At 59.1% G+C, this 56780-nt stretch carries 52 protein-coding genes, 1 tRNA gene and 1 pseudogene (1 of these 54 running past the window's edge); 24 read left to right on the forward strand and 30 right to left on the reverse strand.

What is annotated here, in order from left to right; all coding sequences use genetic code 11:
* Positions 1 to 368 precede the first annotated feature (368 nt).
* Positions 369 to 1322: an N-acetylornithine carbamoyltransferase gene (locus FY528_RS14485; protein ID WP_149071752.1), complete on the forward strand. Its 954-nt coding sequence runs from the start codon at positions 369 to 371 to the stop codon at positions 1320 to 1322.
* 96 nt (positions 1323 to 1418) lie between these two features.
* The gene (locus FY528_RS14490) at positions 1419 to 1757 is read left to right on the forward strand and encodes a hypothetical protein (protein WP_149071753.1); all 339 of its coding nucleotides are present in this window, start codon (positions 1419 to 1421) and stop codon (positions 1755 to 1757) included.
* 100 nt (positions 1758 to 1857) lie between these two features.
* On the opposite strand, the gene dinB is transcribed toward FY528_RS14490, so the two are convergent.
* The 3 genes from dinB to FY528_RS14505 form a co-directional block, all read right to left on the reverse strand.
* Entirely contained in the window at positions 1858 to 2898 is a 1041-nt protein-coding gene (gene dinB, locus FY528_RS14495) for a DNA polymerase IV (RefSeq protein WP_373281624.1), read from the reverse strand.
* 104 nt (positions 2899 to 3002) lie between these two features.
* Complete coding sequence (locus tag FY528_RS21605) at positions 3003 to 3923, reverse strand: energy transducer TonB (protein WP_149071755.1); 921 nt, start codon at positions 3921 to 3923, stop codon at positions 3003 to 3005.
* 17 nt (positions 3924 to 3940) lie between these two features.
* Positions 3941 to 4876: a DMT family transporter gene (locus FY528_RS14505; RefSeq protein ID WP_149071756.1), complete on the reverse strand. Its 936-nt coding sequence runs from the start codon at positions 4874 to 4876 to the stop codon at positions 3941 to 3943.
* A 188-nt stretch (positions 4877 to 5064) separates the two neighbouring features.
* On the opposite strand from FY528_RS14505, the gene FY528_RS14510 reads away from it, so the two are divergent.
* The 3 genes from FY528_RS14510 (at position 5065) to FY528_RS14520 (ending at position 9252) form a co-directional block, all read left to right on the forward strand.
* Complete coding sequence (locus tag FY528_RS14510; RefSeq protein ID WP_149071847.1) at positions 5065 to 6351, forward strand: replication-associated recombination protein A; 1287 nt, start codon at positions 5065 to 5067, stop codon at positions 6349 to 6351.
* 141 nt (positions 6352 to 6492) lie between these two features.
* Entirely contained in the window at positions 6493 to 8247 is a 1755-nt protein-coding gene (gene sppA / locus FY528_RS14515) for a signal peptide peptidase SppA (RefSeq protein ID WP_149071757.1), read from the forward strand.
* A gap of 186 nt (positions 8248 to 8433) precedes the next feature.
* Positions 8434 to 9252, forward strand: coding sequence for a purine-nucleoside phosphorylase (locus tag FY528_RS14520; RefSeq protein ID WP_149071758.1), 819 nt, complete (start codon positions 8434 to 8436; stop codon positions 9250 to 9252).
* Between the two features lie 430 nt (positions 9253 to 9682).
* Here FY528_RS14520 and FY528_RS14525 read toward each other — a convergent pair whose 3' ends face one another.
* The 5 genes from FY528_RS14525 to FY528_RS14545 all read right to left on the reverse strand — a co-directional run bounded on the left by FY528_RS14525 (position 9683) and on the right by FY528_RS14545 (position 14314).
* A complete protein-coding gene (locus FY528_RS14525; RefSeq protein ID WP_149071759.1) occupies positions 9683 to 10108 on the reverse strand; it encodes a lipocalin-like domain-containing protein in 426 nt (141 codons plus the stop codon).
* A 70-nt stretch (positions 10109 to 10178) separates the two neighbouring features.
* Entirely contained in the window at positions 10179 to 11030 is an 852-nt protein-coding gene (locus tag FY528_RS14530) for a DUF4249 domain-containing protein (RefSeq protein WP_187632133.1), read from the reverse strand.
* Between the two features lie 20 nt (positions 11031 to 11050).
* Positions 11051 to 13312, reverse strand: coding sequence for a TonB-dependent receptor (locus FY528_RS14535; protein ID WP_262384011.1), 2262 nt, complete (start codon positions 13310 to 13312; stop codon positions 11051 to 11053).
* 172 nt (positions 13313 to 13484) lie between these two features.
* Entirely contained in the window at positions 13485 to 13790 is a 306-nt protein-coding gene (gene trxA / locus FY528_RS14540) for a thioredoxin (RefSeq protein WP_149071762.1), read from the reverse strand.
* 74 nt (positions 13791 to 13864) lie between these two features.
* Positions 13865 to 14314 (reverse strand): hypothetical protein, encoded by a 450-nt coding sequence (locus tag FY528_RS14545; RefSeq protein ID WP_149071763.1) that lies wholly within the window; start codon positions 14312 to 14314, stop codon positions 13865 to 13867.
* 266 nt (positions 14315 to 14580) lie between these two features.
* On the opposite strand from FY528_RS14545, the gene FY528_RS14550 reads away from it, so the two are divergent.
* Positions 14581 to 14871: an HNH endonuclease gene (locus tag FY528_RS14550; protein ID WP_232066291.1), complete on the forward strand. Its 291-nt coding sequence runs from the start codon at positions 14581 to 14583 to the stop codon at positions 14869 to 14871.
* A 61-nt stretch (positions 14872 to 14932) separates the two neighbouring features.
* Positions 14933 to 15991 carry a DUF6687 family protein gene (locus FY528_RS14555; protein WP_149071765.1) on the forward strand — a complete coding sequence of 353 codons (1059 nt, stop codon included), beginning with the start codon at positions 14933 to 14935 and terminating at the stop codon, positions 15989 to 15991.
* An 8-nt stretch (positions 15992 to 15999) separates the two neighbouring features.
* Here FY528_RS14555 and FY528_RS14560 read toward each other — a convergent pair whose 3' ends face one another.
* The gene (locus FY528_RS14560; RefSeq protein WP_149071766.1) at positions 16000 to 19434 is read right to left on the reverse strand and encodes an AAA family ATPase; all 3435 of its coding nucleotides are present in this window, start codon (positions 19432 to 19434) and stop codon (positions 16000 to 16002) included.
* A gap of 430 nt (positions 19435 to 19864) precedes the next feature.
* On the opposite strand from FY528_RS14560, the gene FY528_RS14565 reads away from it, so the two are divergent.
* Positions 19865 to 20356, forward strand: a complete 492-nt coding sequence (locus FY528_RS14565; protein ID WP_149071767.1) for a nuclear transport factor 2 family protein — start codon at positions 19865 to 19867, stop codon at positions 20354 to 20356.
* A gap of 111 nt (positions 20357 to 20467) precedes the next feature.
* Here FY528_RS14565 and FY528_RS14570 read toward each other — a convergent pair whose 3' ends face one another.
* On the reverse strand, positions 20468 to 22546 hold the full coding sequence (locus FY528_RS14570; protein WP_149071768.1) for a CotH kinase family protein: 2079 nt from the start codon (positions 22544 to 22546) through the stop codon (positions 20468 to 20470).
* A gap of 202 nt (positions 22547 to 22748) precedes the next feature.
* Between FY528_RS14570 and FY528_RS14575 the strand changes: the two genes are divergently transcribed.
* Both FY528_RS14575 and FY528_RS14580 read left to right on the forward strand, forming a co-directional pair.
* Positions 22749 to 23636, forward strand: a complete 888-nt coding sequence (locus tag FY528_RS14575; protein WP_149071769.1) for a hypothetical protein — start codon at positions 22749 to 22751, stop codon at positions 23634 to 23636.
* A gap of 1296 nt (positions 23637 to 24932) precedes the next feature.
* On the forward strand, positions 24933 to 26033 hold the full coding sequence (locus FY528_RS14580; RefSeq protein WP_149071770.1) for an acyltransferase family protein: 1101 nt from the start codon (positions 24933 to 24935) through the stop codon (positions 26031 to 26033).
* A 311-nt stretch (positions 26034 to 26344) separates the two neighbouring features.
* Here the strand turns inward: FY528_RS14580 and FY528_RS21610 are convergent, their stop codons facing one another.
* Both FY528_RS21610 and FY528_RS21825 read right to left on the reverse strand, forming a co-directional pair.
* The gene (locus tag FY528_RS21610; protein WP_149071771.1) at positions 26345 to 26710 is read right to left on the reverse strand and encodes a transposase; all 366 of its coding nucleotides are present in this window, start codon (positions 26708 to 26710) and stop codon (positions 26345 to 26347) included.
* 13 nt (positions 26711 to 26723) lie between these two features.
* Positions 26724 to 26825: pseudogene (locus tag FY528_RS21825) on the reverse strand (hypothetical protein); the annotation flags it as partial.
* Positions 26826 to 27003: 178 nt separating this feature from the next.
* On the opposite strand from FY528_RS21825, the gene FY528_RS21290 reads away from it, so the two are divergent.
* The 3 genes from FY528_RS21290 to FY528_RS14600 all read left to right on the forward strand — a co-directional run bounded on the left by FY528_RS21290 (position 27004) and on the right by FY528_RS14600 (position 29825).
* Positions 27004 to 27210 (forward strand): hypothetical protein, encoded by a 207-nt coding sequence (locus FY528_RS21290; RefSeq protein WP_187632135.1) that lies wholly within the window; start codon positions 27004 to 27006, stop codon positions 27208 to 27210.
* Between the two features lie 61 nt (positions 27211 to 27271).
* Positions 27272 to 29581, forward strand: a complete 2310-nt coding sequence (locus FY528_RS14595; RefSeq protein ID WP_149071773.1) for a GH92 family glycosyl hydrolase — start codon at positions 27272 to 27274, stop codon at positions 29579 to 29581.
* A gap of 25 nt (positions 29582 to 29606) precedes the next feature.
* Entirely contained in the window at positions 29607 to 29825 is a 219-nt protein-coding gene (locus FY528_RS14600; RefSeq protein ID WP_149071774.1) for a hypothetical protein, read from the forward strand.
* On the opposite strand, the gene FY528_RS14605 is transcribed toward FY528_RS14600, so the two are convergent.
* A protein-coding gene (locus FY528_RS14605) for an IS3 family transposase (RefSeq protein WP_373281623.1) occupies positions 29813 to 30921 on the reverse strand; the annotation gives its coding sequence in 2 pieces (ribosomal slippage) (positions 29813 to 30660 and positions 30660 to 30921; 1110 coding nt in all). The genes FY528_RS14600 and FY528_RS14605 overlap by 13 nt on opposite strands.
* Before the next feature lie 278 nt (positions 30922 to 31199).
* Between FY528_RS14605 and FY528_RS14610 the strand changes: the two genes are divergently transcribed.
* On the forward strand, positions 31200 to 31640 hold the full coding sequence (locus FY528_RS14610) for a hypothetical protein (protein ID WP_149071775.1): 441 nt from the start codon (positions 31200 to 31202) through the stop codon (positions 31638 to 31640).
* A gap of 123 nt (positions 31641 to 31763) precedes the next feature.
* Here the strand turns inward: FY528_RS14610 and FY528_RS14615 are convergent, their stop codons facing one another.
* On the reverse strand, positions 31764 to 32000 hold the full coding sequence (locus FY528_RS14615) for a hypothetical protein (protein WP_149071776.1): 237 nt from the start codon (positions 31998 to 32000) through the stop codon (positions 31764 to 31766).
* 241 nt (positions 32001 to 32241) lie between these two features.
* Here FY528_RS14615 and FY528_RS14620 point away from each other — a divergent pair, with 241 nt between their 5' ends.
* Positions 32242 to 33516 carry a glycoside hydrolase family 2 TIM barrel-domain containing protein gene (locus FY528_RS14620; RefSeq protein WP_149071777.1) on the forward strand — a complete coding sequence of 425 codons (1275 nt, stop codon included), beginning with the start codon at positions 32242 to 32244 and terminating at the stop codon, positions 33514 to 33516.
* 57 nt (positions 33517 to 33573) lie between these two features.
* Positions 33574 to 34014: a hypothetical protein gene (locus tag FY528_RS14625; protein WP_149071778.1), complete on the forward strand. Its 441-nt coding sequence runs from the start codon at positions 33574 to 33576 to the stop codon at positions 34012 to 34014.
* On the opposite strand, the gene FY528_RS21830 is transcribed toward FY528_RS14625, so the two are convergent.
* The 4 genes from FY528_RS21830 to FY528_RS14645 form a co-directional block, all read right to left on the reverse strand.
* Positions 33986 to 34270 (reverse strand): hypothetical protein, encoded by a 285-nt coding sequence (locus FY528_RS21830; protein WP_187632136.1) that lies wholly within the window; start codon positions 34268 to 34270, stop codon positions 33986 to 33988. The genes FY528_RS14625 and FY528_RS21830 overlap by 29 nt on opposite strands.
* Positions 34234 to 34596: a virulence RhuM family protein gene (locus FY528_RS14635; RefSeq protein ID WP_149071779.1), complete on the reverse strand. Its 363-nt coding sequence runs from the start codon at positions 34594 to 34596 to the stop codon at positions 34234 to 34236. Before FY528_RS14635 ends, FY528_RS21830 begins: the two co-directional genes overlap by 37 nt.
* Before the next feature lie 78 nt (positions 34597 to 34674).
* The gene (gene sbcD / locus FY528_RS14640; RefSeq protein ID WP_149071780.1) at positions 34675 to 35907 is read right to left on the reverse strand and encodes an exonuclease subunit SbcD; all 1233 of its coding nucleotides are present in this window, start codon (positions 35905 to 35907) and stop codon (positions 34675 to 34677) included.
* A 114-nt stretch (positions 35908 to 36021) separates the two neighbouring features.
* Positions 36022 to 37401, reverse strand: a complete 1380-nt coding sequence (locus FY528_RS14645; RefSeq protein ID WP_149071781.1) for an MBL fold metallo-hydrolase — start codon at positions 37399 to 37401, stop codon at positions 36022 to 36024.
* 217 nt (positions 37402 to 37618) lie between these two features.
* Between FY528_RS14645 and FY528_RS14650 the strand changes: the two genes are divergently transcribed.
* Both FY528_RS14650 and FY528_RS14655 read left to right on the forward strand, forming a co-directional pair.
* Positions 37619 to 38056 (forward strand): MarR family winged helix-turn-helix transcriptional regulator, encoded by a 438-nt coding sequence (locus FY528_RS14650; RefSeq protein WP_149071782.1) that lies wholly within the window; start codon positions 37619 to 37621, stop codon positions 38054 to 38056.
* 64 nt (positions 38057 to 38120) lie between these two features.
* A complete protein-coding gene (locus tag FY528_RS14655) occupies positions 38121 to 38765 on the forward strand; it encodes an NADPH-dependent F420 reductase (RefSeq protein ID WP_149071783.1) in 645 nt (214 codons plus the stop codon).
* Between the two features lie 88 nt (positions 38766 to 38853).
* Here the strand turns inward: FY528_RS14655 and FY528_RS14660 are convergent, their stop codons facing one another.
* Entirely contained in the window at positions 38854 to 39312 is a 459-nt protein-coding gene (locus FY528_RS14660) for a DUF4890 domain-containing protein (protein WP_149071784.1), read from the reverse strand.
* A 220-nt stretch (positions 39313 to 39532) separates the two neighbouring features.
* On the opposite strand from FY528_RS14660, the gene FY528_RS14665 reads away from it, so the two are divergent.
* The 5 genes from FY528_RS14665 (at position 39533) to FY528_RS14685 (ending at position 46887) form a co-directional block, all read left to right on the forward strand.
* The gene (locus FY528_RS14665) at positions 39533 to 41116 is read left to right on the forward strand and encodes an amino acid permease (protein ID WP_149071785.1); all 1584 of its coding nucleotides are present in this window, start codon (positions 39533 to 39535) and stop codon (positions 41114 to 41116) included.
* Between the two features lie 162 nt (positions 41117 to 41278).
* Positions 41279 to 43159 carry a tetratricopeptide repeat-containing sensor histidine kinase gene (locus tag FY528_RS14670; RefSeq protein WP_149071786.1) on the forward strand — a complete coding sequence of 627 codons (1881 nt, stop codon included), beginning with the start codon at positions 41279 to 41281 and terminating at the stop codon, positions 43157 to 43159.
* 348 nt (positions 43160 to 43507) lie between these two features.
* A complete protein-coding gene (locus FY528_RS14675) occupies positions 43508 to 43726 on the forward strand; it encodes a hypothetical protein (RefSeq protein WP_149071787.1) in 219 nt (72 codons plus the stop codon).
* A 139-nt stretch (positions 43727 to 43865) separates the two neighbouring features.
* Positions 43866 to 45884, forward strand: coding sequence for an RICIN domain-containing protein (locus tag FY528_RS14680; protein WP_149071788.1), 2019 nt, complete (start codon positions 43866 to 43868; stop codon positions 45882 to 45884).
* An 85-nt stretch (positions 45885 to 45969) separates the two neighbouring features.
* Positions 45970 to 46887, forward strand: a complete 918-nt coding sequence (locus FY528_RS14685; protein ID WP_149071789.1) for a DUF6929 family protein — start codon at positions 45970 to 45972, stop codon at positions 46885 to 46887.
* Between the two features lie 202 nt (positions 46888 to 47089).
* Here FY528_RS14685 and FY528_RS14690 read toward each other — a convergent pair whose 3' ends face one another.
* The 11 genes from FY528_RS14690 to FY528_RS14740 all read right to left on the reverse strand — a co-directional run bounded on the left by FY528_RS14690 (position 47090) and on the right by FY528_RS14740 (position 56193).
* Complete coding sequence (locus FY528_RS14690) at positions 47090 to 48163, reverse strand: hypothetical protein (RefSeq protein ID WP_149071790.1); 1074 nt, start codon at positions 48161 to 48163, stop codon at positions 47090 to 47092.
* Entirely contained in the window at positions 48160 to 49830 is a 1671-nt protein-coding gene (locus tag FY528_RS14695) for an FAD-dependent oxidoreductase (protein ID WP_149071791.1), read from the reverse strand. The genes FY528_RS14690 and FY528_RS14695 overlap by 4 nt, the downstream gene beginning before the upstream one ends.
* A 77-nt stretch (positions 49831 to 49907) precedes the next feature.
* Entirely contained in the window at positions 49908 to 51497 is a 1590-nt protein-coding gene (locus FY528_RS14700) for a polyamine aminopropyltransferase (protein ID WP_149071792.1), read from the reverse strand.
* Positions 51490 to 51705, reverse strand: a complete 216-nt coding sequence (locus tag FY528_RS14705) for a DUF350 domain-containing protein (protein ID WP_149071793.1) — start codon at positions 51703 to 51705, stop codon at positions 51490 to 51492. The genes FY528_RS14700 and FY528_RS14705 overlap by 8 nt, the downstream gene beginning before the upstream one ends.
* A 17-nt stretch (positions 51706 to 51722) precedes the next feature.
* Positions 51723 to 51905, reverse strand: coding sequence for a hypothetical protein (locus FY528_RS14710; RefSeq protein ID WP_149071794.1), 183 nt, complete (start codon positions 51903 to 51905; stop codon positions 51723 to 51725).
* 20 nt (positions 51906 to 51925) lie between these two features.
* Positions 51926 to 53257, reverse strand: coding sequence for a DUF4178 domain-containing protein (locus tag FY528_RS14715; RefSeq protein WP_149071795.1), 1332 nt, complete (start codon positions 53255 to 53257; stop codon positions 51926 to 51928).
* Positions 53254 to 53607, reverse strand: a complete 354-nt coding sequence (locus FY528_RS14720) for an S-adenosylmethionine decarboxylase family protein (RefSeq protein WP_149071796.1) — start codon at positions 53605 to 53607, stop codon at positions 53254 to 53256. The genes FY528_RS14715 and FY528_RS14720 overlap by 4 nt, the downstream gene beginning before the upstream one ends.
* 745 nt (positions 53608 to 54352) lie before the next feature.
* Positions 54353 to 54434: transfer RNA gene (locus FY528_RS14725), tRNA-Leu, on the reverse strand.
* Positions 54435 to 54458: 24 nt separating this feature from the next.
* A complete protein-coding gene (locus FY528_RS14730) occupies positions 54459 to 54989 on the reverse strand; it encodes an iron-sulfur cluster co-chaperone HscB C-terminal domain-containing protein (RefSeq protein WP_149071797.1) in 531 nt (176 codons plus the stop codon).
* A 53-nt stretch (positions 54990 to 55042) separates the two neighbouring features.
* Positions 55043 to 55342, reverse strand: a complete 300-nt coding sequence (locus tag FY528_RS14735; protein WP_149071798.1) for a putative quinol monooxygenase — start codon at positions 55340 to 55342, stop codon at positions 55043 to 55045.
* 80 nt (positions 55343 to 55422) lie between these two features.
* Positions 55423 to 56193, reverse strand: coding sequence for an SAM hydrolase/SAM-dependent halogenase family protein (locus tag FY528_RS14740; protein WP_149071799.1), 771 nt, complete (start codon positions 56191 to 56193; stop codon positions 55423 to 55425).
* Between the two features lie 129 nt (positions 56194 to 56322).
* Here FY528_RS14740 and FY528_RS14745 point away from each other — a divergent pair, with 129 nt between their 5' ends.
* Positions 56323 to 56780 carry the start of a PhoH family protein gene (locus tag FY528_RS14745; RefSeq protein WP_262384012.1) on the forward strand. 649 nt of this gene lie beyond the right edge of the window, so 458 of the gene's 1107 nt are visible here — the first part of the coding sequence; the start codon lies at positions 56323 to 56325; its stop codon lies beyond the right edge, outside the window.

Raw genomic sequence — 56780 nt, forward strand, 5'->3', positions numbered from 1 at the left:
CCATGCCTTCACTTCCCTCTCGCTCGAAGACCTGAAGATCAAGAGCTGGAACGAGTACAAGGCCCTGTAGACAGTTGACCGATTCCAAAGGGACGCCATGCGGATAAGCTCCGCATGGCGTCCCTTTGGAATCGTTCGTGTTGGGTCACGGAGCACTTACCAATCCCACTGGCGCGAGTTTAGCGTAGCGTAACTCGTGACCAGCCATGAGGTGGGGGTGTCCTTGCACTGCCGCACTAGCGGCAAGGCGGTTGATGGTTATCCACCTCGTTCAACAACTTCGTTCTACTGCGCGGCACAGCCTCGCCCGCATGGTCGGCACGAGGTACGTTGCGCTAAACTCGCGCCAGGCTACATACCCTTTTCTCATGAAAAAATTCACCTCGTTCGCCGACGTACCCGACTACCGCGCCCTGCTGCACCAAGCGCTGGAGATTAAGCAGAACCCCTACGGCTACCAGCACGTTGGGCGCAACAAAACCGTAGGGCTTATCTTCTTTAACCCGAGTTTGCGCACCCGGCTCAGCTCCATCAAGGCGGCCTACAACCTGGGGGCGCAAGCCTGGGTGCTCAACGCCGGCGCCGACTCCTGGACCCTGGAAATGGCTGATGGCGCCGTGATGAACGGCGGCACGCAGGAGCACATCAAGGACGCCATTGCGGTGATGAGCCAGTACTGCGACGTGCTGGGCGTGCGCACCTTCCCCACGCTCAAGGACCGGGCCGAGGATTACGGGGAAGTGGTCTTCAACAAGATTCTGCAGTACGCCACCGTGCCCGTCATCAGCCTGGAAAGCGCCACGCTGCATCCGCTGCAAAGCTTCGCCGACCTGATTACGGTGGCCGAAACCAAAAAGAAAGAGCGGGTGAAAGTAGTGCTGACCTGGGCCCCGCACGTGCGCGCCTTGCCTCAGTGCGTGCCCAACTCGTTCTGCGACTGGTTCTCGGAAATCGACTGGGTGGATTTCGTCATCACCCACCCCGAGGGCTATGAGCTGGACCCCAGGTTCACGAAAGGGGCGCGAATCGAATACGACCAGAAGAAGGCCCTGGAAGGCGCCGACTACGTGCAGGCCAAGAACTGGAGCAGCTACCAGCAGTACGGCCAGGTGCTGCAGAACGACCCGGCCTGGATGCTCACGCCCGAGCATATGGCCCTGACCGACAACGCTAAATTCCTGCATTGCCTGCCCGTGCGCCGCAACGTAGAAGTAGCGGATGCGGTGCTGGATGCGCCCGGCTCGCTCATCATTCAGGAGGCTGGCAACCGGGTATTTTCCATGCAAACCGTACTGCACGAGCTGCTGAAGGAAAGTGTATAATTCGGGTACGGTATAACAATGGAAAGAAACCTGCGTTCAAGGCGAGGTCGAAATGGCCAGCGGGTCATTTCGGAAAGTTCACCTTAACCCTTACCCATGAAGAAGGTATTTGTCCTCGCCGCACTCCTCGTAACCGGTGCCACCGCTGCTAACGCACAAACCAGCACCACCACGACCACGACGGCACCCCAGCCTACGCAGAGCACAACCGTGCAAACCCAGACCGGGACAACTGTACCAGCCACCACGGGCACCGTGAATACCACCGTGACGACCACTCCGGCCCCCACCACGGCGCCAGCTCCGGCTCCGGCTACTACCGTAGAAACGCAGGCCGGTACGGGCGTTACCCAGTCGGGCGCCACCATGACGGATAAGCCAGCCGACGTGAAAGCCAAGGACAAGAAGAAGAAGTCGAAAGTGAAGGCTGACTAAGCTGCTTCACGCCACCTATTGCCGCACCGCCCAGCTGCTTTCCGGTAGCTGGGCGGTGTTGTTTTCCGGTGTCTGGAAAAGCGGCGGCCGATCTGCCAGGTCAGAATAGAAAGGCCAGTTGCTTGCCCACCGCTTCCTCCAGGGTTTCGAGGTTGGAAAGCGTAAGGCCCAGCAGGCGTACCCCTTTGGCTAGGGGCAGCACGCTGGCCGTTAGCTCCCGGCTTAGTTGCTCGGCCATGGCCTGGCTGCTAATCGGAGCCAGCAGCGTGCGGCTGCGGGTAATCTGCTGGAAGTCGGCGTACTTGACCTTAAGCGTGAGCGTGCGGCCCCGCACCTCCGCCCGCTGGCAGTAGCTCCACACCGAGTCCAGGCAGGGCTGCAGTCCTGAGAGTAGTTCCTCCGGCGTAGTCAAGTCCTGCTCGAAGGTGGTTTCCGAGCCCACAGACTTGCGCTGCCGGTCGGGGCGCACGGGGCGGTGGTCGATGGCGCGGGCAATGTGGTAGTAGTAGGAGCCGGCCTTGCCGAAGTGCTGGCGCAGGAACGTTTCCGTCTGCTGGCGCAGGTCGAGGCCCGAGAAGATGCCCAGTTGGTTTAGCCGCGCCGCCGTAGCCGGCCCGATGCCGTGAAACTCGCCCACCCGCAGCTGCTCCACAAAGGCCAGCCCCTGTGCGGGCTTAATCACAAACTGCCCGTTGGGCTTGCGGTAGTCGGAAGCCAGCTTGGCCAGAAACTTATTGTAGCTGATGCCGGCCGAGGCCGTCAGCTGAGTGTGGTGCAGGATGGCCGCCCTGATTTCCTGGGCTATCTGCGTGGCCGACTCAATGCCCTTCAGGTTTTCCGTCACGTCCAGGTAGGCCTCATCCAGGGAAAGCGGCTCTATCAGCGGCGTGTATTCCGCAAATATTTCCCGGATCTGCCGGGACACAGCTTTGTACACCTCAAACCGGGGCTTCACGAAAATCAGGTCCGGGCACTTGCGCAGGGCCGTGCTGGAGGGCATGGCCGAGCGCACCCCAAACTGCCGGGCCTCGTAGGAAGCCGCTGCTACCACACCCCGGGCCTGGGAGCCGCCAACGGCCACGGGCTTCCCGCGCAGCGCGGGGTTGTCGCGCTGCTCCACGGAGGCGTAGAACGCGTCCATGTCGAGGTGAATAATTTTGCGGATAGCGGCGTCCAAACGAGCAGGGAAGAAGACCAGCCGCAAAGGTCGGCACCGGGCACACAGATGCCAAGCCACCGCCCGGCCTAGTGAGGGATGGTAGTGAATGCTTCCTGGTACAGCTTCTGGTCTTCGGTGCCCAGGCGCGCATCCAGAACTGCTTTTTCGCTCAGAAAGCGCGGGGCGTTGGGTTGCGCGAAGTCCCATTTGCCCACGTACTGCAGCTGACCCGGCTGCAGGGTAAACGAGTAGCGCCGGTCGGTAAGCGCGCCGCGTGCCGCTTTACGTAGCGCTTCGGTGCCGTAGGAATACTCATACCACTGCAGCACGTAGCGGCCCGGTGGTAGCGCTACGCAAAACTCGTTTTCAGGGCGGGTGCGCACGATGGGCTTCACGCTAATGCGGTAGAACTTGCCAGTGGTGAGGTTCAGCAGCCGCACGTATTGCGGCAGGCCCCCACTGCTAAACCCCAGCCGTTGGAGGCAATGGCCGTAGATAACGCCTTTGCCCGCGGGGATTTCGCCCTGATTGGTGCTCCAGCTTCGGGAAGGAAGCACAAGGGCCGGGCCCGGAAATAAATCCAGCGAATCGGCCGGCATACCAGCGGAGATATTATCAATGGAAAAGGTGACCGGTACGGTGAAAAAGACATTAACCGGCCGGCGGTTCTGGGTGCCCGGCTGCCACTGCACGGCTTGCAGGCGTTGGGCGGCCCGCAGAGCTTCGGCATCCAGGTCGGGCCGTAGGCCTTGCTTGATGGTGATGTTGGTGACGTGCCCGGTGGAATCAACCACAAAGGCCAACAGAACTTTGCCCTGAATACCGTCGCGCAGGGCTGTAGGCGGGTAGCGCAGGCTGTCCGTTACCAGCTTAAACAGGGCTTTGGGGCCTCCTGGAAATACGGGCATGGTTTCCTGGTAGCCCACACGGCGCCGCGTAGTATCAGCAGACTGCGCCAGGGTAGAGTAGCTGATCAGCAGCCCCAGAAAAAGGAAGTAGAAACGCATATAGCCCGCAAGATACCTCAATCCTGCACCGGCTCCAGGGGTATGGCGGCCGAATCGGGGGTAGCGCGCGGCTTGCGGCTCACCAGGAACACGCCCCCAAAAATCAGCAGGGCTTGCAGGGCTTTGGCTAGGGTGAGGGTGTCTTTGCCAAGAGCCACGGCAATGCCCACTGCCAGGGCCGGCTGCAGGTAGATGTAGGCACCCAGCAGGGCAGGGGAGGCGTACTTCAGGGCCCAGTTATTCAGCAAGTAGGCCATAATGGTCAGGCAGATAACCATGTAAGCAATGGCTGCCCAGATGCCCGGCGGAAAGCTGGCGTAGTCGGGAGCCAGCACCTGTTGCCAGCCGGCCGGCACGGCAATGAATGCACCCACCAGGAAAATGCGCGCCAGCACCGTGAAGGGGTGGTACTTGCGCATCAGGGGCATTACCACGACCAGGTAGATGCCGAAGGCCGTGGCGTTGAGCAGAATGTATACGTTGCCGAGTAAGCCATCCTGCCCATTGGCCGCCACCGGGCCCCGGCTCAGAATGATGCTGGCCGCGCCCACAGCGGCCAGCGCAATGCCCAGCAGCCGGGGCAGCGTAATCTTTTCGCCCAGCAGCACCACCGAGGCCAGTACCGTAACGACCGGGGCAATGGTTTGAATTAGCGAGGCGTTGATGGGCGAGGTGAGATTCAAGCCCGAGAAGAACAGCAGCTGATTCAGGCCAATGCCCAGGATGCCGCTGGCCAGGGCCCGCAGGTTATCGGCGCGACCTTGGATACGGTCCTGCGGGGCTATGAGGCGGCTCAGCACCCCAAAAAACACGGCCGCGCCTACGATGCGCAGCACCACCAGCCCAAACGGGCCCATGTAGCGCGGCATCACGTCTTTGGAGATGCTGTAGTTGGCGGCATAGATCAGGGCCACCACAAATAGGGCCGCGTGCACCTTCACTGAGTTTTTCATGCACAACGAAGGTAGCAGCCCGAACGGTAGCTTTGCTGACCTTTGCGCCCTGTTCGCGTATAGGAAGGCCCTGCAACTACTTTTTCCTGTGTGGTTCCAGGCCCCATACCCAGACCGCGCTATTTCCTTGCCCTATGAGTACCGGTTCTCTTTTCGATGCGGATGCCCAGTCTGCCCCCCACGCCCGCATGGCTGCTCCCGCCCCGGGAGCCCCGCTGGCGGAACGCATGCGCCCCCGCACCCTCGACGACTACGCCGGCCAGCAGCACCTGATTGGGCCCGAGGGCGTACTGCGGCGCTACCTGCAGGCCGGCCGCCTGCCCAGCCTCATTCTGTGGGGGCCGCCCGGCGTGGGCAAAACCACCCTCGCTAACCTGCTGGCCCAGGAGCTGGGCAAGCCCTTTGCCTCGCTCAGCGCCGTGAATGCCGGCGTGAAGGACGTGCGGGAGGTGATAGAGCGGGCCAAAAAGCAGCGGGGCACCGTACTGTTTATCGATGAAATTCACCGCTTCAGCAAAAGCCAGCAGGATGCCCTGTTGGGCGCCGTGGAGCAGGGCATCGTCACGCTCATTGGGGCCACCACCGAAAACCCCTCGTTTGAAGTTATTCCGGCCGTGCTGAGCCGGGCCCAGGTGTACGTGCTGGAGTCCCTGGGCAAGGATATCCTCATCGGCATTGTCGACAAAGCTCTGGCCGAAGACGAAGTGCTTAAGCAGCGGAACGTGCGCATGCAGGACTACGGGGCCCTACTCACCATTTCTGGGGGCGACGCGCGCAAGCTGCTCAACCTGCTGGAAATCGTGGTGGAAGCCAGCCGCCCCGACCCCGAAACCGGCCAGGTCGTCATCACCGACGAGGTAGTACAACAGCTGGCCCAGCAGCACCTGGCGCGCTACGACAAAGGCGGGGAAATGCACTACGACGTCATTTCGGCCTTTATCAAAAGCATCCGCGGCTCTGACCCCAACGCGGCCCTCTACTACTTGGCCATCATGCTGGAAGGGGGCGAGGACCCCAAGTTCATTGCCCGCCGCCTGCTCATTCTGTCCTCCGAAGATGTAGGCCTGGCCAACCCCAACGCGCTTATGCTGGCGCAAAGCTGCTTTCAGGCCGTGGCCGTGATTGGCATGCCCGAGTCGGATATTATTCTGGGCCAGACAGTGGTGTACTTGGCTACCTCGCCCAAGAGCAACGCCAGCTACAAGGCTATTCGGGAGGCCCGGGCCTTCGTGCGCCAAAACGGGCCCCAGCCGGTGCCCATTCCCCTGCGCAACGCGCCTACCAAGCTCATGAAGGAGCTGGGCTACGGCAACGAATACCAATACTCCCATGACTACCCCGGCAACTTCGCCTTCCAGGAGTTTCTGCCGGAAGCCCTCAGCGGCCGGCGCTTCTACGAGCCCGGCCACAACCCCGCCGAAGCCAAAGCCCAGGAGCGCCTGCGCCAGCTCTGGGGCGAGAAGTACGGATATTAGCTGAGCCAAGTGCCGGGGCTACGGCCATTACCAGCCACCGGTCCGCGTTGACCGGCTGAAATGGCCCGTTCGTTGAATTGCCGGAATAAGGAAGGGAAAGCCTCTACTTTTGTTATCGTACCGAACTCGCTAACCTTTCCGATGAGACAATTCTTAAAATATGTTCTAGCCACGCTCACCGGCCTTGTGCTGTTTGGCGTCGTAGCGTTTGTGCTGCTCATAGGCTTTATTGTAGCCGCCGCTTCCTCCGACAAAGAAGTAACCGTTGAGAGCAACTCTGTGCTGGAACTCAGGCTCGATAAGCCCCTGGCCGAGCGGGGCTTCGAGAATCCGCTGTCCTCGATTACCGGGGGGCAAGCCACCACGGGCCTCGACGAGTTGAAAGCCGCCATCCGCCGCGCCAAAACCGACGACGACATCAAGGGCATCTTCCTGAACCTGGAAATGGTGCAGGGCGGCATGGCCACGATGCAAGAAATCCGCCACGAGCTAGTTGAGTTTAAGAAGGGCGGCAAGTTTGTGGTGAGCTACACCGATGCGCAGTCGGAGAAAAGCTACTACCTGGCCTCCGTGGCCGATAAGCTTTACCTGAACCCCCAAGGTACCCTGGAGTTCAACGGCCTCAGCTCCGAGACCATGTACTACAAAAACCTGTTCGACAAGCTGGGCATTCAGGCGCAGATTTTCCGCGTGGGCTCGTTCAAGAGCGCCGTGGAGCCCTTCTTCCGCACCAACATGTCGGATTCGGCCCGCCTGCAAACGTCTTCCTTCCTGAACTCCATCAACGGCGCTATGCTGGCCGACGTGGCCAAGGCCCGCAAAATTGCCCCCAACCGCCTCAAAGTCATCAGCGACTCGATGCTGGTGCACAACGCCGACGACGCAAAGCGTCTGGGTCTGGTAACGGACCTGGGCTACTACGACCAGGCCACCGACTACATAAAGGGGAAGCTGGGCGTAGAGAAAGACGAGAAGCTGAGCCTGGTGTCTTTGAGCGACTACCTGAAAGCCGAGGATGAGGATGAAAACAGCAGCGGCAACCGCATTGCCGTGGTGTACGCCGATGGCGACATCGTGACGGGCAAGGGCGGCAACGAAAACATTGGCAGCACGCGCTTCGCCGAGGCCATCCGCAAGGCCCGCCTCGATAAGAAAGTGAAAGCCGTGGTGCTGCGCATCAACTCACCCGGGGGCTCTTCCCTGGCTTCCGACATCATCTACCGTGAGGTAATGCTGACCAAGAAAGTGAAGCCCATCATTGCCAGCATGTCGGACGTGGCGGCCTCGGGTGGCTACTTCATTGCCATGGGCTGCGACACCATTGTGGCCAACCCCACTACCATCACCGGCTCCATTGGCGTGTTCGGGGTGCTGCCCAACGTTGAGCCCTTCCTGCGCGACAAGCTCGGCATCACCACCGACCGGGTAACCACCGGCAAGTTCTCGGACTTCCCCACCGTGACGCGCGCCCTCACGCCCTTCGAGCAGCAGCAGTTCCAGAAAGAGGTAGACCGCATCTACGCCGACTTCACCACGAAAGCCGCCGCCGGCCGCCGTATGCCGGTGGAGCGCCTGCGCGGGTTTGCCTCGGGCCGGGTATGGTCGGGCACCGAAGCCAAAGCCCGGGGCCTGGTGGACGTGCTAGGCTCTTTCGACGATGCCCTGCGCATTGCCGCCCGCCGCGCCAACCTCAAAGCCGATGACTACCGCATTCAGAAGCTGCCCCGCCAGAAAACCTTTGCCGAAAACCTGTTCAGCTCCTTTAACGAGGAAGCCCGCTTGCGCATGGTGAAGTCGGAAATGGGCCCGCTCTACCCCATGTTCGAGCAGTACAAGAAGCTGTCCGAAATGAAAGGGGTACAGATGCGCGCCCCCTTCGTGCTGGACGTGCAGTAGCAGCCAGGCCGATAGGAGATTAGCTGTCATCCTGAGCAAAGCGAAGGACCTTCTCACGCTGGAACAATAGCCGTTCTGACGTGAGAGGGTCCTTCGCTTTGCTCAGGATGACAGACTTTTTCTCAACCTTGCGGTTACAGTCTCTGACAACTGAAAACTGACAACGAGTAACCGACAACTTACCTGATGCAAGACCTCCTCGAAGCCGCCGAATACCTCCGCCAGCGCCTGCCCGATTTTCAACCTGAAGCCGGCATTATCCTGGGTACGGGCCTAGGCGCCCTGGCTAAAGAAGTGGCCGTGCAGCACCGTTTCAGCTACGCCGAGATTCCGCACTTCCCGATTTCTACGGTGGAAAGCCACGCTGGCGAGCTGCTGGTGGGCACCCTGGCCGGCAAGCGGGTGCTGGTCATGCGCGGGCGGTTTCACTACTACGAGGGCTATACCATGCAGCAGGTGGTGTTTCCGGTGCGCGTAATGAAGCTGCTGGGCATCCGGCACCTGTTCGTGAGCAACGCCAGCGGCGGCCTCAACCCCGACTACGACTACTCCGACTTGATGCTGCTGGAAGACCACATCAACCTGCAGCCTACCAACCCGCTTATCGGCCCAAACCTCGACGAGCTGGGCCCGCGCTTCCCCGATATGATGGAGCCCTACGACCATAGCCTGCTCCGGCTAGCCGAGGAGGCCGCCCAGGAGCTGGACCTGGGGCGCTACCTGCGGCGCGGCGTGTATGCCTCTCTGCCCGGCCCCATGCTCGAAACCCCGGCGGAGTACCGCTACCTGCGCACCATCGGGGCCGATGCGGTGGGCATGAGCACCGTGCCCGAGGTCATTGCCGCCGTGCACATGGGCCTGCCCGTGCTGGCTGTATCCGTCATCACCGACCTGTGCGCCCCTGGCAAACTTAAGAAGGTAGACATTGCCGACATCCTGCGCACCGCCGCCGTAGCCAAGCCCCGCCTTACTGCCCTGCTACAGCGGGTGCTGGAAAAGCTGTGATTTAATGTGCTGGGCTTCGCGAATGTGAGAAATGTGGAGAATGTGCCACTGTCAAGGGAATGTGGGCAATGTGCTATTGTGGGGCATAAGCTGCGCTAATGGGGGAATGGGCGGAGGGGCACTCCGATGCTGGTGTGCCAACGAGCGTGAGGGCGCTGCCTTGTGGGCAGCTCATAACTCAATTGCAGGCCTTCCGCAACCGGGTTGTGAGCTGCCCGCAACTAGAGTTACAGGCGGCCTGCGACTCTACTTGCAGCTGGCTCATAACCAGATTTACAGGCCGCTGAGGAGCACCGCCCCGCTTTAGCCCCTTGGCGCAGCCTATTCCCTCACATCAGTACATTGACCACATTCCTTTGACAGTAGCACATTCTCCACATTTCTCACCTTAGCGAAGCGCAGCACAGCACATTCAAATCACATTAACCCCCTATTGCCGGGAGAAAATATGCTGCTCCAGCAACTGGTCTTTGTTGATGAAGCTGTATACCAGCGTGGTATTGTTAACGGTGCCCAGGTTATAGGTAGCCGTAGCGCCTTTGTGGTCGGTGATTTCCAGCAGCATGTTGTTCTGGCCCGTAAGCTTCCAGGTGCCGGTGGTGGTCGAGTTGTCGTCCAGCTGCGTTTGGGTGTAGGTACCGTCGCTCTTGAACTGCCGCTTGTAGCGGTCCTTGATATCGTTGCCTTTGGAGCTTGATTGGCCGCCTACGGCTACTTCATCCAGCCGCCAGGTGTAAAGCAGGGCGCTGGCCGAATAGGAAGGTGCCGGGTCGCAGCCGCAGGAAGTGTTTTCGCAGCTGCTCACCAGCCCAAATACAAAAAGAAAAACCAGCGCGAGGGAAAACGTACGGCTCATAGCTGCTACAAGGAAAAGGTGGATGCTACCTGCTAAGAGTCCGCCCGGCGTGGCTACGTTGCACCCCAGGCTATTTTATCACCACCGTGCGGCGCTGGTAGCTCAGCACGGTGAACACGCCCAAGCCGCCCTGTACCGTGCTTTTGATGCCGGCGGGCTGAGCAAAAGGGTTGCCGTTGGCCCCGCGCGCATCATCTACCGACTGCATAAAGTCGGCGTAGGCCTTATCCAGGTGGTAGAGCGTGACGACGAGCGTATCGTTGGGCGCAAACTCATAGCTGGTGCCCAGCGTAAATTCCCGCCCATTGTTCAGGCGGTCCTGCGGGTTGTAATCTACTTCCGGGTCTTTGGACACACTGTCGCGGTGAATCTGGAAGCGGTAGTAGTTGCCAGCCTCGGGCGGGTCCTGAAACCGTACGAGTACGTAGGCCTTGCGCTGCGCCTCGGGCTGGTCGTTGAACTTCCACTCCACCGTGTCGATGGGCACAAGGGCGGGCATGGTGGCCGTGCCCGTGAGGTGGCGGCCCTGCTCATCCGTAACGTCGAGCGTGAATACGTCGCCGGGCCGGGCTTGCAGCGGCGCGCGGCCGCGGTGGGTATAGGCTTTCTGAGTGATTGGGTCAAGGGCAGGGGCGAACCGCAGCGTGTCGCGCCACCCCGCTGGCCCTCCTAGTACCACTTGCACCTGCCGGGGCAGGCTGGGGCTGGGGTCGGCCAGGTATTCTGTGGTTTCCGTGACGGTCAGCTGGGGCACTTTGCCGGGCTCCAGGTAGCACTCCACCACCAGCTGGGCGGGGTAGGCGGGAAGCTCCACGTCGATATCCTGCTGCAGGCCGCAACTCGTCAATAGCGCGGCCACCCCCAGCACGCCGAGGCCCCGCTGACCGCAGTGCGCCGTCCCTAAAATCCGTGAAATCTGCATAATCCGCATGAATCCGTGGTTCAGAATTTGAAATTATACGTCACCGAAGGAATAACCGGAAACAACGACACCTGCCGGGCCCGGTAGCCGATAACCTGGCTTTCGTCCTCGTTTTTCACTTGGTCGAAAAACACGAAGTAGGGGTTGCGGCGGTTGTAGGCGTTGTAGATGCTGAATGTGAGGTCTGATTCCGTGAACCAGCGCGTGGGCTTCATCTTCCAGACCACGCCCAGGTCCATACGGTGGTAGGCCGCCAGGCGATAACCGTTGCGGTTGGGGTACACCGGCACGGCCGAGGCATCGTCGCCGTAAATATCCTGAAAGATGAAACGCGCCAGCGGCAGGGTGGTGGGGTTGCCGGAGCTCAGGGTAAAGGAGCCCGTCAGGTTCACGCGTTTACTAAGCTGGTGCAGGCCGACCACCGTCAGGTTGTGGCGCCGGTCGTAGGTGGGGTAGAATAGCTCCCCGTTGTTGATGCCCGAGGTGCCGCGCTGGGCCGGGAAGCGCCGCTTGGTCCAGGAAAGCGTGTAGCCTACCCAGCCGGTGGTGCGGCCGGTTTTCTTTTCCAGGTAGATTTCGTTGCCGTAGGCGAAGCCTTTCCCAAACAGAAACTCCGCGTCCAGGTCGGGGTTCACGAACAGCTGCGCCCCGTCGCGGAAGTCAACCTGATTTTTCGCCCACTTGTAGTACACCTCGTTGGTAAGGAGCCACTGCCCGCCCGCAAATAGAAAGCTCGCCCCGGCCGACACCTGCTGGCTGCGCTGGGGCTTCACGGACAGGCGCGAGGGGTACCAGATATCCGTGGGCAGGGAGGCGCCGGAGTTTGTAACCAGGTGCAGGTATTGGTACATCAGGGCGTAGTTGGCCTTGAGCGTGAGCTTGGGCGAAAGGGTGTAGCGGGCCGCCGCGCGCGGCTCCAGGCCGGCGTAGGCGTCGGTACCGCTGCGGAAGCCCGTCAGGCGCAGGCCGCCTTCCAGCTGCCACCGGTCGGAAGCCCGGAAGTTGTCGGTGGCGTAGAGGGCGCCTTCCTGCCCATCGTAGCCCACGTCGTCGCCGAAGCTCAGGCGCCCATCGGTGGAGCCGGCCTTCAGGCGGCCTACTCCAAAGCGGCGCTGGGTGCCCATGGCCCCAAAGCGCACGGTGTGCCGCTCGTTAAGCGTGTACTCGAAGTCCGTTTTGAGGGTGTAGTCCCGGATAGTGGACGAGAGGTTGAAGCTGAACTGGTCGAGCTTGTTGGCAATTTCGTACTTGTAGTGCGTGAACGAGGCCGAGGTGTTGGCGTACAGGCGTGGGCTGAACACGTGGTTCCAGCGGGCTGAGGCCACGGCATTCCCCCAGTTGAAATTGAAGTTGAAGCCACCCGTAGAGTTGAAGCCAAACTTATCCTGCCCGTAGTAGCCGCTCAAATACACCCGGTCTTTTTCGCCCAGGGTGTAGTTGGCCTTGGCGTTGAAGTCGTAGAAGTAGTAGTCGGGAATGGGGTTGAAGTCCGGGTCGCCCTCGTTGAGCTGGTTGATCCGGCGGGTAAAGATGTCGAAGTAGGTGCGCCGCCCCGACACCAGAAATGCGCCTTTGTTTTTCTTGAGCGGGCCCTCCACCGTAAGGCGGGAAGAAATAAGGCCCAGGCCGCCCGTCACGCCCAGCTTCTGGTTGTTGCCCTCGCGCAGCTTCACATCCACTACCGAGGAGAGACGCCCCCCGAACTGCGCCGGAAAGCCTCCTTTGTAGAGGTCCACGCTCTGCACGGCATCGGAGTTGAACACCGAAAACAGCCCGAATAAGTGATTGGGGTTGTACACCACCGCATCGTCTACCAGTACCAGGTTCTGGTCGGCCGAGCCCCCGCGCACGAACAGGCCGCTGGTACCCTCGCCGCCGTTTTGCACGCCGGGCTTCAGCTGCAGGGTTTTCAGGATATCCACTTCCCCAAACAAGGCGGGGAGCAGCTTGGCCTCGGTAGCCGTGAGCCGCTCCACGCTCATCTGGGTGCTTTGCTGTTTCTGCTCCAGGGTGCCGCTGGCTTCCACCACCACCTCGCCCAGCTCGTTGCCGGCTGGGGCCAAGCGAAAGTCCAGCTGCTGGCTATTGCGCAGGTTCAGGTCGCGCTTCACCGTCTGGTAGCCGATGAAGGATACCACCACTTGGTAGCGCCCGGCGGGCAAAGAAAGCGAGTAGTTGCCCTGCTCATCGGCCGTGACGCCAGCGCTTAGCACCGGCACCGCCACGGTAGCTCCCGGCAGGATGCCGGCCTCACCCAGCACCCGGCCGCTCAGGGTAACCATGCGCTGCTGTCCCGTTGCCGGGCCAGCCCAAAAAGAAAGAAATCCAAAAAGAAGTGTTCCAAGAAGTAACGAAATCCGCATCAGCCCTAAGCTATAACCCACCAAACAGCCACAAAGGTAAACGCCTGGGCGGGGGTGGTTAGTATAGCAAACCCGGTTCCCCGGAAAAAGTCTACAAATACGGCTGCATGGCCTGCTGCAGCTGCTGAGCGGGCACTACGCCGGCCTGCCGCCACACGGGCTGCCCTTTATGGAACAGAATAAGCGTTGGAATGCTCTGCACCCGAAACTGCTGCGCGGCGGCCTGGTTTCGGTCCACGTCTACTTTAATCACCTTGAGCTTGCCCTGGTAACTGGCCGCAACCTGCTGGAGGATCGGGGCCATGGTTTTACAGGGGCCGCACCAGTCGGCGTAGAAATCCACCAGCACGGGCATACCGGGGGAGTTGATAAGATCGGCAAAGGATTTTTTAGGCATGGTAGAAGGGTTTTAAAACGAAAAAGCGTCCCGGACCACAGCCCCGGACGCTTTGTTACGAGAAAAGTGGATAGTTATTTTCGTTTTTCCACTACGGTTACATCATTGGCAGTTTCGGGAAACTCAAACCGCCCACTCACCACGCGCTTACCCGTCACCTGGCACTCCCACACGTAGCGCCCGGGCGTGGCCTTCGCAGCCTCACCGGCCTCCGACTTAAAATAGTCTCCATTAGTGGGGTCGGCCGGGTACATCACGTCGGCCCCATTCTGGCCTTTTTCAATTTCCTTGGTGAGGATGTATACCTTGCCCGTAGCCTGGTTGGTGACCATGAATTTGGCAGTGTACGTTCCCAGAATTCCAAATTTATCCATGACACCCAGGCGGATGTAAGCGTCGGTAGATACCATCCAGGTTTGGGCCTGGGCCGTAGCCGGGCGCATAGCCAACATAACCAGCAAAAGGCCGGCTACGCGCAGCAGCTGCTGGAGCCGCGAAGAAAAGGCAAAAGTAGAGGTGTGCATGCTGAACGGAAGTATATGAGTGAAACCGCGAGGAAGAAAACAGAGCGTAGAAAAGAAGCTAAATCAGGTAAGACACGTTTGATTGGTGGGTGGATATCATCTCGTGTAATCAAATATAAACAGGAAGCGCGGGAATTATATCAACCGCTTACTATTCTTTTTTGTGACGCAGGCGTATGGGGAGCTAGGAAAAGCCCATTGCGGAAGCTGTTAACACGTAGTGCGTTGTGAAAAAAATGCGTTCAAATAACGTACCAGAAATAGTTGTGCCGGTCCGCCCGCATTCCGCCGAGGCCGTATGCCAGCTTTGCGAGCGGGAAGTGCAGCGCACTTCGCGGCATCATCTGGTGCCGCGGGAAGAGGGTGGGCGCCATGGGCCCACGGTAGCCCTCTGCCAACCCTGCCACAGCACCGTGCACACGCTGCTGCACAACAAGGTGCTGGCCCGGCGTTATCACTCCATCGACCTGCTGCGCCAAGCGGAAGAGCTGCAAACCTACCTGCAGTGGATTCGGCGCAGCCGGGTGGAGCGCATTCGCAACCGCCGCAAAAAGTGAAGGACGACGCGCCGTTGCCGAGCCTAGCCGCTATTTTAGCGGCTTACACGCCCGAAGTCCCTTGAACAACTACTTCGTTTCTTTTCAGCAGTTGCGCCGGCAGCCCACGATTGTGGTAGACAGCACAGGATTGGGCGCCGCCCTCACGCTGGCCCACTGGCGCGGAGCCGCTACGCCCCCGGCCCTGCGCGACGATACCAGTGCCGGCTCGGTGCTCCGTGCTCTGCGGGCCGATAAAACGCTTGCTCAGGCGGGCCTGGCTGTTACCGCCAACCACTTCGACATAGATGGCTTTGTGGGGGTGTGGGCCCTGCTGAACCCGACGCTGGCCTTGCAGCACGGGGAACTGCTGCGCCTGGTAGCTACCCTCGGCGACTTCCGGGAGCTGGACTGGCAGCACCCGCTGGCCGACCACGCCCTGCAACTGGTGTGTTGGCTGAATGCTGAGGAAGAAACCCGGTTTTATGAGCCCTTCGGGGCCCCGGCCCGCCGCCGTCGGGAAGATGAAGCCTCGGCCGAGAAGTTTGCCTGGTTTCTGCCCCGCTTTGCCGAGCTACTCCAAAACCCCGAAGCGGGCCAGGCCATCTGGGAGCCGGAATACCAGCGGGTAAAGCAGGCCCTGGCCGTGGTGCACGGCCCGGCTACCACGGTAAGGCGCTACCCCGACGTTGGCCTGACGGTGGTGACCACGCCCGAACCCCTGCCGTACTACGCCCTGTTTGCGCCCAGCATCGGCACCGATATGGTGCTAAGCCTGTATGACGGTCAGCGCTACGAGTTCGAGTACAAGTACACCACCTGGATAGACCTGGAAAGCCGCCCCACGCTGCCCCGCCTGCCCCTCGATGGCCTGGCCAGCCAGCTGAATGCCCGCGAGCAAACGCCCCGCCGCTGGACCTTCGACGGCATTACGGATACGGGGCCGCTCCTGCGCCTGAGTGGCAAAGGCCTCACCAAGCCCCAGCGCTACGCCAACCCCACTCAGCGGCCCATCTATTCCTCGTCTATTCAGCCCGGGGCGCTTGAGCAGGAAGTGGTAGCCTTTTTCCGGGCCGGCTACGCGGGCATCGAGCCAAAGCGGTACTGGACCTGGGTCGAAATCCGAGCAGTAGGGGAGTAAGCACTAGGCTACACCTCTTCACCGAAGCCCAGCACCTGCAAAGAGCTGATGCCGCCCGCGCCCTTGCGCACGCTGATTTGGGTGGTGACGCGCTCCTTCAGGGCCTCCACGTGGGAGATGATGCCGATGGTTTTGCCGGTGCCCTGCAGCATTTCCAAAGCCGAGAGGGCCACATCCAGCGTGTCGGGGTCGAGCGTGCCAAAGCCTTCGTCGATGAAGAGCGTGTCAATCTGCGTTTTGCGGCCCGCCAGTTCCGAAAGACCCAGGGCCAGGGCCAGACTCACTAGAAAACTCTCCCCTCCCGACAACGAGTTCATGGAGCGCACGGACCCGCCCTGGTACTCGTCTTGGATAAGTAAGTCCAGGTGCTGCTCGGGGCTGCGCTGGATGCGGTAGCGGTCGGTGAAGCGGTGCAGGTGGCGGTTGGCCAGGTCTACGAGGCGGGCCAGGGTGAGGCCCTGGGCAAACTCACTGAACTTCTTGCCATCGGCCGAGCCAATAAGCTCCGCCAGCTGCCGCCAGCGGCGAGCTTCCAGCTGCTGCTTTTCCAGAGCCGCCGCCAGCGCGGCGTGGCGCTCCTGCCCGGCGTGGTGGCTGCTCAGGCGCTCCTGGCGCTGACCCAGCTGTTGGTTGAGTCGCGCCAGGTGCTGATTGTGAGCCGTAAGCTGCTGGTCGATGCTTTCCAGGGGCTCCGGGGTGAGGGTGCGGCCTTCCTCGTGCTGCAGCAGCGCGGTGGTTTCCTGGAGAGTTTGTTCGGCCAGCGCGACGTCCTGCTCGTGGCGGTGCAACTGGTTGAGTAGGGTGCTGGCTTCGGCTTCGGCTAGCAGCAGCGCCGGCAGGGCGGCCGGGTCGGGGGTGAGGCCGGCGGCAGCAAGGGCCGCGGCCAGCGCCGCGCGCTGCTGCTGTTGCGCCTGCTGTTGCTGCTGGGTTTCCTGCTGGCGCTGCTGCAAGCTGTTGGCGGCCACTGTGCGGGCCGTTTCGTGGTGGTTTAGCAGCTGCTCGGCCTCCTGGCGCTGTTGCTCGGCCCCGCGCACGGCAGCCTCCAGCTGCTGCCGTACCCGGGCTACATCGGCATCGGGGAGCAACTCCTGACGCTGCTGCTGCTGCTGCTGGATGGCAGCGTGCTGGTCTACCAGGCCTTGCTTGCGAACCTTGAGCCACGCTTGCAGCTCCAGCTGATCGGCTTCGGCTTTGGCCGCTTCCACGCTCACGCCGCCCAGCGCCTGTTTAGCTTCATGGAGCTGTTTCGTTTTCTGGTCGAACTCGGCTATGCGCTGGCGCGCCAGCTCCATCAGGGCCTGCCCGTTTTCGGTGGTGAACGGTAAGCCGAAGTACTGGGCTTGGCTTTGGATGGTGGCCCGCACGGGGTGAACCTGGTCTTCGGCATCGGCCAGCTCCCGGGCCAGCTTACCAGCTTCCTCGCTGTAGGCCAGGTGCTGGCGGGCCGCGGCTTCCTGGTGCAGCTGAGCCTGCTGCACGCGCTGCTCGGCGGTCGTCTGCTGGTCGCGCAGGGTGCGCAGCGTCTGCACCAGGGCCTTGACGTGCTCGGCGGCGCTTTTCTCCGCCGTTTCGGGCAGCAGCTGAATGGTGGCAACGGCAGCAGCTACCGGCTCGGGCCCGGTCTGCTCCAGCATAGTCACGTAAGTATTAAGCCGGTTGAAACGCGCCCCCAGAGCCCTGACCTGTTGGCTAAGTTTTTCCTCCCGCTCCCGGTCGCGCTGAAAAGCGTCTTCGCTTACGCCCAGCACGCCGGCCAGGTACGGGTGCTCGGTGGCCCCGCACACCGGGCAGGGCTGACCTGCTTCCAGCAGCAGGCGCGTATCGGCGTGGGAGAGGATAAGCTGCTGCATGTGCAGGCTGCGGCGCAGGTCGTCCCAGTGCAGCTGCTCGCGCTCCTGCTCCTGCTGCAGGCTGGCCACGTGGTAGCGCAGGCGCCGTAGCCACTCGTCGCGGTCCTGGCTGGCTTCGGCCAAACGGCTGGTATGCGTTAGCAGCTCCTGGCGGGCCACCTCAGCGGCTTGCTGCTGGGTGGCGGCTTCGGTGGCGGCCTGCTGCTGCCGGAGCCGGGCTTCGTGCAGGCGCTGGCTTAGCTGGCCCAGGGCCGATTTCAGGCCGGCCCACTGCTGCAGGTTGGCCGAAAGCTCGGGCAGGTCGGTGGCCAGCTCACCGGCTACGGCGTTCAACAGCAGCCACTTTTCAGCTTCCCTGACTTGCTCCCCCAAAATGGCCGCCCGTTGGCTGGCCACTTCAGCCGCCGCTTTCAGGCGTTTGCACTGCTCGTTTCTCTCTTCATATTCGGCCTTGCCCAGTAGCAGCTGCCGCCGGGCCTCGGCCATCAGCAGGTCCAGCTGCTCGGCTTCGCGCAGGCGGGGCTCCTGGTGTTTTTGCGCGGCGGTGGCTTGCTCATGTGCCTGACGGGCGGCATTGCGGGCGGTTTCGGCGGCGGTGCGGCGCGCCTCCAGCAGGGGCAGTTGCTCCCGGAGCTGCGCCGTTTCCCGCTCCAGGCCGGCCAGTTGCTCGGTGGCGCGGCGTAGCAGGGCGTAGTCGGTGGCGAAAGGAGCGGCCTGCTGATGCAAAGCCAGGCGCTGGCGCAGCGGAGCGAGGGCATCGGCCTGAGCCGTCAACTGCTGGCGGCGCTGGTGCGTGGTGTGCAGCTTCTCGCGCAGCTCCCGCAGGCGCAAGTGCCACTGGCGCGCCGCCAGCAGGTGCTCCTGGGTGGCCGTGGCGGCCGTGAGCTGCCGGGTAAGGTCTTTCACCTCAGCCTCCAGAAGCACTACTTCCTCGGCCGACAGCAGCAGCACGCCCGCCAGGCCGGTGCGCAGCTGCTCTATCTGCTGGGTTTCGTGCTTGGCTCGCTCGAAGGCGGCGCGGGAAATATCGGAGTACTTCCGGGTGTCAGTGATTTTCTCCAGGAGCTGGGCCCGCTCCCCGGCCGGGGCTTTCAGAAAGCGGGTGAAGTCGCCCTGGGCCAGCAAGACCGAGCGCAGGAACTGCCGGTACTCCAGGCCGCTCAGCTCGGCTATTTTCGCCGGAACCTTCGACTTGTAGGTTTCCAGAAACTCCCAGGTTTCGGGACCGTCGGCGGCCGGCTTCCGTTCGCTCAGCTCCATGCGCGGGTCCTGCAGCTTGCCCTCAGGGCGCTTGCGGGCGCGGTACTGGCCCCACTTGCTGCGGTACTCCCGGCCATTGACCTCAAACTCCACTTCGGCCCAGCTTTCGCCCGTGCCGTGGCTCATTACCTGCTCGGGGCCGGTGCTTTCGTGGCGGGGTACCTGCCCGTAGAGGGCCAGGGTAATAGCGTCGAGAATGGTGGTTTTGCCGGCGCCGGTAGGCCCCGTAATGGCAAACAGGCCCGCATCTACCAAAGGGCTCTGACTGAAATCAACGGTATGTTCGCCGCGCAGGGAGTTGAGGTTGAAGAAGCGGACGCGGAGAATTTTCATGCAGGCAAAACGGCCGGGGAGAGTAGCCGGGGAAAAGGAGAAAAGTGTGGCGGGTAGGCTCCGGGTGGCGGCCGGGCATACCGCCCACGAAGTTACGCCGAAGACGGGGTTCCACGGCCTTTCCAGGTCATTAAGAAAGCAAACAGCAGCAACGTCAACTACAGCTTCCTATATTCCCGGCTTCAACGCTGTGCAAAAGCTTATGAGTCGCTACCGCGCTGCGCTCCTTCTCCTCAGTTTTCCAGTTCCTGACCCGGGCCCAAACACCCGACCTCGCCGGTCGGGTGAATCCGCTGCTGGGCACGGACTCCAAGCCCAGTCATGGCTCCGCCCAGGGCATGAGTTGCTAGCTGCCGCAGATGGGGGAGATGGATAGCAGGCGTATCAGCACCGGGCCGGTAATCCCAACGCAACACAAAAGAATTAAGCTATGAAAAACTGGTATGCGCTTCTGAGCGGTGTAGCCGTGCTGGCCGCCTGTGCCACTACAAAACCTATTGCCCCGGTTGCGGCAGTAGCCGCCAAGCCCATTGATGCGGCCCTTTACCGCACCATTGCCCGGCAGGATAGTCTGATGTTTGTGGCCTTCAACCGGCACGATGTGGAACGGCTTCAAACCTTCTTCGCCGAAGACCTGGAATTCTACCACGACAAAGGTGGGCTGGCCAACTTCCAGCAAACCATGCAAGGCTTCCGGAACATGTTCGACCAGAACAAAACCACCGGCCTGAACCGCCAGCTAGTGCCCGGCACGTTGGAGGTATTCCCCATCAAGGGCTATGGGGCCGTAGAAACCTACCAGCACCGCTTCTGCCACGTGGAAAACGGCAAAGACGACTGCGGTACCTTTAAGAACATGATGGTGTGGCGCCTGAAAGACGGGCAGTGGAAAGTAACCCGCGTCGTCAGCTACGACCACTAACAAGCGGTTTGGGCAGCTGAAAACCATCAATAGGGAGTAGAAACGCCGCCTGGTACTCCTACGTGCTATTGAGCAAGCGTCTTAAAAATTACCTCAGGAGCTTTTAGGCTGCTACTGCTTCACCACCTTTAGATGATAAGCAGCCTTGCCGATGGTTGCCTGCACGAAGTAGATGCCGGGGGCCAATGCTTGAGCGGGTTTGATAGCCAGCTCATGTTTCCCAGCGGGCAATTGGCCGTACTCCACCAAGCTTAGCTGACGGCCTGTTACGTCCAGTACACGCACGCTTACCTCGGCGCGGGCCGTGAGCGTAGTGCGCAGGGTCAGTTCCTGCCCAAAAGGGTTGGGGAAAACCTCCGTAGTAGTGGCGGGGCCGGCCGGCTGGGCAGCCGTGACGTTGCTGCAGCTTCCGGGCATGTTAGCGTCCAGCCAGGCAAAGCGCCCTTTGATCCACTTTTTCAGGGCCGCAATTTCACCGGGATAATCAGCCGGAATGGGGGAGGGGTTGGGCCAGGTGTAGGTGCCTAGGATGGGCCACCGCTGGAAGTGCCGCTGCTGGGCCTCGTCGAGGTGGGTGGAAGTGGAGTCGATGTAGGTGTTGAGGCGGTCCAAGCTCAACGTCCGCTGGCGCAGCTCTTTCCAGCGGCACTGCAGCGCATTGGTAAACGCGGGGTCCTGGAGCAGGCGGGTCCACCAGAAAGGCACCTGCGAGGCATCATCCCGGCACACACTGTTGAAGTTGTATGCCCAGCCGGTTTCCGAGTCGCCGCCGCAATAGTCGGCATTCCACCAGGCCAGGTTGTAGTCCCAGGCCGGACCAGCGTAGATCTTGCCCCCGTCGCTGCGGCGCTTTTTGTGTAGATAGGTGCTCAAGCGCAGCCCGTCCACGTTCTTGCTGATTTCATTTAGGATAAAGTAATCCACGAAGGAGCTCACGTCGATGTACTTCGCGTAGCCGGTTTTGGGGTCGGCAAAATCGGCCGAAGCCAGGGCCGTTTCCATGGAGTCGACGTAGGCCTGCAGATACTTGGCCTGCTGGGGCTGAATTTCATCGGCTTTAGGGTATTCGTAAAGGAAGCGCGGGGTGCGGCCCGTGGAGGTACGCTGCTTGGAGTCCCAGCCTTCGTTGCCCCCCGAGCCGGTGGGTTTGTCAATCTTAAAGATGTAGCCGCCGGTGAGCTTGTTGCCGGAAATATCCACTGGGTCAAGCTTTTTGATGTTGACCCGATTGGCGTCGCGCTTGATCTTTTCCATCATCACGTAGATGCCTTGGTACTGCCCGTTGAGCACCAGCTCGCAGTAGCGGGTGCGGGAGGCGTAGTGGCCCGTGCGGTTGGCAATATCATAGCTCAGCACGTTGCGCAGGTTGGTTTTGTCGTTGTAGGGGGCATAAAGCACCCAGGCGTTTTCCTCGGGCATGCCCAGCACCACGGTGTCGTTTTCGGCGTTGGCCGTGTTGCGGGTTTCGATGCTGTAGGACTTCTGCGGAAACATCTGCGAGGAGCTGCCGCGCACTTCAATGCCAATCTTGTTGTGGAAGTCGTTGTAGGCGTCGGCCAGGCGGTTGCGCTTGCCCGGTCCGTTGTTGATGATGCCCATGTAAGCATCCACCTTAGGCTCGTCGGGAATGGTGCGGCCATCGGTGTTGATGACCACAATGGGCAGGTTGGACGACACGAAGCCGGGCGGCGTGGCCGGCTGTTGGCCGAAGGTCAGGGTCCAGGACGTGACGCTGCCCGCCTGCCCGCTTTGCGCATCGCGCACGCGCAGGCTCCAGCCGCCATAGCCCTGCCGATTATTGTTGAATTGGCCCAGCACGCCCTCAGGCCGGAAGCTGTTGCTGAAAGGCGCCGCGCCCGCCTTCACGGACAGCGGTGCCGCAGCGGAAAAGCATGTGTTGGTGTAGTTGGCCCCGCTGCCTCCGTTGCGCACCGATAAGTCAACTACGGTACCATCGGGCCCTTGCAACTGCACCACCAGGTCGCTGACCTTGGGATGCACAATGTTCACGCACACCGACTCCAGCCCGAAAAGGTCGTTGAGCGGCGTGGTGGCGAGGGCGCTTACCGTCAGCGGAAAGCTTGTTGTCTTGTTGTCGTCGGGGATGGTTGAGCCGCTGCCGGTAAAGGTTTGCGCCGGGGCCGTGAGACAGGCCGAAAGCAGGCAACCGAGGAGTACTAGTTTTTTCATAGTGCAGGATAAGGCTAGAAAGATACGCCACGGCCCGTAAAGGCTTGTGATACTCAGCGTATTTCCCGACAGATTGTTTCTCAGGCCGCTAGTCCTGAGCGCCTGGCCGGGGTGCCTTCCTTTGCTTTCGTCCCGTATCTTGAGCGGCCTGATGAACCGAATTTCCCAACCCGTTCACTTACTGTATTCGACAAGTAAATTCATGCCCTTCGCTGAACTGATGGCCGCTTTAGAGGTCCTGGAAAATAATCCGGCCCTGACCGACCCGGCCTGCTTTTCTGCTCGTGCCGATGCTCAGGACGAGTTGGAAGTACTCCTTCTCGATGGGTTGGATAGTCTACAAGCGGACACCCCCACGGCTATGCTGCGCAGCCTCAGAAGCCGGGTGAAGGCGCTACAAACCCGCTTTGTGGCCCTCGATCATCAGCTTTTCACGAACCTACAGGCAGGCATTCGAGCCGGGGAGTTTACCCCAGAATCCTTGCGCAGTCAGCTGCTGGCTTACGCTGGGCCTCCGAGCCTGGAGGGCCTTCCCGCCACTGGCTACGACAGCCTCGATGCGCTGACCAACGGACTGTTTCCGGAACCAGCTCAGTTGCCGGCCCCCGAAGAGCGTGAGCCGGAAATGGTGTACTACCAGAAAACCCCAGCCCGCATCATCTTCGAGCTGGCTGCTAAACTTACCCCGAAGGATATACTCTACGACCTGGGCGCGGGCCTGGGCCAGGTGCCGCTGCTGGTGCATTTGCTGAGCGGAGCCACCGCCCGCGGCATAGAAATCGAGCCCAGTTACTGCCAGCACGCTCAGGCTTGCGCTGCTGCTTTGAACCTGCCGCAGGTGCAGTTCCAGTACGCCGACGCCCGCACCGCTGACTATGCCGATGCCACCGCGTTTTATCTGTTCACGCCCTTCACCGGCAGCATCCTCCAGCAAGTGCTGGCCCGGCTGCGGGAACTGGCTCAGCAACGGCCATTGCGGTTGTTCTCTTATGGGCCCAGCACCGGGGCACTGCGGGAGCAGCTGTGGTTGCGGCGGCTGGATGCGGGAAAGCACGCATACCAGATGGCGGAGTTTCAAAGCATCTTGTAGAAAGTCATAGCATAATGTTAAACTATAGAAACATTATGGGCGGTGGTATAAATGGAGGTGATTAGGGTTTTCTGGACAGTGGCATTAGTTGCTTTAGGCCCTTTGAGAAGCGGCTTTTGCAAACACTCGTTTTTGTTTGCATCACCTGTCTTTATACCACCGCCACATTATGCATATTTTCTATAATTTTTACTATATCATTATTGACGATAGTATATAAGTAATTCTATAGCAAATAGGTCGTGTCTCTAACAAATAGGGGTAATTTATGGCGGAGTGTAGTACATAGCCATTGAGAAGTATAGTTGATATATATGAACAAAGCCTACACTAGAGTTAAGGAAAAATATACTGCATACAAAAATTAATTGGTAATCTATTGCTAAATATAATAACAAAAAGGCTGATCAATACTCAATTGTTAAGAAAATACTCTGGATATTTCGTGCTGTAGCACTTATTTTTCAACTTATCAGCCTTTAGGGTTGACAATATATTAGTGTCGCCTAATTGACGTTCATAATCGCCTTTCATTACACTAATCGTGTAAAATTTATATTTAGATCAACTATGTCCATCTGTAAGAAGGCTTACATTAACGCTCGCAGGAATAAGTTTTAAGATCCAATATTGCAAACATTCGGCACAGTAAGATGTTTTCTGCTTCTATAATCCTTGTCTGCATACTGCCATTGAGATTGATGCTGCAGTTTCGATAATGCGTTTTGATAGACCTACTTCTCCCTGATGAAAAATTGGGTGTTATTACCGTAGTTGGTGAGCAATTTTTGCTACAACTAGTAGGCAATAAGGTTTACTCGAAAACCAGGTGTTCAGTTTAGGAATAGGCATAGGCATAGGAAGGTCACTGCCAGTCTGTTTGTGCTCTTTTTCAGCTGCGCGGTAACAGAGTACGAGCCGCTGATTAGCCGAATGATGAGTGGCTGTGAAATATGCTCGGCTATCAGCGGTTTTTCTTGTGCATAATCAGCGAATCTATGGGCTGCTGAAACAAAACCTTGATAACAGTGCAGTTGTATTGATACTTAGGCTATCCATTCTTGCGCTGGCTACCATACTACTTCCACGTAGAGATGGTCTAATGCGTTAGAAAAGAAGTACATTATCTTCTATTTCACCAGTATCATCAATCGAAGGTAATTAGCTCTTCCTCAAGTATCTAATTAAAGCTATTTAGCTAAGCCCAGGGAAGAATTTAGGAGCAAGACCAACTGTCCCCCTTTTTTATAGCAATGTTAATGAAGTACCTTTACACCTTCGTTGACAATTCACCCTATGAAACTCGCTATCCACCTACCCGGTTTAAACGGCATTAGAGCTATTGCTTCACTAGCCGTAGTCGTTTCGCATACCACAATAGCCCTTAACACTTTCGGTGTTAATACTTCAGGCTTTGGTTCGTTTGCACAAGGTTTAGATCTTGCAGGGTTTGGTGTAACCATGTTTTTTTGCCTAAGCGGGTTTCTCATAACCTACCTTTTGCTCCACGAAAAAGAGGTTACTCATACGGTCAATGTTAGAAGTTTTTATATGCGTCGTGTTCTTAGAATTTGGCCCTTGTATTATGCTTTTATAGTTGTAAGCGTGTTTTATCTATGGTTTAAGGGTGAAAATTTGGATTTATCAAAACTAATGCTTTACATATTTTTGCTTGGTAATTTTGTTTTTAATCCAATTCCATTAATTGGACACTACTGGTCTCTTGGTGTAGAGGAGCAATTTTATGCATTTTGGCCATGGTTAGCTCGATTGAATCGAAAAAAATTGTTTTACTTATCTTCTTTTTTAATAATTATTGGTGTAGGTGCTAAACTTTACATTCGCTTATTTATACCTAATTTTGATATGTCACTAGCCTATAAGATAGTGCATGGAACTCGTTTCCATTGCATGGCAATAGGTGCTGTAGGAAGTATTCTCTTCTTTGAAAGAAGAATCTGGTTCTTGAATTTGTGTCAGAATTCTTTAACACAAGGAGTGGTTTTTATCTCATTGGGTGCTATGCTTGTTAATAGATTTCATTTTGCTTCTTTTATGGATATGGAAATTGTTGCTTGCTTGACAGTAGCTTTAATCGTTGGTCAATTAGATTTGGAAAAAAGAAAAATAAATCTAGATACAAAATTTTTTGATTTCTTCGGTCGGATTTCATTTAGTGTATATGTTTTGCATCCAATATTTATTGATATATTTTCTAAGCCAATATATGACCTACACTTATCAAATTCATTGAGTATTCCCCTTATTTATACTTTAGTTATAGGGGTTACTATATTGGTGGCGTATATATCATACAATTACTTTGAAAAACCTTTTTTGCGTATTAAAACAAAATACACAATTGTTGCAAGCAGCGCGTCTAAGCAATTAAATTAAACAGAATGCTGAATTTTCCATTTTAGAGCGTGTTTGGGGATTCAGGTTCGATTAAGATACATAGTGATATTGGCCAATAACAGCCACGATCCATGGCTGGCGGGGGTGAATTCATAATCGACCACGAGGCGGCGAAAGTAGGCCGACCAAACGAATGTGCGCTCCACGATCCAGAGGTGCGCTAGCGGGACAAAACTGTGCTACGTGGGCGGCCAGCTACTAATTTGTTGCCCCACGCCTAATGCCTGAAGGTGACGTGCAAAGCTCCCACGGTAGGCCGCCGTGAGCACGAGGTGTAGCCGCCGCGCCCACTAGGTACGATGCGCTAACATGGCCAGGGCCCCGGTGCTATCATGACGGTGAGCGGCGTGTACGTGCGCCGCCCAGATACGCCCACTGGAATCGGTCAGGATCTGGCGTTTGCGCCCGTTAACGAGTTTACCTGCGCCCAAGCCCCTGTGTTCGTAGATACGCGGCGCTAGCCTCACGCTCTGGCTGTCCACGCAGGCCAGTGCCGGGGTGGGCGTACGCTCGTGCGCCATCCGATCCAGGGCGTTAATGACCTTGTTGAGCCGTTGCCGCAGCCCCAGGCGCTGCCAGCGGTAGAAGTAGTACACCGCCGTCCAGGGCGAAAACTGCGGGCAGGGCCCGCCATTGGCAGCCCGTGCGGCACACATAGAGCAACGCGTTGAAGACGTGGCGCAAACACAAGCGCCGCCGTCGCTGCGCCGGCAGCAGCGACTGGATAACTTGCCACTGCGAGCCAGTACGGGGTAGGTAGCCGTCAACCATAAGTGGGCAGGAGCCTAAGGACTCCTTTTGCAACTTGCTGGTTCGTTTCTATTTACCGCCTTAAACTATTCCCAAAAACGCTCTAAGATCGTAGAATGTTGGCACGGGAAAAATGATGAACTAATGGACGCCAAAGGTGCCTAACACCGCCCCGCGGCTGCCGTAGCGGGGCCGCAGGATGTGGCTGCCCGCCCCGATGAACCTGCGCATGGTACTTTCTTCTCTTCTCACCGCCCTGCTGCTGACGGCCTTCCGCGCCGGCCATCCTGTCCCCATGCAACTGCTGCACCTGCGTTGCGAACTGCTCACCAACGCCGAGGGCATCAAAGCGCCCAGCATCCAAGTAGAAGCTTCGTTAGCACAGCTGCACAATTTCAGGCGCTAAGGCTCTATTCTTACCCTGTTCACTTCCTACCTTGCCAGCTTCAACGCCCTTCCTTAAGCTGATGAAACTACTGCCGTTCGCTGCCCTACTCCTCGCCACCATCCCCACTTTCGCCCAGAAGAAGCAGCCCGCCAAACCCGCCGAAAACCTCACCCAGTACGCCAAGCCCATTGTGGGCACGGCCAAGATGGGGCACACGTTTCCGGGCGCCACCGTGCCCTTCGGCATGGTGCAGCTCTCGCCCGATACCGATACGCTCAGCTACGAGCAGGACGGCAAGTACAACCCCGACGTGTACCGCTACTGCGCCGGCTACCAGTACCAGGACCCGACCATCGTCGGCTTCAGCCATACCCACTTCAGCGGCACCGGCCACTCCGACCTCGGCGACTTCCTCGTGATGCCCACCGCCGGCCCGCTGCAGCTCAGCCCCGGCACCGCCAGCCAGCCCGAGCGCGGCTACCGCTCCCGCTTCAGCCACGCCACCGAAGTGGCCGAGCCCGGCTACTACCGCGTGCAGCTCGAAGACCACGGTATCCTGGCCGAGCTGACGGCCACTTCGCGGGTGGGAATGCACCAGTACACCTTCCCGCAGGCCACCGACCAGGCCCACCTCATCCTGGACCTGATGCACGGCATCTACAACTACCCGGATAAGAACGTGTGGACCTTCGTGCGGGTGGAAAACGACTCGCTCGTGACCGGCTACCGCCAGACCAACGGCTGGGCCCGCACCCGCACGGTGTACTTCGCCATGTCATTCTCGAGGCCCTTCACCAGCTACGGCAGCCGCAACTACGCCAAGAAACAGCCCTACCGGGGCTTCTGGGGCAAGTTCGACCAGACCAAAAACTGGCCCGACCTAGCCGGCGAGCAGCTGCGCCTGTACTTCAACTTCAAGACCACCACGGCAGGGGAGAAGGTGAAAGTCAAATTCGCCCTCTCGCCCGTGAGCACCGCCGGCGCCCTGCAAAACCTGCGCGCCGAAGCCCCCGGCTGGGACTTCGACCGGGTGCGCACCCAGGCCCGGCAGCTCTGGCAGCAGGAGCTGAGCAAGGTCCGCATCGAGTCGCCGAAGCGGGCGGACAAGGAGAACTTCTACACGGCCCTGTACCACGCCTTCCTGAGCCCGACCACCTACATGGACGCCGACGGCCAGTACCGCGGCCTCGACCAGAACAACCACCGCGCCGAGGGCTTCACCAACTACACCACCTTCTCGCTCTGGGACACCTACCGCGCCCTGCACCCGCTCTTCAACGTGCTCCAGCCCCGGCGCAACGCCGACATGGTGCGCTCCATGCTGGCCCACTTCGAGCAGAGCGCCGAGCACATGCTGCCCATCTGGAGCCACTACGCCAACGAAAACTGGTGCATGATCGGCTACCACTCCGTACCCGTCGTTGCCGACGCCGTGCTGAAAGGCAACGCCCCCTTCGATGCCAACAAAGCCCTCGACGCCTGCGTGACCACCGCCCGCACCGCCCGCTACGACGGCCTGGGCTACTACATGCAGCTGGGCTACGTGCCCGAGGACAAAAGCGGCGCCAGCGTCTCCAAAACCCTCGAATACGCCTACGACGACTGGTGCATCGCCCAGATGGCCCAGAAACTGGGCCGCCAGGACATCTACCAGGAGTTCAGCAAGCGCGCCCAGAACTGGCAGAACGTGTACGACCCGCGTATCGGCTTCATGCGCCCCCGCCTCGCCGACGGCTCTTTCCGCCCGAACTTCGACGTGCTGAGCACCCACAACCAGGGCTTCATCGAGGGCAACGCCTGGAACTACAGCCTCTACGTGCCCCAGGACCCGGCCGCGCTCATCGCCAAGATGGGTGGCAACCGCCGCTTCACCGAGCACCTCGACTCGCTGTTCACCATGCACCTGCCCGATAAGTTCTTCGCCGAAACCGAGGACATCACCCGTGAGGGTATCATCGGCAACTACGTGCACGGCAACGAGCCCGCCCACCACGCCGCCTACCTCTACAACTGGACCGACCAGCCCTGGAAGACGCAGGCCCGCGTGCGCATGATCCTGCCCAAAATGTACCACCCCACCCCCGACGGCCTCGGCGGCAACGACGACTGCGGGCAGATGTCGGCCTGGTACATCTTCTCCGCCCTGGGCTTCTACCCCGTCGCGCCCGGCTCCCCGGAATACGCCCTGGGCAGCCCCGCCATCCACGGCGCCACGCTCAGCCTGGAAAACGGCAACACCTTCCGCATCACGGTGAAGAACCAGAGCGACAAAAACGTCTACGTGAAGGAAGCCCGCCTCAACGGCCAGAAACTCACCCGGCCCTTCCTCGCCCACGAGGCCATTATGAACGGCGGGGAACTGGTGTTTATGATGGCGGCTCGGCCGTGAGGAGTTTAGTTAGCTATAGCAAACAATGATGAAGACACTTGACCAATTGTCTGCTCAAGAAGAAAAGCTATATAAGTTAGCTGAGGGGCTCGAAGGTTCAATGGAAGCTACAGAGCAGTATCTCGAGGAGGCTGGAGTATTCGATGCGTATGCATCGCTGCACAAAAAATATCTAAATTTTTTCGAAAGAGTGACCTCCTCCCAATTGCTGGACCGGCCAGAAGTAGGCAATCAGGCGTTCTGAAGCTCGACAGTAGTGGCAGCAGCCATCACTTGGTCGGGCGTTAAATTCTGCAGCGAGCTGTGCGGTCGGAAGCCATTATACTCCTGGCGCCACTGCTCGATTTTTTCCTGCGCATCGGTCAGCGACAAGAACCAGTGCACGTTCAAACACTCGTCCCGGAAGCTGCCGTTGAACGATTCAATATATGGGTTATCAGTCGGTTTGCCGGGCCGCGAGAAGTCCAGCGTGACCTGCTGCTCATAGGCCCACTTGTCCAATGCCTTGCTGATAAACTCGCTGCCGTTGTCGACCTGGATGCGTTCGGGCACGATGGCCAACGTCTGCTGCAATTGGCTTATCACGGCCACCACGTCGTCTCCCTTCAGCGACTGCCCCACGTGAATGGCCAAGCACTGACGGCTATAGTTATCGACTATCGTTAAGGCGCGAATCTTACGCCCGTCGAAGAGCTGATCGGCCACGAAATCCATACTCCAACTCTGGTGCGGCCGCTGCAGGTCGACCCGCTCCAGCCGGTGAGCTGCGGCCCGGTTGCGCTTGGGCCGCTTGCTGCGCAAATGCAGCCCTTCCAGGCAGTAGAGCCGATGAACGCGCTTGTGATTGTCGGGCCAGCCCTCTCGTCTTAACAGCGTGAATAGGCGTTGGCAACCGTAGCGCACCCGCACTTGGGCCAGCTCCCGCAGGCGTTGGCGCAGCACCGTGTCGTCCCGCCCGTGCGGTCGGTAGTACCAGCTTGAGCGCTGCAGCGACACGACCTGGCAAGCCCGGCGGGTCGAGATGCGGTAGGCGTCGATCAGGTGGTGAGCCGCGTGTCGACGCTGCACGGGCTTCAGAACTTTTTTTTGAGCACGTCCTGCAGCATCTGCTTGTCCAGGCTCAGGTCGGCCACGAGCTGCTTTAGGTGCAGGTTTTCCTCCTCCAGCTGCTTCAGGCGGCGCAACTCGGGCACGCCCAGCCCGCCATACTTCTTCTTCCAGTTGTAATACGTGGCCTCGCTGATGCCCATCTTCCGGCAGACCTCCGCGACGGCCACGCCCGTGTCGGCCTGGCGCAGCGCAAACACGATCTGGGCTTCGGTAAACTTCGTCTTTTTCATGGCACATGTCTCTTGGTTTAAGATACGGCAAGGGCCTGATTTCTCTACTTTAGCATGGTCTAGTTTATTGGGGGGAGGTCAGTTCCAGTGGTGAATGAAGCTTCTTGACGAGACAAACCATCTGAGCTTGCTGTAGGACTGTCAAGCTCAACAGAGTAAAGCTCCTTATATTTGCTTGTGGCAGGCTTATTTCAAGTTTGAGTAAAATAATTACAAGTTAAAATCACCTTATTATGTCAACTTTGATTCGTTGTTCGTGGGTTTCCGCGGTCTTGGGAATGCTGCTTGTTTCAACCGCTTGCTCGAAGGACGAGCCTACGCCCGCTGTCGGCAGCAGCTGGCTGGTTGATGGGCAGGAACAGAAGTCGGAGAGTGTCTTCGCGGATGGCAGCAATAATGAGCTGCAGATCGACGTGTACCAGAAGAGCAGTAGCTCCGCTGGTAACGGTTCTGCCGTGGTGCTTACCCTGCGCGTGCCCAAGCGAACTGGCACGTATAGCTTAACCTCATCTAGCACGCAAGCCAGCGCGGGTTACGCCGACTATGCCCCCGACGGGCAGGGCAAGGGCTTGTACCTGGCAACCAGCGGCTCCATTACCCTTTCGACGCTGACGGCCACTTCGGCAACGGGTACGTTTACGTTTACTGGCACGGCCTCCGGCAATCCGCAATTCACCAAAACTATTACCAATGGTAAGTTTCAGGTGAGCTTGCCCTAATCATTCTTCCTTTGCCTGTTCATTGGTTGTAGGAGACAGATTCGGTTAGGCCCGGCAAAAAAACTCCCCGCTCCAAGCCAAAGTAGGCTCAGGGCGGGGAGTTTGCGCGAGTAGGCTAATTGGCTACTTATTACCGAAGAAGCCGGTGACGTTGGCTGCTTTGTTTTTATTACGGTTGTAGAGGTAAGCGGCGCCAGCCGCCAGCAGAGCACCGCCTAGCAGTTTGCCGTTTAAGCCGCCGGGGCGGGCCGGGCTATCATAGGTGCCCGTGGTAGAATTTACGGCGGTGCGTCCGCCAAACAGGCCTGAGAGCAGGCCACCCATCGTACCGCTCGGGCGGTCAGAACCAAAAATGCTCATGAGTGACAAGGGAAATGGTGGAGCCTATGTAACGTAGCTGGTGCCTGCGGAGTTGCCGGGCGCCTGCCGTAGCGAAATCACATTTCGGCAATTGAAGCTCGTCGGGACCAGCAACGGATACGGTTGAGCTAGGTTGAGGTCCTCGGTTAGGCAGGGCCTTTTACTGGTAAACTTCGACTTGTAACCTGCTGAACTCCCACTAGATTTAGGCCGTATTTCCTGCCTTTCTACCGCGCGCTACATGAAAACTCACCTGATGCTGGCTTTGCTGGCTTGCACTACCGCCGTTCACGCCCAGACCGGCCCCGTTAAAGTAGAAGTAAAACAGGTCAACGGCCGGTACGAGCTGCAGCGCGGTGGCCAGCCTTATTTCATCAAGGGCGCCGGGGGCGGGCAGTTCCCGGAGCGGGTGAAAGCCTACGGCGGCAACTCCCTGCGCACCTGGAGTACCGACGGCGCTGATAAAGTGCTGGCTGAAGCGCGCAAAAACGGCCTTACCGTGATGCTGGGCCTCGATGTGGCCCGAGAGCGGCACGGCTTCAACTACGACGACCCCCAGGCCGTGGCGGCCCAACTGCAGAAGGTACGCGCCGAAGTACTGAAGTACAAAGACGACCCGACCGTGCTGTTCTGGGGCATCGGCAACGAGCTGAACCTGGAATACAAAAACCCCAAGGTGTGGGATGCCGTGGAGCAGATTGCCCGCATGATTCACGAGGTGGACCCCAACCACCCCACCAGCACTGTGCTGGCCGGCATCAACCAGCCCGAAGTCGACTACATCAAGGCCAAGTGTCCCTCAGTGGATATTCTGAGCATCAATACCTACGCCGGACTGGCCGCCATTCCGCAGCAGGTGCGCACCATGGGCTGGACGGGGCCTTACGTGGTGGCCGAGTGGGGCCCCACCGGGCACTGGGAAAGCCCCGTGACGCCCTGGGAAGCCTCGGTGGAGGAAACCAGCAGCCAGAAGGCGGCCGTGTACCAGAGCCGCTACGAGGCCTCTGTGCAGAAAGACAAAACCCAATGCCTGGGCACCTACGTGTTTTTGTGGGGCCAGAAGCAGGAGCGCACCCCCACCTGGTACGGCATCTTCACCGAGGACGGCAAAGAATCGGAAGTGGTGGACGTGATGCAGTACCTCTGGAGCGGGCAATGGCCGAAGAACCGCGCCCCGCACCTGGCTTCGTTCACGCTCAACGGCAAGCAAGCCACGGATAGAGTATATCTGAGTCCCGGCAAAGTGTATCCCGTAAAAGCCACCGTAACGGACCCCGACAAGGACAAGCTCACTTACCGCTACGAGCTGCTGCCCGAAAGTACCGACCTGAAAACCGGCGGCGACCGGGAAAGCCGCCCCGGCCCCGTAACCGGCCTGATTCCGGCCGGTGCTAAAGGCGAAACTACGCTTACTGCCCCCAGAAAGGAAGGTGCCTTCCGCCTATTCGTGTACGCCTACGACGGTCAGGACAACGTAGCCACAGCCAATATCCCGTTTTACGTGAGCGGGAAGTAGCGGCCCCTACTTATGTTCTTCGACATCTAAGTGCTGTCTAACCACCGTGACCTGCTGATGCTGGAGCGCTACTTCGCGCATTTCGGCGACCGAGCAATTCTGGAGCGTGTCCCCGATGACTACGAAATCTATCCGCGGCTTGGTGGGCAAGACGGATCCGAACCAGTGTTGCCGGTCGGTTCATTGACAGAGGTGCTGCGTATCGGCGTAGAGCACCCCAAGTACGGCTTTACGCACTACACTTATACCAACGACGGCTTGCGGTCGGATCTGCACCGGGTACATGTGCGCTTCACGCCCGATGGTAAAGTGATATTTGGTATTGCGATGGCGGACACCGGCGAGGGTAGCTACGCCTGCGCCTGCCAGATACGCGACGAAATGATTCTGGTCACTCAAGCCCATAAGGCATTCATCGGCTACAAGTACCCACCGTCTAACGATGAGGCAGAGTTTGATGCCGATATGATTATGTGGCAGAATATTGGGGATGCGTAATCGAGTCGAAAAGTATACCAGGCAAATGTCCAGTCAGATTTTGTGAAACGATTTGGCCGCTAGATCTGGTGGGCATTCGGGAATAGTCGCCTAGTACCCGTAGCAGCGCGTCGGATTGGTCAGAAGTCAATTCCTGGCTGGTGGCTACATGTGCCTGTAGCTGCACCAGCTGCTTGAGGTCGGCCAGTTGGCGGGCACTCTCGCGTAGGCGCTGCTCGTTCAGCACGAAGCCCTGCACCAGGTAGTGCCGCAGCACACCGGTAGCCCACTGCCGAAAGTGCGTCCCCGCAACAACTTCACCTGATACCCGACCGAAATAATTACGTCGAGGTTGTAATGCTTCGCGCGGTATGTTTTACCATCGGCGGCAGTTGTCAAGGATTCCTTGACAACTGAACTCTCATCAAGTTCGCCATCTCTAAATGCGTTGCGCGTGTGCAAGCTGACGTTCTGTTTAGTCGTATCAAACAGCGCCGCCATTTGGGCTTGGGTGAGCCATACAGTGTCATTCTGCAGATGGACTTCCAGCTGTGTTTCCCCGCTGGGCGACTGGTAGAGAAGTATATCGGAAGTAGCGGACATATATAAGTTGGCTAAAGGGGCTGACGAAGATAAAATATGAAGCGCAATATATTGATTGATAATGTGTTGGAGGCAGGGTTACATCCGCTCCAGCAGCTCATCGAACGTGCGCAGCAGCTCGGCGCGGCTGTCCTCGGGCTCTGCTTCGAGGCGCTGCTCAAATACTTCCCGCTCGGTGAAATCGTGGAGGCTGCGGGTGAGCGGCTCCTGGGCTTCTTCCTCGTCTTGGCCCAAGGCGCGGAGCTTTACCAGGCGAAAGTGGCGGCGGGCCAGCACTTCCAACTGCTGGCGGTCCAGGGCCTGAATAACTTTCAGGAGGGCGTCGGCTACTTCCAGCTGCGTCAGCTCCGAGTGAATCTGCACATCGGCCCAGGCCGGCAGCAGAAACCCCGTATTGTCGTAGGAAGTCAGTCCCAGCGTAACCTCTTCCAGGCTGCCGTGAAACCGCACGAGACGGCGGGCACCGGGTACCGGCAGGCTTTGCAGCTCTGCCAGCTTACCCGCCCGGAAATCCAGCAGCAGCACTTCTTTGGGATGGTCGATTTCCGAAAACGACAGCGGAATAGGGGAGCCGGAGTACCGAATATGCTCGTGGCTGCCCACGCGCTGGGGGCGGTGAATATGCCCCAGGGCGACGTAATCGAAGATGCGGGGGAAGTGCTCAGCCGTTACCTGCCCCAGGTTGCCCACGTGAATGGTGCGCTCGGAATCGGAGGGGGCGGCCCCAGCAGCGTAGAGGTGTCCGGTGGCCAGCACGGGCAGGCCCATTTCCTTGAGCTGCCACACCTGCTCTACTTCGGCCAGGCGAGCGTAGTGGTCGGCAATGCCCTGCTTGATGCGGGCTTCGCGCTCCTCGGCCGTCTCGCCGGGCACCGAAAGTCGCACGTCCCGGTCGCGCAGAAAGGGCACGGCGCATACCACTAGGCCCGGTTTGCCGGTCGCATCGTCCAGCACCAGCACCTGGTCTTCAAAACAGTCGGGCACGCAGCCCACTACGTGCACACGCAAGTGGCGCAGCAGCCGGGCCGGGGCATTGAGGGTAGCCGGCGAGTCGTGGTTGCCGCCCACCACCACAATATCGCGGCAGCCGGTGCCCCGCATGTTCAGCAGGAAGGAATAGTACAGCTCCAGAGCTTGGTTAGAAGGCGAGCTGGTATCGAACACGTCACCGGCCACCACCAGCACTTCCACCCGCTGCTCCCGCACCGTGTCCACCAGCCAGTCCAGGAAGTGGCGGTGTTCCTCGGTTCGTTCGTGGCCGCTGATAAAACGCTGACCCAGGTGCCAGTCGGCGGTGTGTAGTACGCGCATAGTTTGCAAAGATACAGCGGCCCTCATCGGTTCCACCAGCCCCGCAGAAAGCAAGAAGCCGGTCAGCGAGGAAAACTCCCGCCGACCGGCTTGCTTAATTAAAAGAACATTCTGTTAGTGAACAGGCTGGGGCTGAAACGTGCTGATAGCCTCCCCCAAATCATACACGGGCACTTCGGCGGGCAGGGCAGCCTGCACAATGCTGCTGCCCGCCGCCGAGCGGTAGCCGCCGGCGCAGTGAATCAGCACGGGTTTATCGGTCGGAATTTCGTGGGCCCGCTCGCGCAACTCGGGCAGCGGAATCACCAGCGCATTGTCGAAAACGGGCTGCTGGGCCTCGGTACGGTTGCGGATATCCACGATGGTGAAGTCCTGGGGCTGATGGCGTACGTGCTCCACGTCGGTGGCGGGAGAAGTGGCGGGCAACTCGCGGGGCGTGAGCAGGGCCCCTTTGATATTACCTTCGTAGCCAATTTTGGCCGCTTTACGGATAACGGTGTCGAGGGCAATCTGTGAATCGGCAATCAGGTAAAACGGCTCCTCAGGGCCTACAACCGAGCCCAGCCAGGTTTCAAATTTGCCCCCATCCATGAGGTTGATGGCTCCGGGCAAATGGCCCGCGCGGAACTGAGCAGCCGGCCGGGTGTCGATGAGTACTACGCCCGGTTCCAGGGGGGCTCCCGCCTGCAGGCGCGGCACGGCCCGCACGCTGTCTTCGAAGGGCAGCGCGCCCTGCTTGTTCAGCAGCACGTCGTGGCCGAAATACTTGGGCACGAACGGCTGGTCTTCCAGCAACACCCGGATAAATTCTTCCTCCGACATGGGCTGCAGGGCGTAGTTGGTCTTCACTTCCTTGCCAATGGTGCTGTCGAGGTCGGTGCTGGTGGTTTTGCCGCACAGGGAGCCGGGGCCGTGGGCCGGGTACACCCGCGTGGTGGCGGGCAAGGTCATCAGCTTCTGGCGCGTGCTGTGGTAGAGCTGAGCCGCCAGTGCCTCGCGGCTGTGGCCACCTACCAGATCAGCCTCACGCAGGTCGGGTCGGCCCACGTCGCCCACAAACAGGGTGTCGCCGGTGAACACGGCGCGGTGTTGGGCAAATTCGTCGATGAGCAGGATGCTGATGGAGTCAGGGGAGTGGCCGGGGGTATTGATGGCGTGCAGCTCCACGGAGCCCAGGCAAATGCGCTGCCCGTCGTCGAAGGTATGGTGCGGGTAGGTGGCTTTGAGCAGCTTGCTCACGTAAATGGTGCCCCCGGTTTCCTGGGCTATTTCCAGGTGGCTGCTCACGAAGTCGGCGTGGGGGTGGGTTTCAATGATGGCGACGATCTTGGCATCGTGCTCATCGGCGAAATCATAGTAGGGTTGGGGGTCGCGGGCCGGGTCGATAATGGCTACCTGGCGGCCGCTGCGGATGGCGTAGCTGGCGTGGGCTAGGCCTTTGTCGTAAAACTGCTGAATTTGTACCGAGGTGGTACTACTGGGCAGAGGACTCATGGAGTGTTGGATGTGGTGGATGGCCCGTGGCCGGCGAGGCATAGCTGGGGCATATGTTCAAATATAAGCAAGTGTGGTTTTGTTTGCACAGCCTAAACCTATTCCCGAGCAAAAGAAGGTGCTAGCATCCCCTCGACCTAAGAGACGGAAGAGGTCAAAAAATATTTTTTAATGGTTGTACATACAATTAATAAATGCCTGCTATCTTTGGCCTATAATGAACGACCAGAAGGATTCACCACACTGCAACTGTCTGTTCTTTTCGGCCAATGCTTTGGGTCGGTTGCTTACGGGCTTGGCCGATCAAGCATTCAGCACCACGGGCCTGGCTCCCAGCCTGGCTTTTGTCGTAATGAATGTCAACCGACAGCCCGGGATTCAGCCTTCGCAGTTGAGTGATATAATGAAGCTGACGCCTTCTACGGTTTCGCGGCTGGTAGAGAAGCTGGAATACCAGGGTTATCTGCGCCGCGAGGCGACGGGCCGCACCACTCAAGTGCAGCCCACCGATAAAGGACAAGCCATACAGCCGCAGTTGCAGGCTGCTTGGCGCAACCTCTATACCCGCTACTCTGATTTGATAGGAGTGGAAGCGGCCAAGCTGCTTACTCAACAGTCAAACGCAGCTATTCAAGCTCTGGAGAAAACGGAATAGTTTTTTGTTCTAAAACTTGTATGTACAACCAAACAAAAAATTTCACTCTTTTCCCTGTGTTCTCATGAAAATTGGAATTCTAGGTACCGGCGCTGTAGGACAGACGCTGGGTGCCAAACTACTCTCCTTAGGCCACGAAGTGATGTTGGGCGCACGCCAAGCGGGCAACGAAAAGGCCATAACTTGGGTGCAGCAGCATGGTGGTAACGCGAGCGAAGGAGCCTTCGAAGATGCTGCCCAATTTGGGGAGCTACTGATCGTGGCTACGCTGGGCACGGGCACCGTGGCCGCCGTAACGCAGGCTGGTGCAGCAAATGCGGCTGGCAAACCTGTTATAGACCTGACCAACCCGTTGGACTTTTCCCAAGGAATGCCTCCGCAGCTGTTCGTAGGGCTTACCGACTCGTTGGGGGAGCAGGTACAGCGGGCTTTGCCGGGGACCTACGTGGTGAAAACCTTGAATCTGGTCAACGTAGCCCAGATGATAGACCCGGCCTCGGCTGATGGGGGCGGGGAGCCAACGATGTTTTTGTGTGGAGACAATGCAGCGGCCAAACAACAGGTAACGGCGGTGCTACAGCAACTGGGCTGGCGCCGTATTACCGATCTGGGTGGTATCAAGGAAGCACGCGCTACTGAGCCTTTTGTGCTCCTGTGGGTGCGCTACGGTATTGTTCACAATACTTGGACACACGCCCTGACGTTCTAAAAACTCTACTAAGCCTAGTACGCAAAACCCCTCCGATCCTTGTGGTTCGGAGGGGTTTTGCACGATTGAGGATAGGCGCACCCCTTGGCTACGATTGCGTTTTGCTCTTGGTCTTGCCCGCTTTCATTTTCTCCCGGCGCTGCTGTTGCTGCTCGTCACGGAGCTGGGCGTATTTAATATGCTGCTCAGAGGTCAGCACGGCCTTCAGTTGCGTGTCGTATTTCTCCTTGGCTGCCTTCAGTTCGGGCAGGGCTGCCCGGCGGTCAGTGCTGGTGGCATACTTCGTGCGGATAGCCTCGTTTTCTTGGCTTTGCGCCAGCAGGATACCTTGTACTCTCGTGGCCTGCTCGGTGGAGAGAGCAAGCTCCCGGGTGAGGCGCTCCGTCATTCGCTGCGCCCGTAGCTCCGGGGTCAGGCGGCCGTGGCCCTGCCCACGGCCACCAGGGTAGCTGTTTTGAGCGGCGGGGGTGGGCGTGGAGGTGGTTTGCGCGGAGGCAGCCGCCACTGTGAGGGCCAGGGTGGTCAGCAAAACAAGCATCTTTTTCATGGAAGCGGAGTCTGTGGTTAGGTTTGTTGGTCGGTTAGAAGGCCCTGGCGCTACCGGGTTTAATCCAGCCGGTCCGAAAATCCGGCTACTGGGCCTGCTCAAGTACAAAGCAGTCGGGGGAAACGGCTATATTCGGGCCATCTAGCCGTTTGCAGACGGCTTTTTCTGCTGATTTCATCATCTCTCACTCACCTCTTCTCTTTCTTTTCTCTTCTTTTCTATGGCAAATATTTTCGCCAAAAAGCCGCTGGCCATTCTGTTGGGCGAGGCCAACTCCTCCGGGGAAGGCACGCTGAAACGGACGCTGGGAGCGGCCAACCTGGTAGCCCTCGGCGTAGGCGCCATCATCGGGGCCGGCTTGTTTGTACGCACCGCCGCGGCTGCGGCGCAGGCATCGGGTCCGGGCGTCACGCTGGCTTTCATTGTCGCCGCTATTGGCTGCGCCTTTGCCGGGCTGTGCTACGCCGAGTTTGCGGCCATGATTCCCATTGCCGGCTCGGCCTACACCTACGCCTACACCACCATGGGCGAGTTTGTAGCTTGGGTTATCGGCTGGGCGCTTATTATGGAATACGCCCTGGGCGCCGCTACAGTGGCTATTGCCTGGAGTGAGTACCTGAACAAGCTCTTACAGGTCTTTGGCACCAGTATACCCTACGCCTGGAGCCATTCTCCGCTGGAGAGTGCCGCCGTCAATGGCGTAATGGAGCACGGCATCATCAACCTGCCCGCCCTTTTCATCATTGTGATGCTGAGCTTGCTGCTGATCAAAGGCACGCAGGAATCGGCTACGTTCAACTCCATTATTGTTGTGGTAAAGGTGGCGATTGTGCTGATCTTTATTGCCGTGGGCTGGCAGTTCATCGACCCCGTCAACCACACACCTTACCTGATTCCTGAAAATGCCGAGCCCGTGAAAAACGCGGCGGGCGAAGTGGTACGCTCCTACGAGGCCTGGAACAAGCACGGCTGGGGTGGTATCCTGGGCGGAGCGGCCATTGTGTTCTTCGCCTTCATTGGCTTCGACGCCGTGTCGACGGCAGCGCAGGAAGCCAAAAACCCCAAGCGGGATATGCCCATCGGTATTCTTGGTTCGCTGGCGGTGTGCACCGTGCTGTATATCCTGTTTGGCCACGTGCTGACTGGCGTTGCCAGCTGGCGCGAGTTTGCCGACCCAGCCAAGGGCGGCGAGGCTTCGGTAGCGTATGCCATTAAAGAGCACATGCCCGGTTTTGAGTGGCTGAGCACGGCCGTGACGGTGGCCATCTTGGCGGGTTTCTCCTCGGTTATTCTGGTAATGCTCATGGGGCAAAGCCGCGTGTTCTTCTCCATGGCCAACGACGGGCTTATGCCGAAGGCCTTTTCGGAGCTGCACCCCAAGTTTCACACGCCTTACAAGTCGAACCTGGCCCTGCTGGTGTTCGTGGGGGCCTTCGCGGCTTTCGTGCCCGGCTCCCTGGCGGGTGATTTGACCTCGTTTGGCACCCTGCTGGCGTTTGTGCTGGTAAGCATTGGCGTCTGGCTCATGCGCCGCTCCGACCCCAACCAGCCCCGGCCGTTCCGTTCCCCGCTTTCATCGGCCAGCTTCCCGCTCGTGCCTATCCTGGGCGCCGTTATCTGCCTGGGCATGATTGCGGCCCTCGACTACAACACGCTCAAGCTGGCACTGATCTGGATGCTGCTGGGCTTTGTGGTGTATTTCCTCTACGGCAAGCGTAACTCCAAGCTGCAGCAGGGCATTGTGGTAGTGCCCACCGAGATGGAGGAGCAAGCCTTCATCGAGCCCGATGTGAACAACAAGTAACCGCTTGGGGCGCTGCCCCGCAATAAAAGCCCCGGCCAAATCTTTGGTCGGGGCTTTTTTATGGTTGCTACCCAGCGGCGGCGTTGAATTTATTTGATCTGCGCCCGGGATTAGTGTGCAAGCAGGCGGAATAGTACATTGATGCAGATTTGACCTTTCCCCTTGAAAATCCTGCCCGTCCTTTTTGTAGTGCTCCTGAGCGGGGTTGTGCGTGCCGGGGCCCAAAGGCTGAGTGCCCGCACCGACAGCCTGCAGCAACTCCTGGCTAAGTCCCGGCCCGATACCAATCGGGTGCGCCTGCTCACGCTGCTGGCTTGGAACCGCACCGACGATAATCCCCTGCTGGCCGTAGAATATGGCCAGCAAAGCCTGGCGCTGGCCCGCCAGCTGTCCTTCAAGCCGGGCGAGTGCCGGGCCCTGCTGATGATGGGCTGGGCCTTTCTGCGCAGCGGCAACTACCCCACGGCTGTGCAAACCCATCTGCAGGCCCGCAAGCTCGCCGAGTCTATTTCCTACCAGGGCGGTATTGTGCACGCCGATAATGGCCTGGGATATGCCCACCTCGAGCAGGGAAACTACGCCCTGGCCCTGCGCTATTTCTTTCGGGCTACGGCCCTGGCGCAGAAAATCCACGACGATGTGCTGCTGGCGCCTATACCCGGTAATATTGGCTACGCCTACCTGCAAACCAACCAGCTCGACTCGGCCCTCTACTATACCCAGTGGGGCTATGCCCTCGATCAGCGCCTGCACGACTGGCACAGCGAAATCGGCGACCTATCTATTCTGGGCGACATCAAGGCCCGGCAGAACGACGAAGCCGCTGCTCGGGCTTTCTACCAGAAGTCCATTACCCGGGCCCAGGGCATGCCGGTTTCGTATGCCCTCTGCCGGTCGTACCTGGGACTAGCTCGTTTGGCGCGCACCCGCGGGCAGATAAATCTGGCTAGCACCTACGCGCAACAAGCCCTGCAGGCCAGCAAGAAGGGGGGCTACGCCAAAGGCGTGTCGGAGGCCAGTGGTTACCTGGCCGCCATTTACGCAGCCCAGGGCAACAGCACCCAGGCCTACACCTTCCTGGCGGCTGCCAGCACCATTCGCGACAGTTTATTCAGCCAGGCGAAAGTGATGCAGGTGCAGGCACTCAACTTTAGCGAGCAGCTGCGGCAGCTGGAGCTCGGTGAGCAGCGCAAGCGGGCCCAGGTCGAGCTGCGTCAGCGTCTGTTGCAGGCTGCCTTGGCCGGGGTGCTGCTGCTGGCGGGGCTGGGGTACCTGCTCATCAGCCGCCGGCACCTGCGCCGGGAAGTAGAGTTTGCGGCAGAGCGGCAGCGCCTGATTCGGCAGCGCGCCGTAGCGGTGCTGGCTGCCGAAGAAAAAGAGCGCCAGCGCGTGGGAGCCGAACTGCACGACGGGGTAGGCCAGCTACTCAGTGCTACCAAAATGAATCTGCTGGCCCTGGAACACCGGGTGGACCTGGTAACCGCCACCCACCGGGAGCTGTTTGCCAACGCGTTGCAGTATCTGGACGAATCGGTGCGCGAGGTGCGCAGCATTTCCCATAACCTGCTGCCAACGGCTCTGCTGCAAGCCGGCCTGATGCCAGCCGTAAAGAACTTGCTTAGCAATATCGCCAAGATTGATAGTCAGCTGCAGGTGCGCATGCAGGTATTTGGGGTAGAGCAAGGCCGACTGGATGTACTGGTGGAGGCCGTTCTGTTCCGGGCTATCCAAGAAGCCATCCAGAATATTCTAAAGCACGCCCAGGCCACCGAGATTGAAGTGCAACTCATCCAGACGGAGCAGGAGCTGACGGTGATGATAGAAGATAATGGTGTCGGCTACAACGTAGCGGCCACCAGTCATCTGGCCGGCGTGGGGCTGCAGAACATTAGTACCCGGATGGCTTACCTGGGCGGCCGTGCTGATTTTGACGCGGTACCCGGCCGCGGCACCACCGTAACGCTGGTAGTACCCACCCAGCAAAGCAAAGGCCATCAACACGAGGTCCCCGTTCACGAAATGGGCGCAAATGCAGCCAGCTAGAGAAGTACCTCTTGCGCAAAGGGGCGGCCGCCTGATACGCATGGAAATAAGGAAGCTGTAAGAGGTTTATTGACAAGGCATAAAATAGCCAACGAGTGGTATGCTTTTTCTGCTTCGGGAGTGGCAGCTGAAAGCCCTATGCAGTTTTGGTAGGCACCTGGGCATCAGAAGTTTTCCCGCATTTATCTGCCAAAAAGAGGTATATATACTTAGATGAATTAAAAAAATATTGATTTATATTAGCATTGTTCCAAAAGCAGCCGGCCCCTGGGCATTCGGCAGCGGCCTCTCATCCACACCTATTTCTGCTCTGTTATGGCCTCGAAAATTCTATCTTTCCTTTGCCATGTGCCTGGGCTTACACCCGGCGCCTTTCCCTCGGTACCCGCACCTAAGTCGGCCGCCGAGCACCCGTCCCGCCGCTCTGGCACCCAACTACCGGCCGCCGGCCCGGTACACCGCAGCTCCACGGCCGGAGGCCACTTTGCCGCTATTTATGAGAATGAGCGGTTTGTACGCTTTAAGTACATGCAGGAACTGGGCGGCGAAACCCCGCTTCCCGGGTAAGCCGGCGCCTTTTATTCTCAGCGGCAAACGGGCCATTACGCTTCGCTTTGAAGGGAATGGCCCGTTTGCTTAACCCCAGGTTTGACCGCGGCGCAGGGAAATCGGCTAACTTGGGGCCGATAATCAGGTTTGTGTGCACATGATTCGATTGATAGGCAGCCTGCTGGTTTGGCTCAGCGCGGTAACCGCAGCGTGGGCGCAGGCGGCACCCTTAGGCCCGGCCAGCAACGTCTGGTATGGGGTAATATCGCGTAGCAGTGGTCGGGCCCTGGATATTGCCAGTGCCTCGCCCGAGAATGGCAGCCGGGGTGTTCAGTGGGAATTTACCCAGGCGCAAAGTCAGCAGTGGCGCTTTACGCCCGTTACGGCCAACAGCAGCTACTACCGCATAGAAGCCCGGCACAGCGGCAAAGCCCTGACGCTAGAGGGCCCTGGAGATAACGCCGCCGTCGTGCAGCAGCCTTGGTCGGGGAGCTTATACCAGCAATGGCGCATAGTGGCGGCCGGGCCCGCAGGCTCGTTTCAGCTGGTGTGCCGCGGTAACGACTTCAGCCTGGCGCTGGCCGCCGCCGATAAAGCCAACGCCACTCCAGTGGTGGGCCAGCGGGCCCTGGGCCGCGCCAGCCAGCAGTGGTGGCTGTTTCCGCTGAAGCTGACCGTAGCCACGGACCAACCCGCGTTGGGCGCGCCTCAGGCATTGGGCGCAGGCGTGAACAGCGCAGGCAATGAGCTGCAGCCGGTGCTCACCCCGGACGGCCTGACCCTGTATTTCGCCCGCAACCGTTTTGCCGGCAATACCGAGGGCAACACCGAATCGGCCGATATATGGGTAAGCCGCTCCACCGATGGGGGCGAAACCTGGGGGCTGGCGCAAAGGCTGGATGTGCTGAATACTCCGCAAAACAACGGCGTAATGGCCCTTGTGGAAAGCGGCAAAGCCGTGCTGGTGCGGGGGCGCTACGAGCGGGACGGCAGCTTCCGCGACGACGGCGTGTCGCGCGCCCCGCTGGCGGGCAAGCAGGCGCTCAAGCCCGAGCCCCTCGAAATCAGCAACTACTACTCCAACGGCACCTCCACCACCTTTTTCGCCCCGGCCGATGAGAAAGTGCTGCTGCTTTCCCTGGAGCGCCCCGATGCCTACGGGGCCAACGACCTATACGTGAGCCTGCCCGCCGGCAATGGAACCTGGGGGGAGCCCCGCAACCTGGGCAACGTTATCAACTCGCCCGGCTTCGAGTTTGCACCCTGGCTCACGCCCGATGGCCGCACACTGTATTTCGCCTCGTATGGCCATGCCGGCTACGGCAGCTCAGATATTTTCGTGAGTCACCGCCTCGATGACTCCTGGACAGCTTGGAGTGCGCCCCAAAACCTGGGCCCTGGCATCAACGGCCCCGGCTTCGAGGCCTATTTCCTGTTGACGCCTGATGGCAAGCAGGCGTATTTCGCCAAGGCTCGCACCCCCAACGGGCCGGCCGACATCGTCCGCACGCAAGTTGGGGTGGTGCCCCCGCCCGACAGTACTTCCGTAGCGCCGCCCGCCCCGGAATTGGCGCGTGCTACGCTTACCGGCCGCGTATTGGATGCCAAAACCCGCAAGCCCATTACCGCCGCCATCAGAGCCGAGCGGCTGGATGGCCCCACGGCCGTGCTGGTGCAGGCCCGCAGTGAAGCCAACGGTGGCACGTTTCAGCTGTTGGTGCCCGCCGGGCGCTACCGGGTAGCCGCCACCGCCGGCGGCTTTCTAACGGCTACCGATACGCTTACCCTGACCACCAACCAAACCCGCGACTTTCTGGTAATGCCCGCCAGCGTAGGCTCTAGGTTAGAGTTGCCTACCCTCATTTTTGCCCAAGGGAAATACACGATGCTGCCCGCCTCCTTTACGGAACTGAACCGCTTGGCCGGGACGCTGCTGGATAACCCTACGGTGAATATCCGGCTGGAAGGTCACACGGATAATGTAGGCAATGCCGCCCTGAACGTGAAGCTCTCCGAGGAGCGGGTGCAGGAAGTGAAGCGCTATTTGGTGCGGCGGGGCGTGGCCGAAAACCGGATCAGCACCATCGGCTACGGGGGCTCCAAGCCACGGGCCAGCAACGAGCGGGAAGAAACCCGGCGCCTGAACCGGCGCGTAGAATTCACGATTGTGAAATAGCAGACAACGTATAGCCTTAGCCCGACTGCCTATTGTGTCGGGCTATACAGCCTTTTCCTGCTTAAGTCCCTCTTTTCTACGACTGATGCGTGCTACCATTCTTCAGGAAATTTCGTTGCCCGACTTGCCTTCCGCCTCGGGGGTTGAAATAATTGGCGACGTTGCCTACGTCATCGGCGACGATTCCCCTTTTCTCTACCAACTCGCCTCCGCTTCGCTGACGGCCGGTGCAAGGCTTACCCTGTTTGAAACGGCGCACTTCAGCACCGGGCGCATCCCCAAGGAAATAAAGTTGGACCTGGAATGCCTCACGGCGCTGACCACCCCGGCGGGGGAAGCAGGGCTTCTCGTGCTGGGCTCGGGAGCTACGGTAGCCCGTGAGCAGGGGTTCTGGGTGCCGTTACCGGGAGCATCGGGGGCAACCGCCAGCGTTTATCCACTCTCGTTAAGTGGTTTATATGCGGCCCTACGCCGGGAACTTCCAACGGGCATCAGCCTGAACTTAGAAGCCGCCGCCGCTAGCGCTACTGAGTTGCTGTTGTTCCAGCGGACCGTTGGCTCAGCCGCGGGTAATCTGCTGTTTCGGATGCCGCTGGCCGCTACCCTGGACTATTTACAGCACCGCGCCACTCAGTTACCCGACATCCAACGGCAGCACTACTTGCTTCCTTCTATTGACGGAAAACCTGCGGGTTTCTCAGGCGGCACTTGGTTCGCAAACCGATTATTTATAACGGCCTCGGTGGAAGATACCCAGGATGCCGTTCTCGACGGAGCTGTTTTAGGCTCGTTTGTAGGCATCCTCGACCTGACGAACAGAAGTGCGGACCCTCTGCCGCTGGTCTTGGCAAAACTACAGTTGCCTGATGGCATACCCTACCGGGGCAAAGTGGAAAGTGTGGCCGTACGTCGTCGGATTGGTGAGAATCGGTACGAACTGGTACTAGTAACGGATGATGATGCCGGGGGCTCTACGGCGGTGCTGGTAGAAATACAGCTGTAGGCAGAGCGCCGCCACAAGGGGTGAGCGGCTACGGGCACTACCGCACCATCTACTCACCCGAGTATGGCGTCGTTGTCGAAGCTCTGGCTGCCGCAGTTTCAGGGCCCTTAGCTGATGTAGCCTGGCGCCGCGTTAAACACAAAACCTTATGGCTGAAGGTTTATCTGTTTGAATTTAAAGAACTTGCCGTTGTTTGGATGCTTCAGGAGTTACGCCGCCAGATAAAGCCGTCCAGCACATAGTGGGTAGCTTGTGGCAGCGCCAATAAGGGCACCAGCAGGCTGAGGGCCAACGAATCGGACACGGGGGGCAGCTGCTGAAAAAGGCCGAACGCTCCCGCATGCTCGCGCCACACCAAGCCGTCCCAGATGCCTTCTTCCAGGTAAGCCAGCCCAAACAATAGTCCCAGCGCTAGGGCTATACCGTAGCGGCGCTGCCACCAGCTTTGGGCCCTGGCAGGCGTGTGGGAGGCTGGCTGGCTGGTAGCCCAGATAAGCGCCAGGTACGGAATGCCGTGTGCCACCACATTGAGCAGGGTGAAAGCCAGGTCGCCGTTAAAGAGCACGATACCGACGTACCACGAAGCCGCCGTACCCAATAGCAGCAGATTGCGCGGCCGGTTGAATTGCCGGGTGTGGTGCCACCGGCGGATTTCCTTCACCAGATACGCTACCAGCAACGCGACATACAGCGCGGTCAGTAGCCCGCGCGCCGCTGGCCAGTCGTACTGCACAAAGTCGCTGGTCACAAACCAGTTGAAGTTACGGGGGGGCGACAGATGCCACCAAAGCAACGGGTAAAGCGTGGCCGCATACACCAGCACCGTATCGAGGCGGCGGCTGAAGAGTGAAGTGGTTTCGTGGCGGGAATAGAGGCGCAGGAATCCGTACTGCTGCCGTACGAAATGGAAAACGGCCGCGTATGCCAGCACCCGCCAAAACCACAACCCCGCCACCCAATGCAGTGCCACGCCTGTTGCGTAGCAGGTCAGTGGCACCAACCAGAGCAGCGTACGGAAGCGCCGCCGCCGTACCGGGTCGAAGTAGGTGCGAAACAGGGTGCTGTAAACGTGGGCCACGTCAATAAACACTACCAGGATTACCCAGGCCCACACAGGCATCTGGGCAGACGTGCGAAAAACGGGCGGCACGAGCACCACGGCCAGCAATGCCAGAAACGGCGGCCCCAGAATCCAGAGCCCATCAAACGCCGCCGACCGAATCCAGGGCTGGCGGCTGGCAGCTGGGGCTTTAGGTGTCAGGAGGGCTGATTTCATACGGCAGCTAGCATTTCGCGGGTGGCGCGTAGCCCTTGGTAGAAGGCTTCCTCGAAGATAGACATGCCACTGTAATCGGAGTGAGCAAAGAAAATGCGTTGCCGCAAAGGCTGAGCGAGAGCAGCCCGTTCGGGGCCCCACAGGAAACCCGGAATAGGCGCAACCATGCCGTGACCCCATACCCAGACTTCCACGCGCTGCACGTAAGGAGTAGCGCCAGGGTGCAGGTGCTCCAGCTCGGCCAGAACGCGGGGCAGCCACTCGGCGTAGGTGGTCTGGTAGGCTTGGCGGCGCGCCACATCAGGCGGCGCGTCGGAAAGAGGCCAGTATACCGTAATTACCTTGGGCCCGTCGGCGGAAAGGCTGAGGTGCTGATGATTAGCATTCACATAGCCCACCGAAGCTCCCCCATAGCCTACATTGTCCCAGCTCAATGGCTGGCCGGGGCCCTGCGGCAATCCAGTAACGGTGAGGTTGGCTACCAACCATGGCGCATGATGCAGTGGCTGTGCGGGGTGCACGGCGCCCTGTACGCCGGCCAGTAAGCGTTGCGCCACAAACTGTGGAACGGCCAGCAGTACCTGCCGTGCCCGAATGCGCACGGTGCGCTGAGCTGCTGCATTGTAGGCCAGCACTTCTACCCCTGTCGGCGTTTCCTGCAGCTGGCAGGCCACGATGCGCGATAAAATAGTGCCCTGGCCCTGCTGGCGGAGCTGTTCAACCAAAAAACCATTGCCTTCCGGCCACGCTAGCACATCGGCGGCGGTGGCATTGTGGGCGCGACCTTTGCGGGCGGCGAAGTAGTGCAGCCCTGCCCACGCCGACACCTGCGCCGCCGTGGCCCCGTAGTCGTCCCGGCAGCTGTAGTCGAGGTACCAGCGCAGGTAAGGCGACGTGAAGCCTTCCTGATCGAGGTAGGCGGCAAAGCTTTGCTGGTCGAGGCGGCGGAACTGCGCATCGGTGGAGGAGTGGTCGAGCGGAATGGCAAAGGCGTCGCGTCCGTCGGTGCCCCGGGCCTGCTTCAACTCGCCAATAAGCTGGAAGAAACGCGCAATCTGAGCCCGGTCGGCGGCCGGGACGCCCACCTCCGGTACTAGTCCCTGTTGCCAGTGGCCATTCAGCAGCAGCCGTTCTTCGGGGTCGTGGCAAAGGTGGTACTCATTGTAGATGGGTAGGCCGGAAGCACCATCGAAGCCCGTAACCACCCCCGATTCTCGAAGAAAACTCAGTAAGTCGTGGTTGCGTGCATCGGGTACGGGCAGGTAATGAGCGCCCCAGGGGTAAGCCGAAACCTGATTCTGGCCGCTGGCTGCGTTGCCACCGGTCCGGGCTTCCAGCTCCAGTAGTAGCGGCTCGTGGCCGTGCCGGGCTAGCTCGCGCCGGGCCGCTAAGCCGGCCACGCCGCCGCCTACAATCAGGAGGTCAGTGCTTAGCTCCTGGCTGGGAGCAGGCAAGCGGCCGGGCGTCCGCAGCAAGTGCCCCACGGCATGGTCGGCACCCCGCAAGCCGCCCTGGATGTGGCTGGTGGCGGAGCCGGCCGGGCTGCAGCTTTCCAACAGCACACCTGGCCCCAGCAGCATCCCCGCCACCCCCGCGCCTGTCCGCGCCAGGAAATCCCGGCGGCTAGGGTTGGTAGGGCTGGATGAGGGAAAGGGCTTGGGCGGCATCGTATAAGAAGATAATCTGAAAAGGCTGCCACGACGGGGCACAGTCGAAGTATAAAGGAACTTCTGGGCTTGCCTGATCAGTGCACGTAGGGGCCCCAGTCTTCCTCAAAATAACGCACCAAGGCCTGATTATTGAGCTGGTTGATATCGGTGGACACTTCGGCCATATCGGGCGGAAAGTCCAGCATCTGGCGGATGGTGACGGGCGTGACGTAGCGTAGGTCGCGCGGCAGCGGCCCGGCATTGGGGCGCCAGTGGCCGTTTTCGCCGGCCAACACGAAGCCCCATTCGCCAAATGACGGCACGTAGCAGTGGTACGGAATGGTGTGGAACCCAGCGGCCTGCAGCGTATGCGCAACACACCAAAACGACTGCCGCGCCACGTATGGCGAGGTACTCTGCACTACCAGTTTGCCACCCGGGGCTAGCAGCCGGTGCAGCTCCTGGTAAAATGCCGCTGAGTACAACTTGCCAATAGAATAGTTGGCCGGGTCCGGGAAATCCACAATCAGGCAGTCGTAGCGGGTCGTATCCTGGCGTACCCATTGGTAGGCGTCGCCGTTGATAACCTGCACCTTCGGGTTGAAAAAGGAGCGTTGGTTGAGGGAAGTGAGCAGCTGGTTTTGCTTGAACAGCTCAGTCATGCCCGCGTCGAGGTCTACCAGCCGAATCTGCTGCAGCTGCGGGTATTTCAGCAGCTCGCGCACGGCCAGCCCGTCGCCGCCGCCCAGCACCAGCACGCGGCGCGCATTCGGGAGGGCCTGCATGGCGGGGTGGACCAGGGCTTCGTGGTAGCGGTACTCATCCTGGGAGCTAAACTGCAGGTTGCCGTTTAGGAACAGGCGCAGCTCGCGCTGGTTTTTGGTGAGTACGATACGCTGGTAGATGGTGCTTTTGGCATAAATCACCTGGTCCTGAAAAGCCAGCGTTTCGGTATAGCGCTGGATGCGGCCGGCGTAGCCAAACGTAACAGCCAGGGCCAGCAGCGCCGCGCCCATCAGGCTGGCGAAGGCCCGACGGTAGGGCCGGGTTTCCGGAAAGCGGTACAGCGCCACGGCAGCCACTACCACGTTCAGGGTTCCAAACAGGAGCGACGTCCGCATCAGGCCCAACTGGGGTACCAGCACCAGCGGGAAAATGAGGGAAGCCAGCAGCGCCCCAATGTAATCGACAGTGAAGACTTTGGAGACCAGGTCTTTGAACTCGAAGCGGTTTTCCAGAATCCGCATCAGTAGCGGAATTTCCAGGCCCACCAGGATGCCCGTCAGGCCCACCAGCGCATACAGAATCAGGCGGAAAGAGGCCACGTACTCGAACAGCACGAACAGCAGCGGCGCCGAAAAGCCACCAACCAGGCCCACCAGAATTTCGAGCCGGATAAACCATTTCAGCAGCGGCCCGCCCAAGTAGCGCGACAACCACGATCCTACCCCCATCGAGAACAGGTAGGCCCCGATGATCGTGGAAAACTGCGTGACCGAGTCGCCGAGCAGATAGGAGGCCAGCGTGCCCGCAATCAGCTCGTAAATCAGCCCGCAGGTGGCAATAACAAACACCGACCCCAGCAGCAGCACCGACTGGGCTTCCTGCCGCGCCGCGCCGCGCCTGGCCCGCTCCGGTGTGCCGGGTGAAGCAGGCGCCGGAGCTTCGGCGGCGGCATTAGCCATGAATAGCGGAGCTGATAATCAGAGCCACGGCAATCATGAAAGCGGCCGCCACAATAGCCAGGGCGGTGTTGTGCTCTTCCACGATTTCCTTCCAGAGCATGCGGGGCGTGAGCTTTTCGATGATAATGAACGACACGACCAGAATCACGATGCCCAGCACCGAGTAGATGATGGAGGCAGCAATGAGCTTAAAGTTGAGGTATTCCATACGAGTGGGGAAATTCACTATTTATGATAGAAGCGGGCGTGGCCGCTCCGTGCCGTAGACGTGCGGGCACCTTCCGGATTTTCGTTGTCGTCGCCGAGCAGGCGCCTGCCTTGGAGGCCAGCCCACACAAACACGCCGTAGGCCAAGAGCGCCACCAGCACGTAATAGCGGATGGAAAGTAAGGAGCGCAGATAATTCATGCAGCGGTGCTGTTTGAGGGCTAAGATTCGTCTTGAGGACCGTAGTTGCTGTTGGCCCAGCGGTTATGCTCGTGCGAGTGGCGACGCAGGTACTGAATGACGGGGTACACCGCCAGCAGCAGCAGCAGTACCACCGCATTCGACTGCAGCGGCGTGTGCTGGCTGACGCCGAGATGCAGGGGCAGGTCCTGGCCGTTTTCGGAGACGGGGTAAAGCGTAAGATGATACCTGCCCGTTGGAATGTTTGCCAGCGTGGCATCCTGGTCCTGCGAGCCTTCACTCCAGCTTTCGCCGTCTTCCACGCCCGAGTAATACTCCAGGCTTTTCGTGAATTCGTAGCGCTGGCCGGTGCGCTCGTTCACCAGCGTCACGGGCACCTCCAGCCACTGGTTGGCCAGCGACGATGTTAGCGCAAACTGCAGTGCCGCCGGCCCCTCTATCTCAAACGCCTTCGAAACCAGCACCCGGTTGCTGCCCGCGGCCACTGCCTCCGCGTTGGCGCCGGTCGGCACAGTTTCGCGGCCGGTAGAGAAGTCCTGAAGCAGTACCTGTTTTTCGGGTTTGATGAATAGTAGCGCCAACTGCGTAATAATCACCAGCAGTGCCATGTTCAGGCTGAATGAACGCAGCGCCGGCCACGAATTCTGAGCCGGCGCCGGCTGGATGGCGCCCACCCCCGTGCGGAAGGGCATGCGTTGGTTGGGCACCTGAAAACCTTCGGCTACTTCCGAGGGCTCTATGTGCAGGGCTCTGTACCAGTGCGCGGCCTGGTGGCCCTGCTTCTCGCGCACCAGCATGTGGGGCGGTGCAATGTATTCGGTGACGGTGAGCTTACTGGCCTCATGGATTTCCCAGTCAAACTCACCTTCTGCATAGAGCGTAACCGGCGAGTAAGAGTTGTAGATGTCGTAGCTGGTATCCTCATCGAGGATTTGGGCCCCGCGGCTGGTGGCTCGTCCAGAAACTTTGTAATCACGGCCGGCAGGGCCCACCAGCATCCAATGGCCCTCGTACATGGCCAGTTGAGCTTGAATACCGGTTTCCTCGTGGCGCAGCATGTATTCGTGCCACTGGTAGATAGCCTGCTTTTCCTTGCGCAGCATCCAGCCCAGCACGCGGTACTGCTGCCCGCGCAGCGTACCCACGGCCCCTAACGGGAGCACTGGCTTCTGATTACCCTCAAATTTGCCCAGGCTTACCGGCGCGTTGTCGTCCTCCGCTTTGAAATAGGCGTGGCAAGCAGGGCATACAAAAAAGGTGCTGTTCTCCTGGTCGAAGTACGGCACTTGGTGGTGGCATTTCGGGCAGGGCACATGGGCTGGGGCAGCGGAGGTAGCGGGTACATGGCTCATCGGCGCACTTCGGTTTTACTTTGCTCGACTCCGCCGAAAAAGTCCAGCGTGGCGGCATACAACTCCCTTGCCCGGTCGGCATTGTCGCGGCGGTAGTTAGATAGAAACACGTCGAAGGTGGCCTGCCCATGCTCTGGCCAGGTATGAATGCTCAGGTGTGACTCAGTGAGGCCAATAACGGCCGTGAACGAGCCATTGGGAAACGTGTGGTACACTTCACCTACCTTGGTTAGGCCCAGTGCGGCAATCTGCTCATCGAAGAAGCGCTGGCAGGCCGCCGCATTGGTCAGCGCGCCGGCGGGGGCAGCAAAAGTGGCCAGCACGTGCAGGCCCGGCGAATAAACAGACATTCAGGATACCACAGCTACAATAGAGAGGCCGCCCGCATGAGCCGACTGGCACCCGACAATATTACACTGATGCCGGCCAACCACGCAATGACCGGGAGTGTATTTGTTCAGCTATCCAGCGTCCGGCCGGGCGGCCAGCACCCTCAAACAAGGATTTTCACCTGGGCCGTTACCTTTCAGCCCCAACGCATTTGCCCAAGCCGTTTTCCTAGGAAAATCATCCGAATTGAAGACGATTTTCTCGGCTAATGAGCTGTTTTCGAAAGTATTTACTGCGGCACCCAGATGCAGCAGATTATAGAAAATTTCAGCTGTTATATACAATCGGGGCGGATTTGCCGGCAGCCATAGCCGCCGAATACGGACAACTGCAACTGAATGATATGGACCCGATCGTCAGCTTTGCGCTGTTCACGAGTGGCTCCTATGTGACCAATGCCTGCCGTACCCTGCGCGAAAATTGCATAGCAGGTAGCACGGCTAATGCCCAGCGCAGAGAAAAAACATCGTCACGCAGGTCAACCCTGTGCTGGGTTACAAAGGCTCGGTTAGAATTGTAAATTATACCGTAATAATCAGTTTATCAATGAACTGTGTTGCCATAACAGGACTGTAACTGCTGGCCCAAGCTTAGTGAAATGAGACCTGCACACGCAAGAACTTGGTCCACCTCGACTTTATTTAGTTTCCTAGATCCAAGGTACAATAAAAAAGCTCTTAGCGTAAACCAAGAGCTTCTTTATTGTACCCGGAGCCGGAGTCGAACCGGCACATCTTTCGATATCGGTGTTTGAGACCGACGCGTCTACCGGTTCCGCCATCCGGGCGTTAAATCCGTGCCTGTCGGTAGCTCAGGAACGGGGTGCAAACTTAGCCAGACTTTCGCGAATGCGCAACAAATAGCGCTTTTTAAGATAATAGGTGCGAACCTGCTTGAGGGCTTGCGGCTGTTTATCAACCGGAAGCGTTTCATAGCCAGCAAGTACCGGCTCAATGCCAGCGTCCAAGACTTCAGTAAGGGTGTTTACTTCCGCTTCAACACGACGCAGAGTTGCGCCATCTGGCGCAAATTCCAGCTCCATCAGCTGCTCGTTCAACTCCATCATTTCCATGAGGAAATCGGACGGAAGGTCCTGCTTTCCCTCTTCCAGCAACCCATGACTTTGCAGGATATATGCCATGCGTGAGTCAGGGTCAGAAAGGGTACGGTAGGCATCAGTGTTAAGGGTGGCTAGCCGGAGAATCTCGGCCTGGTGTTCAGCCGGAGCATTCGCGTGGAAATCGGGGTGGTATTCCCGGCTGTAAGCGTAATACTGCCGCTTTAAAGCCGCTGTATCGGGGAGAAATGATTCGGGTAGCTTATAAAAGTCAAAATAGTTCATGGGCAGAGGAGAAGGCAGCAGTGGGCTGACAGCATAAGTTGTGGTTGTAGAGACTAGTAACCATTGGGAGTTACCTCATTTACGGAAAAAGCCTGGGCCGGAGCCGAAAACAGGCGCTTTGTAGCAGGCCATACTCGCCCAAACAACGCAGAGTGGCGGTAGTTCTCCAGCGCAGCTGGCGTTTCCCAGTGACTGTAGGTGCAGAATACGTGCGGAATATCGGCATCTTGCCAAAGCGCTAAGTGCCGACAGCCTGGTTGAGCGCGAATCAACTGTTCATGCTCCCGAAAGAGAACAAGAAAATCGGCCACATGCTCAGGCCTAAATGTCATGCGAACAATACGAATCAACATTTCAGCAGCTTAATTCGAAGAGTAGTTTGGTTAACATAATAAATAAATATAATTAACAGATTGACTTTTAGGCATTTATACTAAAGGAGTGGAAAGCGCACATCAACTTGGGAGTCGAAGTTGAGGCCCAATAATTCGGCGGCATTGCCTTGGTTGATGCCAATGCACAGTCGGTCCTGGCTATTGAAAATACAGACGGCCTCGCCCGGGTCCGACGCCTGGAAATGGGGCAGGATGTCGCGCACCGTTTCCCGGCCGAAGTGAACGGTGCACGAGCGGCCATGACCTACGGCTTCAATTGCAGTGCGCGTGATATCCGTAATCAAATTACCGTAGTGGTCCACGTGAATCACGTGACCCGTAATGCGGTGGTCCTGCAGCCGTAGCTGCCGGTTGAGCAGCTGATACTGCGTAGCCGCCGGGCGGCCCAAATCAGCGAGGTTGCCTCCCCGGGCCAGGTGCACCGCGGCTGGTGCCAGCACATCGCGCGTGGGCGAAGCCGTGGGGCCCAGCGAAGAAAGCTCTACCAACTCATCGGCCTGCCCATCGGTAAGCAATGGCAGCAAGCCGTTGTCGGCCACGACGAAATAATGCCCCTGGTAGCGGGCAGCTCGCCAGCCGCCCGAGCCACGGCCCCAGTCGCTGACGCCGATAAGATGAACCGAACCGGCCGGAAAATCATTATATACTGCCCCGAGAACGTGAACGGCGTGCGCGATGTTGAAGGGTTCAACAGCATGGGTAATATCAAACACCGCTTGTTGTGGGGCCAGTTGCAGAATCCGCGCTTTCACCGCCGCCACATAATGGTCGCGGTAGCCGAAATCTGACAGAAACGTAATCAGCCCCATGCCTAAAATGCTGCGTTCTTCGTACTATTGTTTACCCTGGTGAAGGCGGCAAAAGTAGGCGTTTTGACGCGAACCAACGCATTCTGCCGGGCTTCTTCTTTTTTTATACACTGCTAAAAACACCCTGATTTGGTCGAGAAAATCATCACGCTCGAAAACGTGTCCCTGGTTGATTTCCTGGGGGCTGATAACCAGAACATTCGGCAGTTGGCGGCTGCTTTCCCCGGGAGTAAGATTATCTCGCGGGGCAATGAAATCAAAATCCAGGGCCAGACGGCCGTCATCCAGCGCATCAACGATATTTTGTCGGCCCTGATTGAGCACTACCATGAGTACGGGCAGGTAACCGACAAGACCGTGAACCAATACATTGGCGCTTCCGACGAGGAGCGGGAAGAGGCGCGCCTGGCGGCCTCGCCTGATGTTATTCTGTTTGGGGCCAAGGGCGGCGTCATCAAAGCCCGGACGGCCAATCAGCAGCGCCTGGTGGATGCTGTCATGAAAAACGACCTGGTATTTGCGCTGGGGCCGGCCGGCACGGGCAAAACGTACATTTCCGTGGCCTTGGCGGTGCGGGCGCTCAAAAA

The sequence above is a fragment of the Hymenobacter lutimineralis genome (assembly GCF_008271285.1).
GTDB lineage: Bacteria > Bacteroidota > Bacteroidia > Cytophagales > Hymenobacteraceae > Hymenobacter > Hymenobacter lutimineralis.

Bases quoted from the DNA above. Each gene is read 5' to 3' on its own strand.
- FY528_RS14715 (WP_149071795.1), bottom strand. From the start codon at position 53,257: ATGAGCCATGTACCCGCTACCTCCGCTGCCCCAGCCCATGTGCCCTGC.
- FY528_RS14650 (WP_149071782.1), top strand. From the start codon at position 37,619: ATGAACGACCAGAAGGATTCACCACACTGCAACTGTCTGTTCTTTTCG.
- sppA (WP_149071757.1), top strand. From the start codon at position 6,493: ATGAGACAATTCTTAAAATATGTTCTAGCCACGCTCACCGGCCTTGTG.
- FY528_RS14530 (WP_187632133.1), bottom strand. From the start codon at position 11,030: ATGCAGATTTCACGGATTTTAGGGACGGCGCACTGCGGTCAGCGGGGC.
- dinB (WP_373281624.1), bottom strand. From the start codon at position 2,898: ATGGACGCGTTCTACGCCTCCGTGGAGCAGCGCGACAACCCCGCGCTG.
- FY528_RS21290 (WP_187632135.1), top strand. From the start codon at position 27,004: ATGTGGCTGCCCGCCCCGATGAACCTGCGCATGGTACTTTCTTCTCTT.
- FY528_RS14700 (WP_149071792.1), bottom strand. From the start codon at position 51,497: ATGGCTAATGCCGCCGCCGAAGCTCCGGCGCCTGCTTCACCCGGCACA.
- FY528_RS14695 (WP_149071791.1), bottom strand. From the start codon at position 49,830: ATGCCGCCCAAGCCCTTTCCCTCATCCAGCCCTACCAACCCTAGCCGC.
- FY528_RS14510 (WP_149071847.1), top strand. From the start codon at position 5,065: ATGGCTGCTCCCGCCCCGGGAGCCCCGCTGGCGGAACGCATGCGCCCC.
- FY528_RS14580 (WP_149071770.1), top strand. From the start codon at position 24,933: ATGAAACTCGCTATCCACCTACCCGGTTTAAACGGCATTAGAGCTATT.
- FY528_RS14485 (WP_149071752.1), top strand. From the start codon at position 369: ATGAAAAAATTCACCTCGTTCGCCGACGTACCCGACTACCGCGCCCTG.
- FY528_RS14595 (WP_149071773.1), top strand. From the start codon at position 27,272: ATGAAACTACTGCCGTTCGCTGCCCTACTCCTCGCCACCATCCCCACT.
- FY528_RS14665 (WP_149071785.1), top strand. From the start codon at position 39,533: ATGGCAAATATTTTCGCCAAAAAGCCGCTGGCCATTCTGTTGGGCGAG.
- FY528_RS14740 (WP_149071799.1), bottom strand. From the start codon at position 56,193: ATGGGGCTGATTACGTTTCTGTCAGATTTCGGCTACCGCGACCATTAT.
- FY528_RS14575 (WP_149071769.1), top strand. From the start codon at position 22,749: ATGCCCTTCGCTGAACTGATGGCCGCTTTAGAGGTCCTGGAAAATAAT.
- FY528_RS14680 (WP_149071788.1), top strand. From the start codon at position 43,866: ATGATTCGATTGATAGGCAGCCTGCTGGTTTGGCTCAGCGCGGTAACC.
- FY528_RS14720 (WP_149071796.1), bottom strand. From the start codon at position 53,607: ATGTCTGTTTATTCGCCGGGCCTGCACGTGCTGGCCACTTTTGCTGCC.
- FY528_RS14635 (WP_149071779.1), bottom strand. From the start codon at position 34,596: ATGTCCGCTACTTCCGATATACTTCTCTACCAGTCGCCCAGCGGGGAA.
- FY528_RS14615 (WP_149071776.1), bottom strand. From the start codon at position 32,000: ATGAGCATTTTTGGTTCTGACCGCCCGAGCGGTACGATGGGTGGCCTG.
- FY528_RS14735 (WP_149071798.1), bottom strand. From the start codon at position 55,342: ATGTTGATTCGTATTGTTCGCATGACATTTAGGCCTGAGCATGTGGCC.
- FY528_RS14520 (WP_149071758.1), top strand. From the start codon at position 8,434: ATGCAAGACCTCCTCGAAGCCGCCGAATACCTCCGCCAGCGCCTGCCC.
- FY528_RS14625 (WP_149071778.1), top strand. From the start codon at position 33,574: ATGCTGGAGCGCTACTTCGCGCATTTCGGCGACCGAGCAATTCTGGAG.
- FY528_RS14730 (WP_149071797.1), bottom strand. From the start codon at position 54,989: ATGAACTATTTTGACTTTTATAAGCTACCCGAATCATTTCTCCCCGAT.
- FY528_RS14685 (WP_149071789.1), top strand. From the start codon at position 45,970: ATGCGTGCTACCATTCTTCAGGAAATTTCGTTGCCCGACTTGCCTTCC.
- FY528_RS14565 (WP_149071767.1), top strand. From the start codon at position 19,865: ATGAAAAACTGGTATGCGCTTCTGAGCGGTGTAGCCGTGCTGGCCGCC.
- FY528_RS14690 (WP_149071790.1), bottom strand. From the start codon at position 48,163: ATGAAATCAGCCCTCCTGACACCTAAAGCCCCAGCTGCCAGCCGCCAG.
- FY528_RS14535 (WP_262384011.1), bottom strand. From the start codon at position 13,312: ATGGTTACCCTGAGCGGCCGGGTGCTGGGTGAGGCCGGCATCCTGCCG.
- FY528_RS14705 (WP_149071793.1), bottom strand. From the start codon at position 51,705: ATGGAATACCTCAACTTTAAGCTCATTGCTGCCTCCATCATCTACTCG.
- FY528_RS14505 (WP_149071756.1), bottom strand. From the start codon at position 4,876: ATGAAAAACTCAGTGAAGGTGCACGCGGCCCTATTTGTGGTGGCCCTG.
- FY528_RS14610 (WP_149071775.1), top strand. From the start codon at position 31,200: ATGCTGCTTGTTTCAACCGCTTGCTCGAAGGACGAGCCTACGCCCGCT.
- FY528_RS14600 (WP_149071774.1), top strand. From the start codon at position 29,607: ATGATGAAGACACTTGACCAATTGTCTGCTCAAGAAGAAAAGCTATAT.
- FY528_RS14525 (WP_149071759.1), bottom strand. From the start codon at position 10,108: ATGAGCCGTACGTTTTCCCTCGCGCTGGTTTTTCTTTTTGTATTTGGG.
- FY528_RS21610 (WP_149071771.1), bottom strand. From the start codon at position 26,710: ATGTGTGCCGCACGGGCTGCCAATGGCGGGCCCTGCCCGCAGTTTTCG.
- trxA (WP_149071762.1), bottom strand. From the start codon at position 13,790: ATGCCTAAAAAATCCTTTGCCGATCTTATCAACTCCCCCGGTATGCCC.
- FY528_RS14560 (WP_149071766.1), bottom strand. From the start codon at position 19,434: ATGAAAATTCTCCGCGTCCGCTTCTTCAACCTCAACTCCCTGCGCGGC.
- FY528_RS14645 (WP_149071781.1), bottom strand. From the start codon at position 37,401: ATGAGTCCTCTGCCCAGTAGTACCACCTCGGTACAAATTCAGCAGTTT.
- FY528_RS14490 (WP_149071753.1), top strand. From the start codon at position 1,419: ATGAAGAAGGTATTTGTCCTCGCCGCACTCCTCGTAACCGGTGCCACC.
- FY528_RS14655 (WP_149071783.1), top strand. From the start codon at position 38,121: ATGAAAATTGGAATTCTAGGTACCGGCGCTGTAGGACAGACGCTGGGT.
- sbcD (WP_149071780.1), bottom strand. From the start codon at position 35,907: ATGCGCGTACTACACACCGCCGACTGGCACCTGGGTCAGCGTTTTATC.
- FY528_RS14710 (WP_149071794.1), bottom strand. From the start codon at position 51,905: ATGAATTATCTGCGCTCCTTACTTTCCATCCGCTATTACGTGCTGGTG.
- FY528_RS14570 (WP_149071768.1), bottom strand. From the start codon at position 22,546: ATGAAAAAACTAGTACTCCTCGGTTGCCTGCTTTCGGCCTGTCTCACG.
- FY528_RS14660 (WP_149071784.1), bottom strand. From the start codon at position 39,312: ATGAAAAAGATGCTTGTTTTGCTGACCACCCTGGCCCTCACAGTGGCG.
- FY528_RS14545 (WP_149071763.1), bottom strand. From the start codon at position 14,314: ATGCACACCTCTACTTTTGCCTTTTCTTCGCGGCTCCAGCAGCTGCTG.
- FY528_RS14620 (WP_149071777.1), top strand. From the start codon at position 32,242: ATGAAAACTCACCTGATGCTGGCTTTGCTGGCTTGCACTACCGCCGTT.
- FY528_RS21605 (WP_149071755.1), bottom strand. From the start codon at position 3,923: ATGCGTTTCTACTTCCTTTTTCTGGGGCTGCTGATCAGCTACTCTACC.